General features: G+C 41.9%; 55 protein-coding genes and 3 other annotated features (2 of these 58 cut by a window edge). Of the genes, 50 read left to right on the top strand and 5 right to left on the bottom strand.

Features of this window, described 5'->3' with window-relative positions:
* The 22 genes from ACQKMH_RS03230 to yihA form a co-directional block, all read left to right on the top strand.
* Nucleotides 1–308, top strand: the 3' portion of a protein-coding gene (locus tag ACQKMH_RS03230) for a CoA-binding protein (RefSeq protein ID WP_427586051.1). Its footprint begins 1078 nt before the window's first position; the window shows 308 of its 1386 coding nt (coding positions 1079–1386); its start codon lies beyond the left edge, outside the window; it ends in the stop codon at nucleotides 306–308.
* A gap of 332 nt (nucleotides 309–640) precedes the next feature.
* Nucleotides 641–1828, top strand: coding sequence for a CaiB/BaiF CoA transferase family protein (locus ACQKMH_RS03235; RefSeq protein ID WP_427586052.1), 1188 nt, complete (start codon nucleotides 641–643; stop codon nucleotides 1826–1828).
* 353 nt (nucleotides 1829–2181) lie between these two features.
* A complete protein-coding gene (locus ACQKMH_RS03240; RefSeq protein WP_427586053.1) occupies nucleotides 2182–3450 on the top strand; it encodes an MFS transporter in 1269 nt (422 codons plus the stop codon).
* 512 nt (nucleotides 3451–3962) lie between these two features.
* Complete coding sequence (locus tag ACQKMH_RS03245) at nucleotides 3963–4718, top strand: DUF2087 domain-containing protein (RefSeq protein ID WP_427586054.1); 756 nt, start codon at nucleotides 3963–3965, stop codon at nucleotides 4716–4718.
* Nucleotides 4719–4734: 16 nt separating this feature from the next.
* Nucleotides 4735–5091 (top strand): GIY-YIG nuclease family protein, encoded by a 357-nt coding sequence (locus ACQKMH_RS03250; RefSeq protein ID WP_427586055.1) that lies wholly within the window; start codon nucleotides 4735–4737, stop codon nucleotides 5089–5091.
* 179 nt (nucleotides 5092–5270) lie between these two features.
* On the top strand, nucleotides 5271–5549 hold the full coding sequence (locus ACQKMH_RS03255) for a 2TM domain-containing protein (RefSeq protein ID WP_427586056.1): 279 nt from the start codon (nucleotides 5271–5273) through the stop codon (nucleotides 5547–5549).
* A gap of 237 nt (nucleotides 5550–5786) precedes the next feature.
* Nucleotides 5787–5960 (top strand): hypothetical protein, encoded by a 174-nt coding sequence (locus ACQKMH_RS03260; RefSeq protein ID WP_427586057.1) that lies wholly within the window; start codon nucleotides 5787–5789, stop codon nucleotides 5958–5960.
* 52 nt (nucleotides 5961–6012) lie between these two features.
* On the top strand, nucleotides 6013–6390 hold the full coding sequence (locus ACQKMH_RS03265; protein ID WP_427586058.1) for a YidH family protein: 378 nt from the start codon (nucleotides 6013–6015) through the stop codon (nucleotides 6388–6390).
* Between the two features lie 535 nt (nucleotides 6391–6925).
* The gene (locus ACQKMH_RS03270; protein ID WP_427586060.1) at nucleotides 6926–7201 is read left to right on the top strand and encodes a GNAT family N-acetyltransferase; all 276 of its coding nucleotides are present in this window, start codon (nucleotides 6926–6928) and stop codon (nucleotides 7199–7201) included.
* A gap of 647 nt (nucleotides 7202–7848) precedes the next feature.
* Nucleotides 7849–8106: a binding site (T-box leader), on the top strand.
* A 117-nt stretch (nucleotides 8107–8223) separates the two neighbouring features.
* A complete protein-coding gene (gene ilvB, locus ACQKMH_RS03275; protein ID WP_230154879.1) occupies nucleotides 8224–9939 on the top strand; it encodes an acetolactate synthase large subunit in 1716 nt (571 codons plus the stop codon).
* 3 nt (nucleotides 9940–9942) lie between these two features.
* On the top strand, nucleotides 9943–10455 hold the full coding sequence (ilvN, locus tag ACQKMH_RS03280; protein ID WP_427586062.1) for an acetolactate synthase small subunit: 513 nt from the start codon (nucleotides 9943–9945) through the stop codon (nucleotides 10453–10455).
* Between the two features lie 67 nt (nucleotides 10456–10522).
* On the top strand, nucleotides 10523–11551 hold the full coding sequence (gene ilvC / locus ACQKMH_RS03285) for a ketol-acid reductoisomerase (RefSeq protein ID WP_230154882.1): 1029 nt from the start codon (nucleotides 10523–10525) through the stop codon (nucleotides 11549–11551).
* On the top strand, nucleotides 11538–13073 hold the full coding sequence (locus ACQKMH_RS03290) for a 2-isopropylmalate synthase (protein WP_427586064.1): 1536 nt from the start codon (nucleotides 11538–11540) through the stop codon (nucleotides 13071–13073). Before ilvC ends, ACQKMH_RS03290 begins: the two co-directional genes overlap by 14 nt.
* 15 nt (nucleotides 13074–13088) lie before the next feature.
* Nucleotides 13089–14201 (top strand): 3-isopropylmalate dehydrogenase, encoded by a 1113-nt coding sequence (gene leuB / locus ACQKMH_RS03295; protein ID WP_427586065.1) that lies wholly within the window; start codon nucleotides 13089–13091, stop codon nucleotides 14199–14201.
* Between the two features lie 69 nt (nucleotides 14202–14270).
* Nucleotides 14271–15680 (top strand): 3-isopropylmalate dehydratase large subunit, encoded by a 1410-nt coding sequence (leuC, locus tag ACQKMH_RS03300; RefSeq protein WP_427586066.1) that lies wholly within the window; start codon nucleotides 14271–14273, stop codon nucleotides 15678–15680.
* Between the two features lie 28 nt (nucleotides 15681–15708).
* Nucleotides 15709–16308: a 3-isopropylmalate dehydratase small subunit gene (gene leuD, locus ACQKMH_RS03305; RefSeq protein ID WP_427586067.1), complete on the top strand. Its 600-nt coding sequence runs from the start codon at nucleotides 15709–15711 to the stop codon at nucleotides 16306–16308.
* Nucleotides 16309–16486: 178 nt separating this feature from the next.
* Nucleotides 16487–17521 carry a tetratricopeptide repeat protein gene (locus tag ACQKMH_RS03310; RefSeq protein ID WP_427586068.1) on the top strand — a complete coding sequence of 345 codons (1035 nt, stop codon included), beginning with the start codon at nucleotides 16487–16489 and terminating at the stop codon, nucleotides 17519–17521.
* A gap of 185 nt (nucleotides 17522–17706) precedes the next feature.
* Nucleotides 17707–18999, top strand: coding sequence for a trigger factor (tig, locus tag ACQKMH_RS03315; protein ID WP_427586069.1), 1293 nt, complete (start codon nucleotides 17707–17709; stop codon nucleotides 18997–18999).
* Nucleotides 19000–19430: 431 nt separating this feature from the next.
* Nucleotides 19431–20699: an ATP-dependent protease ATP-binding subunit ClpX gene (clpX, locus tag ACQKMH_RS03320; RefSeq protein ID WP_230154895.1), complete on the top strand. Its 1269-nt coding sequence runs from the start codon at nucleotides 19431–19433 to the stop codon at nucleotides 20697–20699.
* A gap of 183 nt (nucleotides 20700–20882) precedes the next feature.
* Nucleotides 20883–22553: an ATP-dependent protease LonB gene (lonB, locus tag ACQKMH_RS03325; protein WP_427586070.1), complete on the top strand. Its 1671-nt coding sequence runs from the start codon at nucleotides 20883–20885 to the stop codon at nucleotides 22551–22553.
* 254 nt (nucleotides 22554–22807) lie between these two features.
* The gene (lon, locus tag ACQKMH_RS03330) at nucleotides 22808–25129 is read left to right on the top strand and encodes an endopeptidase La (RefSeq protein WP_230154900.1); all 2322 of its coding nucleotides are present in this window, start codon (nucleotides 22808–22810) and stop codon (nucleotides 25127–25129) included.
* Complete coding sequence (yihA, locus tag ACQKMH_RS03335; protein ID WP_063232814.1) at nucleotides 25126–25707, top strand: ribosome biogenesis GTP-binding protein YihA/YsxC; 582 nt, start codon at nucleotides 25126–25128, stop codon at nucleotides 25705–25707. The genes lon and yihA overlap by 4 nt, the downstream gene beginning before the upstream one ends.
* Nucleotides 25708–25776: 69 nt before the next feature.
* Here yihA and ACQKMH_RS03340 read toward each other — a convergent pair whose 3' ends face one another.
* The gene (locus ACQKMH_RS03340) at nucleotides 25777–26259 is read right to left on the bottom strand and encodes a LiaI-LiaF-like domain-containing protein (RefSeq protein WP_427586071.1); all 483 of its coding nucleotides are present in this window, start codon (nucleotides 26257–26259) and stop codon (nucleotides 25777–25779) included.
* Between the two features lie 254 nt (nucleotides 26260–26513).
* Here ACQKMH_RS03340 and hemA point away from each other — a divergent pair, with 254 nt between their 5' ends.
* The 8 genes from hemA to ysxE all read left to right on the top strand — a co-directional run bounded on the left by hemA (nucleotide 26514) and on the right by ysxE (nucleotide 35733).
* Nucleotides 26514–27863, top strand: a complete 1350-nt coding sequence (hemA, locus tag ACQKMH_RS03345) for a glutamyl-tRNA reductase (protein ID WP_427586072.1) — start codon at nucleotides 26514–26516, stop codon at nucleotides 27861–27863.
* A gap of 11 nt (nucleotides 27864–27874) precedes the next feature.
* Nucleotides 27875–28705: a cytochrome C assembly family protein gene (locus ACQKMH_RS03350; protein WP_230154916.1), complete on the top strand. Its 831-nt coding sequence runs from the start codon at nucleotides 27875–27877 to the stop codon at nucleotides 28703–28705.
* A 9-nt stretch (nucleotides 28706–28714) separates the two neighbouring features.
* Complete coding sequence (gene hemC, locus ACQKMH_RS03355; RefSeq protein WP_427586073.1) at nucleotides 28715–29647, top strand: hydroxymethylbilane synthase; 933 nt, start codon at nucleotides 28715–28717, stop codon at nucleotides 29645–29647.
* Nucleotides 29647–30423, top strand: a complete 777-nt coding sequence (locus tag ACQKMH_RS03360; protein WP_427586074.1) for a uroporphyrinogen-III synthase — start codon at nucleotides 29647–29649, stop codon at nucleotides 30421–30423. The genes hemC and ACQKMH_RS03360 overlap by 1 nt, the downstream gene beginning before the upstream one ends.
* Before the next feature lie 18 nt (nucleotides 30424–30441).
* On the top strand, nucleotides 30442–31440 hold the full coding sequence (gene hemB, locus ACQKMH_RS03365) for a porphobilinogen synthase (RefSeq protein ID WP_427586075.1): 999 nt from the start codon (nucleotides 30442–30444) through the stop codon (nucleotides 31438–31440).
* A gap of 35 nt (nucleotides 31441–31475) precedes the next feature.
* Nucleotides 31476–32765, top strand: a complete 1290-nt coding sequence (hemL, locus tag ACQKMH_RS03370; RefSeq protein WP_427586076.1) for a glutamate-1-semialdehyde 2,1-aminomutase — start codon at nucleotides 31476–31478, stop codon at nucleotides 32763–32765.
* Between the two features lie 324 nt (nucleotides 32766–33089).
* Nucleotides 33090–34529 (top strand): LysM peptidoglycan-binding domain-containing protein, encoded by a 1440-nt coding sequence (locus ACQKMH_RS03375; protein ID WP_427586077.1) that lies wholly within the window; start codon nucleotides 33090–33092, stop codon nucleotides 34527–34529.
* Between the two features lie 133 nt (nucleotides 34530–34662).
* The gene (ysxE, locus tag ACQKMH_RS03380) at nucleotides 34663–35733 is read left to right on the top strand and encodes a spore coat protein YsxE (RefSeq protein ID WP_427586078.1); all 1071 of its coding nucleotides are present in this window, start codon (nucleotides 34663–34665) and stop codon (nucleotides 35731–35733) included.
* A 58-nt stretch (nucleotides 35734–35791) separates the two neighbouring features.
* On the opposite strand, the gene ACQKMH_RS03385 is transcribed toward ysxE, so the two are convergent.
* Nucleotides 35792–35983, bottom strand: coding sequence for a hypothetical protein (locus tag ACQKMH_RS03385; protein WP_427586079.1), 192 nt, complete (start codon nucleotides 35981–35983; stop codon nucleotides 35792–35794).
* A 235-nt stretch (nucleotides 35984–36218) separates the two neighbouring features.
* Nucleotides 36219–36448 (top strand) — a binding site (T-box leader).
* A 44-nt stretch (nucleotides 36449–36492) separates the two neighbouring features.
* On the opposite strand from ACQKMH_RS03385, the gene ACQKMH_RS03390 reads away from it, so the two are divergent.
* The gene (locus tag ACQKMH_RS03390) at nucleotides 36493–39144 is read left to right on the top strand and encodes a valine--tRNA ligase (protein WP_427586080.1); all 2652 of its coding nucleotides are present in this window, start codon (nucleotides 36493–36495) and stop codon (nucleotides 39142–39144) included.
* 75 nt (nucleotides 39145–39219) lie between these two features.
* Here ACQKMH_RS03390 and ACQKMH_RS03395 read toward each other — a convergent pair whose 3' ends face one another.
* Both ACQKMH_RS03395 and ACQKMH_RS03400 read right to left on the bottom strand, forming a co-directional pair.
* On the bottom strand, nucleotides 39220–40062 hold the full coding sequence (locus ACQKMH_RS03395) for an ATP-grasp domain-containing protein (protein ID WP_427586081.1): 843 nt from the start codon (nucleotides 40060–40062) through the stop codon (nucleotides 39220–39222).
* Entirely contained in the window at nucleotides 40031–40972 is a 942-nt protein-coding gene (locus ACQKMH_RS03400; RefSeq protein WP_427586082.1) for an ATP-grasp domain-containing protein, read from the bottom strand. Before ACQKMH_RS03400 ends, ACQKMH_RS03395 begins: the two co-directional genes overlap by 32 nt.
* A gap of 97 nt (nucleotides 40973–41069) precedes the next feature.
* Between ACQKMH_RS03400 and ACQKMH_RS03405 the strand changes: the two genes are divergently transcribed.
* From ACQKMH_RS03405 to minD, 11 genes are all read left to right on the top strand, one after another.
* On the top strand, nucleotides 41070–42353 hold the full coding sequence (locus ACQKMH_RS03405; protein ID WP_427586083.1) for a bifunctional folylpolyglutamate synthase/dihydrofolate synthase: 1284 nt from the start codon (nucleotides 41070–41072) through the stop codon (nucleotides 42351–42353).
* A gap of 365 nt (nucleotides 42354–42718) precedes the next feature.
* Nucleotides 42719–42847 carry a hypothetical protein gene (locus ACQKMH_RS03410; RefSeq protein ID WP_427586084.1) on the top strand — a complete coding sequence of 43 codons (129 nt, stop codon included), beginning with the start codon at nucleotides 42719–42721 and terminating at the stop codon, nucleotides 42845–42847.
* The gene (locus ACQKMH_RS03415) at nucleotides 42848–43600 is read left to right on the top strand and encodes a prepilin peptidase (protein WP_427586085.1); all 753 of its coding nucleotides are present in this window, start codon (nucleotides 42848–42850) and stop codon (nucleotides 43598–43600) included.
* A gap of 296 nt (nucleotides 43601–43896) precedes the next feature.
* On the top strand, nucleotides 43897–44877 hold the full coding sequence (locus ACQKMH_RS03420) for a hypothetical protein (RefSeq protein ID WP_427586086.1): 981 nt from the start codon (nucleotides 43897–43899) through the stop codon (nucleotides 44875–44877).
* A 191-nt stretch (nucleotides 44878–45068) separates the two neighbouring features.
* Nucleotides 45069–45638, top strand: coding sequence for a Maf family protein (locus tag ACQKMH_RS03425; RefSeq protein WP_427586087.1), 570 nt, complete (start codon nucleotides 45069–45071; stop codon nucleotides 45636–45638).
* A 59-nt stretch (nucleotides 45639–45697) separates the two neighbouring features.
* The gene (gene radC / locus ACQKMH_RS03430) at nucleotides 45698–46372 is read left to right on the top strand and encodes a RadC family protein (RefSeq protein WP_427587496.1); all 675 of its coding nucleotides are present in this window, start codon (nucleotides 45698–45700) and stop codon (nucleotides 46370–46372) included.
* A gap of 145 nt (nucleotides 46373–46517) precedes the next feature.
* Nucleotides 46518–47537 carry a rod shape-determining protein gene (locus ACQKMH_RS03435; RefSeq protein WP_230154946.1) on the top strand — a complete coding sequence of 340 codons (1020 nt, stop codon included), beginning with the start codon at nucleotides 46518–46520 and terminating at the stop codon, nucleotides 47535–47537.
* 171 nt (nucleotides 47538–47708) lie between these two features.
* Nucleotides 47709–48581, top strand: a complete 873-nt coding sequence (gene mreC / locus ACQKMH_RS03440) for a rod shape-determining protein MreC (RefSeq protein ID WP_230154948.1) — start codon at nucleotides 47709–47711, stop codon at nucleotides 48579–48581.
* Nucleotides 48578–49096 (top strand): rod shape-determining protein MreD, encoded by a 519-nt coding sequence (gene mreD / locus ACQKMH_RS03445; protein WP_427586088.1) that lies wholly within the window; start codon nucleotides 48578–48580, stop codon nucleotides 49094–49096. Before mreC ends, mreD begins: the two co-directional genes overlap by 4 nt.
* A 115-nt stretch (nucleotides 49097–49211) precedes the next feature.
* Nucleotides 49212–49895 carry a septum site-determining protein MinC gene (gene minC, locus ACQKMH_RS03450; protein WP_427586089.1) on the top strand — a complete coding sequence of 228 codons (684 nt, stop codon included), beginning with the start codon at nucleotides 49212–49214 and terminating at the stop codon, nucleotides 49893–49895.
* Between the two features lie 2 nt (nucleotides 49896–49897).
* Nucleotides 49898–50701 (top strand): septum site-determining protein MinD, encoded by an 804-nt coding sequence (gene minD, locus ACQKMH_RS03455; RefSeq protein ID WP_427586090.1) that lies wholly within the window; start codon nucleotides 49898–49900, stop codon nucleotides 50699–50701.
* 124 nt (nucleotides 50702–50825) lie between these two features.
* Here the strand turns inward: minD and ACQKMH_RS03460 are convergent, their stop codons facing one another.
* Nucleotides 50826–51269 carry a S1 domain-containing RNA-binding protein gene (locus tag ACQKMH_RS03460; RefSeq protein ID WP_034308861.1) on the bottom strand — a complete coding sequence of 148 codons (444 nt, stop codon included), beginning with the start codon at nucleotides 51267–51269 and terminating at the stop codon, nucleotides 50826–50828.
* Nucleotides 51270–51546: 277 nt separating this feature from the next.
* Here ACQKMH_RS03460 and ACQKMH_RS03465 point away from each other — a divergent pair, with 277 nt between their 5' ends.
* From ACQKMH_RS03465 to obgE, 8 genes are all read left to right on the top strand, one after another.
* On the top strand, nucleotides 51547–52296 hold the full coding sequence (locus ACQKMH_RS03465; protein ID WP_427586092.1) for a peptidoglycan DD-metalloendopeptidase family protein: 750 nt from the start codon (nucleotides 51547–51549) through the stop codon (nucleotides 52294–52296).
* Nucleotides 52289–53155 carry a M50 family metallopeptidase gene (locus tag ACQKMH_RS03470; RefSeq protein ID WP_427586093.1) on the top strand — a complete coding sequence of 289 codons (867 nt, stop codon included), beginning with the start codon at nucleotides 52289–52291 and terminating at the stop codon, nucleotides 53153–53155. The genes ACQKMH_RS03465 and ACQKMH_RS03470 overlap by 8 nt, the downstream gene beginning before the upstream one ends.
* Nucleotides 53156–53197: 42 nt before the next feature.
* Nucleotides 53198–54670: an Rne/Rng family ribonuclease gene (locus ACQKMH_RS03475; RefSeq protein ID WP_427587497.1), complete on the top strand. Its 1473-nt coding sequence runs from the start codon at nucleotides 53198–53200 to the stop codon at nucleotides 54668–54670.
* A 75-nt stretch (nucleotides 54671–54745) separates the two neighbouring features.
* Nucleotides 54746–54829, top strand: a sequence feature (ribosomal protein L21 leader region).
* A 13-nt stretch (nucleotides 54830–54842) separates the two neighbouring features.
* Entirely contained in the window at nucleotides 54843–55151 is a 309-nt protein-coding gene (gene rplU / locus ACQKMH_RS03480; RefSeq protein WP_034308849.1) for a 50S ribosomal protein L21, read from the top strand.
* A gap of 13 nt (nucleotides 55152–55164) precedes the next feature.
* Nucleotides 55165–55497, top strand: a complete 333-nt coding sequence (locus tag ACQKMH_RS03485; protein WP_427586094.1) for a ribosomal-processing cysteine protease Prp — start codon at nucleotides 55165–55167, stop codon at nucleotides 55495–55497.
* Nucleotides 55498–55509: 12 nt separating this feature from the next.
* On the top strand, nucleotides 55510–55800 hold the full coding sequence (gene rpmA, locus ACQKMH_RS03490; RefSeq protein ID WP_427586095.1) for a 50S ribosomal protein L27: 291 nt from the start codon (nucleotides 55510–55512) through the stop codon (nucleotides 55798–55800).
* 541 nt (nucleotides 55801–56341) lie between these two features.
* Entirely contained in the window at nucleotides 56342–56881 is a 540-nt protein-coding gene (locus tag ACQKMH_RS03495; RefSeq protein ID WP_427586096.1) for a Spo0B domain-containing protein, read from the top strand.
* Between the two features lie 48 nt (nucleotides 56882–56929).
* Nucleotides 56930–57671, top strand: the 5' portion of a protein-coding gene (gene obgE, locus ACQKMH_RS03500) for a GTPase ObgE (protein WP_427586097.1). The gene runs 548 nt beyond the window's last position; 742 of the gene's 1290 nt are visible here — the first part of the coding sequence; the start codon lies at nucleotides 56930–56932; its stop codon lies beyond the right edge, outside the window.

A 57671-nucleotide genomic window follows, 5' to 3' on the forward strand; every position in this document is an offset into this window, starting at 1 on the left:
TAAAGACGTGTCTGGAACAATTTTCGAAGGATCCAAATGTGGATATCGTCTTTGTTCTCTTTTCTTTTAAAGTGGGTATCTATACAGAAATGCTGGCTAGGCACACGGTGGAGATTGCCCAGCGAATGAATAAACCAATTATTCCATTGTGGACTTCCTTATCCGGGGAACGGGAAGTAGCATATGAAATTTTAGTAGATAGTAAACTTCCTTTTTACACAACTTCCGATGCGTGTGTGAAGGCTGTTAAACATTTTACGGAATATAGCATGAAACGGCTGGTCTTTAAAGCGGAGCATCCTTCTTAAATCGCCTTTATTACTCGGAAAATACGAATATAAGAAAAAAAGCAGGAGGCGAAAAAAAGTTACGTGGGAAACAGAAGATGCAAGCATGGTAAATGCTTGCTGAGGATTGTGATTTTGTCCTAAGTGCAAGTTGAAAGGGGCTTGGATTTGTTCAAAGGCGGTACTGGAATTCATGAATGAACAGGGCATGGGCAATCCAAGAACGATTCCGATCATCGGCAGCCCTATGAAATTGCAAGTACCGTCCCGTTTTTTGCAGTAAGGAATGTGTAATTCTATCAGACTGACGCAGGCGTTCATACCAAAAATAGAGTGAAAAGGAGAAGGTTGGAATGCAGTCATCTTTGGAAGGTATTAAAATACTTGATTTATCGAGGACACTAGCCGGCCCCTTTTGTACCATGTTGCTCGGGGACATGGGGGCGGATGTGATAAAGGTCGAGCGGCCAGGGAAAGGGGATGAATCAAGGCGCTTCACCCCGCCTACATGGAATGGTGAAAGCTGTTATTATCTTACTTCAAACCGAAACAAACGAAGCATTACGGTTGATTTAAAAAGTCCAGAAGGAAGAGAAATCATCTATAAGTTAGTCCAAGACGCTGATATATTAGTCGAAAATTACCGAACAGGCACACTGGATAAACTTGGCTTTGGTTATGAAACGTTAAATGAATTAAACCCCCGTTTAGTGTATTGTTCGATATCTGGATTTGGCAGAACAGGCCCGGAAAAGAACAGGGCCGGTTATGATCTGATTTTACAAGGGTTTGGAGGATTGATGAGTATCACAGGTGATGCGGACAGAGCACCGGCAAAAGCAGGAATGTCCATAGTGGACCTTACGACTGGCATGTTTGCTGTATATGGAATCCTTAGTGCGCTATTCGCCACACAAAAAACTGGAAAAGGCCAATTTGTGGATGTGAGTTTACTAGATGGTCAAATTGCATTATTGAATCATATGGCAACCGGATTCATGGCAACCGGGAAACCTGCTGGAAGAATGGGTTCCGCCCACCCTTCGATTGTCCCTTATCAATCATTCGCGACAAAAGATATGGATATCATATTGGCTGTTGCTAATGATGGATTATGGGAAAAATGTTGCCGGGCCTTAGATTGGAAGGATTTATTGGATGATTCTCGTTTTACGAAGAATGACAATCGAGTCGCCCACCGCACAGAACTGGTGGCGATTATTTCTGAGAGATTGATTACACTCGAAAGCACAGAGGTTTTTGAAAAACTGGATGGAGTCGGAGTACCATGCGGTCCAATTCACACAATCGATCAAATCCTTAACCACCCTCAGGTTGAGGCAAGGGAAATGATGATTGATATTGAACATCCAAATGTGAAGGATCTTAAGGTTCCAGGTTTTCCGGTTAAATTATCAGAAACCCCATCCAATGTCCGACGTCATCCTCCTTTGCTTGGGGAGCATACAGATGAGGTGTTAGGGGAACTTGGCTACTCCTTGACCCAAATTGACGAGCTTAAACGAGGCAAGGTGATATGATGAAATGTAAGACTAAGCTGGGGGTTTTCTATCGGGAAAAATTCATATACATGGATATGATTTGGTTGAAGATTTAGGGTTTAGTGTGAAGCTTGTAACCCTTATGAAGGAGATTCACCGTCAATTTATCAATTGAAAAATAAGCAGATTACACCTCAAACAGTATGTGCCATTGGTGCTTTTATGTCGGATGCGAATTTGCATTATAGCATAGTGAAAACTTTTGTACTTGCAGCAAGGGCAGTAGGGGTGATCGGGCATATCGTCTAGGAAATCAGGCAGATCGCAAAGACAGCAGAGTGCAGAATATTTTGTGGAAGAGAATGAGTGTACCTAAAAAAGGGGGCTGCAAGGTGGAAAAAACTCAACCAAAACGTACTTGGATCATTGTGTTCATTTCTTGTTTTCTTGGGCTTGTAGTAGATGGGATGGACTTACAATTGCTGGCATTGTCTCTTCCAAGTTTAATGGATGAATTCCAGATAGATAAATCAACTGCGGGGCTCCTCAGCACATGGTCCTTAATAGGAATGGCCGTCGGAGGGATCCTGGGCGGGTGGTTATCGGACCGATTTGGACGGGTAAGGATGGCAACTTGGATGATGGTCATCTTTTCTGTCGGTACCGCATTACTTGGTTTCGTACAAACATATGAGCAATTTTTAGTTATCCGTTTCTTTTCTGCTATCGGGATAGGAGCTGAATATTCAATCATCACGATGCTGATGGCTGAATATGTGCCGACAAAAAGAAGGACGACTATATTGGGTACATTACAAGCAGCCTACTCAGTAGGCTATTTAGTCGCAGCCCTATTGGCTGGTGCCATTCTGCCGATTTATGGTTGGAGGCCATTGTATTTTATATCTGTCCTGCCAGTGGTTTTGGCGATTTATATCCGATTCAAAATTCCTGAACCTCAAGGCTGGAAGGAAGAAAAGCAGAAAAACAAAGGAATCAAGAAAAATGAATGGCTCACGATTTTTAAAGAGCCAAAAACAAGGGCTATATTTCTATTTTGGATTCTCACTTCCACTTTTTTGCAGTTTGGTTATTATGGCGTAGGAACTTGGTTACCAACGTATATTGTAGATGATTTAGGCTTCGATTTTAAAAAGATGACCGGTTATCTTGTTGGGACATATACAGCGATGATTTTTGGGAAAATCCTTGCAGGATGGCTAGCGGATAGAATAGGTCGGCGTGCGGTGTATATCATTGGTGGCTTATCCACAGCCGTTTTCTTGCCGGTCATCATTTTGTATCACACACCAGCCAATATCATCATTTTACTTACGATACTTGGATTCCTATATGGGGCACCATATGGGGTTAACTCAACGTATATGAGTGAGAGTTTCCCAACACATATTCGTGGAACCGCTGTAGGGGGTGCGTATAACATCGGTCGATTTGGAGCAGCAATAGCCCCTATTAGCATCGGGATCATTGCGGAAGCCCAATCGATTGGATTTGGCTTGGCTACACTTGGTATTGCTTATGCACTAGCCGGAATTATACCTGCACTATTTATCAGGGAAAAAATGTATGATCCTTATGATAATAAATCAGATGCTTCCATAAAACAAAACGAAAGCGCTTCGGGTAATCATTCTGCTTGAGTAGTACGGACAAACTTATAAATATCCCCAAGATCCAAGAATGAACTCTTTTATTCTTACCCCATTCGTCATATACGAATGGGGCGTTTTTAGCTTAGAAATGTCCCGTTAGAAGTTTCCATTATTATCATAACGCTTTCTGATTTCACTCAAGTCACCGTAAAAATCATCTGGAAGGTATTATTACCCAAACTATTATATTAGAGAATATTGGTCATCGGGTGATGTTTCTTGTCCGTTAGAAGCCTCCGCTTATCAAAGAACGGCCCATCCACTCCGTTAATAAACAAGTCCGATAAATTAACAAACTCTCCATACCCCTTTTACTAAAAACTTCATCTGCCCTCAACTCCATACCCTTTATTGTGAAAATGCAACGTACCTAATGTGGAAAATGAAAAAATGGTTATTCTATTATAAAAGTGGCTAATTCACAAAAAACGTTGACATAATACAAACAAATTAATATTATGTTTATTATATTATAAACTTTATAAGGAAGTGTTTGTTTAATGCAAGATGCAGAAATGTTTTGGAGTGCATCCCAAGATGAGCTAAAGCAGGGCTATGTCCAAGATGAGAATCAGTTTATTTGTTTGCTGTGCGGACATACAGTTCAAAAGGGGATCGTATACCCAAAAGATGGGACTCTTTATGAAGCAGAGAGGTATATGCGTATTCATATCGAAAATGCACATCAATCGGTATTCGAATACTTGATTGATCTCGATAAGAAATTAACAGGTCTCACAGATCATCAGAATCGCCTTCTTCGCCTTTTTTATCAAGGGAAGAACGATGCTGAGGTGCAGGAGGAAATGGGAATTGGAAGTTCTTCTACTATTCGGAACCATCGTTTTGTATTAAAAGAGAAAGAGCGTCAAGCTAAGTTATTCTTGGCCATGATGGAACTTTTAAAAGATAAAGATAAACATGCGCCGGCATTTGTCCCTCTTCACCAAACTGCAAGGATGGTCGATGATCGTTATAACGTTACTAAGGAAGAGAAGATGGCCGTACTGAAAAAATATTTCCCTAAAGGCAGTCAGGATGCATTAAAGTCTTTCCCTCCAAAGGAAAAACAGAGGCTAATCATTCTCCAAGAAATTACGAACCGCTTTGAAAATGAGCGGAATTACGAAGAAAAAGAAATCAATCAAATATTGGGCTCCATTTATCATGATCATGTTCTAGTAAGAAGATATTTAATAGAATATGGATTCTTGGATAGAAAGCCAGATGGGAGCCAATATTGGCTGAAGAAATAGACAGGAGGCAATGAAGATGGATCGTAAAAAAGAATTGAAGCAATTATATAAGGAAACGAAAGTGGATGCGGGTGTATACCAAATAAGAAATACGAAAAATAATAAAGTCTTTATCGGCAGCACCAGAAATCTAAAGACGTTAAAGGGAAAGCAATTTGAATTGGAAATGGGAACGAACACGAATAAAGTGCTGCAAGATGAGTGGAATCAATATGGGAAAGAGGCTTTTTCTTTTGAGGTACTGGAAGTATTAAAGCCGAAAGAAACAGGATTTTTCGATATGAAACGGGAATTGAAAAAACTTGAAGAAGTGTGGATGGAAAAAATACAGCCATTTGAAGAACGAGGATATAATCGAGTGAAATTCAACTGAAGTATTGGAAGTGTAGCTTTCAGTTTATAAGCTTGCAGAAGACAATATAGGTTCATCCAAGACTCCCCGCATACGATTTAGCGTTAACACGTCTCGTTTCGTTTCTAAAATGGAATAAATAAGGAATTATTGAAGCGGATGATAATATATTTAAGTGTTTACGATTAGGGGGTGCGGGGATGGAAAATGGAGATGAATATGTAAGAGCGAAAAAAAGGGTGGAAAACCTAAAGGCCTTCTACATTCATCTAACCGTGTATGTATTGGTGAATATCATGTTTTTTGTCATGAACTTATTAACGGATCCTGGTTACTGGTGGTTCCTTTATCCTCTTGGAGGGTGGGGGATTGGAGTTTTGGTACATGGCATAACAACTTTTGCACATGGAAGCTTTGGGGCCGAGTGGGAAGAAAGAAAGATAAAAGAATACATGGAAAAGAATAAAAAGAACAGCTGATATAAGGATACGTTAAACTTGGGAGTCATTTATGGCTCCTTTTTTGCGTGTGAAGATCAGTAAGATACCATTAGAGGATCTCTTTGGATAGATAATTAGAGGATCTCACTTGTTGTTAGTTTTTAAATGGTTTAAGCTATTAGTGAGGGATCCTGATTTTGATGATGGAAACTGTTATTGACCAAGGGGGGAACCCTTAAAGGACCTTCACTAAATAATTTATTTTAGGAGTTGCAAATGAAAAAGATAGGATGGACCATAACGGGGATAGGGACAATCATTGCATTGGGCGCCCTGCTTTATCCTTTGAATGTTATTGATAAAATACAATGTATATATCTATTGCTTGGCGGTGCGGGATTGATGTTTGTTGGTTCCATGGTCAGGGCCCTTACGTTCCTTAAGCGATAAAAGATGATGTTTAAAATGATTGAATCTAAGACGGTACATGCAAGGTGATATCATGGAGAAAAATCAATTGAAATATGCGCAGCAGCATCTGGCTAATGAACGAACCTTTTTGGCGTGGATAAGAACGGTGATTGCGATAGTGGGGATTGGTTTTCTAACGACGAGCCTGCACTTTACGATTGGGTTGCATCGGGATGCCCGGATTGACTTGATCAGTATCATACTGGGTATAGTTGCATGCGGTTTGGGTCTTGTGATTACAGTTCTGGCGACGTTCAGTTATTTACAGAAGAAGCGGCAAATCAATGAAGAGAACTTCCAGCCCTCCGGTGGGCAGGTCGTTCTTATCTCTGTCTTTATGGTCATACTGTTATCGATGATCATTTTATATTTTCTTTTTTATAAAAGTGTAACACTCTGCCCTACATGATATAGGGCAGTTTTTTTAGTTTCTTCTATTATATATTTATTCTTACATCACTGTGGTAAGATTTCTTCCATTGTTTAGATGTTATTTACAAACAGAGGGTTGGAAAACTCTAAATTAAAAAGGACATTGTAAAAATATTCTCTTCCATTTTATGAGTTATAGTATCATTTTACCTCAATGATCCTTGGTTTTGCAGGAAAGATGACCGCTTTGTATAAGGTAAGTGTTCATTTTGTATTAGTAGTAATAAGCGATAGTGAATTCTTCATCATCCATTTGACTTCAGGAGCAGTCCTTCGTTTGTAAGTAAACTTCACATCGATACAGAAATGAAGGCTTTATCAAATGCTGATGGTTTAAGTCAATGAAAATGGTGGGGAAAAGCTATACAGGTGAGAGAATTATAGAGCAATCCGTTCATCGAGATGCTTTCGTTAAAAAGGGTGTTACCACCAACCTTGATCAGGTTTTAAATATTTGTTTAATTTCCATTTTGTGAGATATGATAAAAGGGAATGAAAAGGAGGTCATTAAGATGGTGGATATAAAAAAAGGTGAAAGTTCTTTTTTTGTCGAAGAATCTGGCGAGAAACTTGCAGAAATCACATTCTTTAAATCAGGTGAAGATGAAATCACAGTCGACCATACTGTTGTTTCTGACAAGCTCCGCGGGCAGAAGGTAGGAAATGCCCTTGTTGAAAGCGTAATAGGGTTAGCTCGCGAGGAAAAACTGAAAATTGTTCCGGTATGTTCATTCGTTCAAAAACAGTTTGAAAAAAATGCAGAATATGAGGATGTCTTGGCTAAATGAATTAAAGGGGTGACACCGAGGGGATGGAGATATTCAACTGGTGTTCACCCCTTTTTGCATGATTGAGATAATATAGGGTAATTGTGTGTAGCGGTGTTAATTTCGAAAGCATTTATTATTTAGCCCCTTTCCGACAAAGGCATTGCTCGCATTAAATATTGGGGAGGTGCTTGGATGGCTATTAACTTACAACCCCTATTTGATCTGGCAAAGGAAAATGTGGGCAGCAGTATGAAACAGGTCGTGCACGGGAATGAGGCCAAGTCTTATTTCAAGAGTAAATAATGCCCGCAAACTCTTTTCACTTAGGAGATTGACAGTGAAAACTGAAACTGAAAAGGAAAATGCATGATTCCTCATAGAAAAAACATCTTCTGCAAGTCGTGTAAGTGGGGCTTCTGATAAATACATCTTTTATCAATTAATAAATTATAATGCAGGATATGTATTTTTAAAAAATTAATAATTGAAATAACTTTTTTTATAGAATGTGGCAATGGTAGGTATGTAAGCGTATACAGCAAATCTCGCAATTTAGAATTATCAAAAAATTCTCAAAAACCTGTTGACTACTACTTGAAATACGCGTAAGATAATCACAAATACAAGACATCAAACATAAACGTTTCGAAAAAATATGAATAATGCGAAAAGCATTGAAGAGGATAAGTAGTCTTTTTACAAGACATTCACAGAGAGCCGGGTTGCTGAGAGCCGGTATTGTCCCGAAAGATGAACTCACCTTGGAGTTTCAGCTTGAACGTCAACTAGTAGAGCTGAACGGGTGCGTACCAGTACCCGTTATCAAAACAGAGAATAGTGTAGGCTATTCAAAGTGCGCATGGATTTTCATGCGAAAAAGGGTGGTACCGTGGAGTGGCTCATCAAGCCTTTTCACCCCTTTAACTTGCCGAGTGCAAGTACATTTGGGGTGGGAAGGCTTTTTTGTATGCATAAAAAGCTGAAAATTCCGAATCTTACGAAAACAATTGAATGAGAAAGTGAAGGAGGTCTTTACGAAAATGACACAAAAATCAGTGGTGGCTGATCGGAAAAGTGGAAAGACACATTATAGTGGTGCCGAATTCCTGCTGGATGCGTTGAAAAAGGAAAATGTTGAAGTCATCTTTGGTTATCCGGGCGGTTCGGTATTGCCGATTTATGACAAGCTTTATAGTTCAGAGCTTTTTCATATTTTGACAAGGCATGAACAAGGTGCAATCCATGCAGCGGAAGGATACGCCAGGATCACCGGCAAACCGGGGGTGGTCATCGTCACATCCGGCCCCGGTGCAACGAACATCGTTACAGGTTTAGCGGATGCAATGATCGACTCTTTGCCACTTGTTGTTATTTCGGGTCAGGTCTCTACCAGTGTAATTGGTTCAGATGCTTTCCAGGAGGCTGATGTACTGGGGATCACTACCCCGATTACCAAGCATAACTATCAGGTAAGAAAGCCGGAAGACCTCCCGCGCATTATAAAAGAAGCTTTTTATATCGCTTCAAGCGGCCGGCCTGGTCCAGTATTAATCGATATACCCAAAGATATGGCGATCTTGGAAGGTGTATCGACGGATGCGGAGCCAAAAATGGATCTTCCGGGTTATCAGCCGACGACCAAGCCCAATTACTTGCAAATCAGAAAGCTTGTTGAAGCGGTAAGCGGAGCGAAAAAACCGGTCATCCTCGCAGGGGCAGGTGTCCTGCATGCAAAGGCAGCCCACTTATTAAAGGACTATGTCGAGCAGCAAGGCATTCCTGTCGTCCACACCCTATTGGGTCTAGGCGGTTTCCCTGCGGAACATCCGCTCTTTATCGGAATGGGTGGTATGCATGGCTGTTTTGCAGCAAACATGGCGTTATCGAAATGTGATTTATTAATCAATATCGGTGCCAGGTTCGATGACCGATTGACTGGGAATCTAGCGAAGTTCGCCCAGCATGCAACGGTAGCCCATATCGATATTGATCCAGCGGAAATCGGTAAAAATGTACCGACGAAAATTCCAGTTGTCGGCAGTGCGAAGGAAGCATTGAAGGAGTTGATCGCTCAAAACGGTAAGAAGCCTGAAATTGAAGAATGGACTACACAGCTGACCAAATGGAATGAAGAGTTCCCATTACGTTATACACATGAAGAAGGTGTGCTGAAACCTCAGCGGGTCATCCAGATGCTTCATGAAAAAACGAATGGGGAAGCCATTGTTACGACGGATGTTGGACAGCATCAAATGTGGGCAGCACAATACTATCCGTTTAACAAACCGAATTCATGGGTCACTTCCGGTGGGCTTGGGACGATGGGCTTTGGGTTACCTTCGGCTCTCGGAGCGCAACTGGCGGATCCAAAGGCGACGGTGCTTTCCATATCGGGAGATGGAGGATTCCAGATGTGCCTTCAAGAACTTTCGGTCATTGCCGAAATGAATCTGCCGATCAAAATCATCATCGTCAACAATGGGGCACTCGGAATGGTAAGGCAATGGCAGGAACTTTTTCATGATAATCGTTTTTCACACAGTATTTTTCAATCACATCCAGATTTCGTGAAATTGGCTGATGCATATGGCATTCCTGGATACAAAGTGACAACGGAGGAAGAAGCAAGCGACTGCCTCGACGTTGCGTTAGCAACCGATGGTCCAGTGTTAATTGATTTCCGTGTTAAGCAAAAGGAAAATGTCTTTCCGATGGTGGCACAAGGAAAAGGGCTTGATGAAATGGAAGGAGTTTAATCAATGAAGGGAATTCTTAGCCTCACCGTGAACAACCGGCCAGGCGTCCTCAATCGGATAACGAACCTGTTCACAAAAAGAAATTATAACATTGAAAGCATGACTGTCGGACCCTCCGAACAGGAAGGCATTTCAAGGATGACCTTCGTGGTCGATGTGGACGACGAAGCAGTTGTTGAACAAATCACAAAGCAATTGAACAAACAAATCGAAGTTTTGAAAGTACATGATATTACGAATCAAACGATTGTGGCGAGGGAACTTGCACTCATTAAAATATTGGTGACTACACAGTCCCGAGCCGAGATTTATTCGGTCATTGAACCCTTCCGTGCTTCCGTAATTGATGTCAGTAAAGATAGCCTGACAGTTCAAATCACAGGGGAATCAGATAAAATTGAAGCCTTCATTGAACTGATCAAGCCGTATGGCATCAAGGAGTTGGCAAGGACAGGGACAGCCGCCATCGCGCGTGGGATGCAAATAGCACCCGTTAAGAGTGCGACAATCGTATAAAACAAAAAACAAAAAACAAAAAACAAAAAACAAAAAACAATGAGAAGAAAAGGGAGATGTAATTATTATGGCAAAAGTATATTATAACGCAGAAGCAAACGAGAATTTTTTCAACAATAAAAAAGTAGCGGTTATCGGATATGGTTCACAAGGACACGCACACGCCCAAAATCTACGTGACAGCGGTGTAGACGTAATCATCGGAATCAGGAAAGGTAAATCTTTCGATAAAGCTGTAGAAGACGGGTTCAATGTATACACAGTTAAAGAAGCGGCTGAACAGGCGGATGTAATCATGAACCTTTTACCGGATGAAACTCAACCGAAAGTATACCAAGAAGAAATCAAACCGGTATTGCGTGCAGGTCAAGCATTAATGTTCGCGCACGGATTCAACATCCATTTCAATCAAATCGTTCCGCCAGCAGACGTAGATGTATTGTTAGTGGCTCCAAAAGGTCCTGGACATCTTGTTCGCCGTACATACGAACAAGGTGCAGGGGTACCGGCATTGTTTGCCATCTATCAAAATGTTACGGGTGAAGCGAGAGAATTGGCTCTAGCGTATGCTCGGGGAATCGGAGCTTTAAGAGCTGGCGGATTGGAAACAACATTCCAAGAAGAAACGGAAACAGATCTATTTGGAGAGCAAGCTGTACTTTGCGGCGGATTAACTTCCCTTGTGAAAGCTGGTTTCGAAACCTTGACAGAAGCTGGATACCAGCCGGAAGTAGCATATTTCGAGTGTTTACATGAACTTAAATTAATCATCGACCTTATGTATGAAGGCGGAATGGAAAACATGCGCTATTCCATTTCTGACACAGCTCAATGGGGAGATTTCGTTTCTGGACCGCGCGTTGTAACGGAAACTACGAAAGAGGCCATGAAAGCTATCTTGAAAGATATCCAAGACGGTGAATTCGCTAAAGGATGGATCTTGGAAAACCAAGCGAATCGTCCAGTCTTCAATGCTATCAATAATCGTGAAAACAAGCATCAAATCGAAGTGGTGGGCCGTGAATTAAGAAAAATGATGCCATTCGTAAAACCTCAACAAACAGAGAAAGAAGTGGTAGCCGTTGCGAAAAATTAATATATTTGAGACGACACTTCGAGATGGGGAGCAATCCGCCGGTGTGAATTTGAATTTTACTGAAAAACTTGAAATTGCTTATCAGCTTGAAAGATTGGGTGTTGATATTATCGAAGCCGGTTTTCCGGCAGCATCCAAAGGGGATTTCAACTCCGTACAGGAAATCGCGCGCAAAATTAAAAACAGCTCTGTTACGGGGCTGGCGCGTGCTTTAAAAGGGGATATTGATGCAGCTTGGGAATCATTAAGAAGTGGGGCAGAACCAAGATTGCATACGTTCATCGCCACGTCTCCCATTCATCGTGAATATAAGTTGAAAATGTCGAAGCAACAAGTGATAGAAAAGTCCGTCGAGATGGTTAAGTACGGGGCAGCGCGTTTTCCGATCGTCCAATGGTCTGCAGAAGATGCGAGCCGAACAGAGCTTGACTACTTGGCTGAAATCGTTGAAGCGGTCATTCAAGCTGGTGCCAAGGTCATTAATATTCCGGATACAGTAGGTTATGCCGCTCCAATCGAATACGGCAACATTTTCCGGTACCTTCGTGAAAATGTTCCTTCTATTGATAAGGTAAGCTTATCTGCACACTGTCATGACGATCTTGGGATGGCAACGGCCAATTCATTAGCTGCCATCGAAGGCGGGGCTACACAAGTCGAAGGAACAATCAACGGAATTGGTGAGCGTGCCGGAAACGTGGCACTTGAAGAAGTGGCCATGGCACTCTTTATCCGTAAAGATTTCTATCAAGCAAAAACGGATCTTGTATTGAATGAAATTAAAAGAACCAGCGATTTGGTCAGTCGTCTTACCGGAATGCAGGTTCCTGCTAATAAAGCCATAATTGGTGCCAATGCATACGCACATGAATCTGGCATTCACCAGGATGGCGTGTTAAAAGAAAAAACGACATACGAAATCATATCACCTGAACTTGTCGGTGTAGCTTCCAATTCACTCGTTTTAGGCAAACATTCAGGGCGCCATGCTTTCAAAGAAAGATTGCAAGAGTTGAATTTTTCGGTAACGGACGAGGAAATGAACTCATTATTCGTTCAATTCAAGGAGTTGGCTGATAATAAAAAGACCATGACTGATGAAGATATCGTGGCACTAGTGCTTGAAGAGAAAGCGACGGATATCAGTTTCTATGACCTGGTTTCTTTCCAGATTTCTCACGGTACACATCAGACGGCGACCGCGACTGTTACACTGAAAAAAGGCGATAATGAAGAAATTCAGGAAGCGGCAACAGGGGCAGGAAGTGTTGAGGCTCTATATAACACACTTGAAAGATGTTTGGGCAGCGAAATCAATTTGCAGGACTATCGAATTCAATCGGTTGGTGGCGGAATGGATGCCCTTGCTCAAGTTTTTGTGAAAATTGATTTTAACGGTGTGGAAACAAGCGGCCGCGGTCTTGACCAGGACGTCTTGGAAGCATCCGCCAAAGCATATTTGAACGCGGTGAACCGTGTGATCATCATGAAGGAACTAGAAGAAAAAGCAGTATTACAATAGGAAGGGGAGATTTCGATGAAAAGGAATATTGCGGTGCTTCAAGGAGATGGCATCGGGAAAGAAGTAACAAGAGGCGCTGTAGAAATCCTCGAAGCCGTTGCCCAAAGATATGGTCACGATTTTGGATTTCAATATGGTGAGATTGGCGGCGGTGCCATCGATAACACGGGATCACCCCTGCCGGATGAAACCGTGGAGATTTGTAAAAACAGCGATGCGGTATTATTGGGGGCTGTTGGGGGACCAAAGTGGGATAATCACCCTGCGCACCTAAGGCCGGAACGAGGTTTGTTGAAAATCCGAAAAGATTTGAATCTTTATGCTAACATCCGTCCAATCAGCTATTATTCCAGCTTATCGGAATCTTCTCCCCTTAAAAAGGAATTCATTGAAGATGTGGATTTCGTGATTGTCCGGGAACTAACTGGCGGCCTTTATTTCGGAAAGCCAAGTGAGCGAGTGGAAAGAGAAGGGAAAGAAGCGGTTGTCGATACTCTTTTCTATCAGAAAAGTGAAATGAAGCGCATCATTGAACTTGCGTTTAAATTAGCATCCGATCGCAAGAAAAAAGTAACATCCGTAGATAAAGCGAATGTTCTTGAATCCAGCAGGATGTGGCGTGAAACGGCTGAAGAAATCGCTAAGGACTATCCGGATGTAACGCTTGAACACATGCTGGTGGATAATGCAGCGATGCAGCTGATTAAAAACCCGAAACAATTTGATATTATCGTAACGGAGAATATGTTTGGTGATATTTTAAGCGATGAAGCGTCCGTATTGACAGGTTCGCTTGGAATGCTTCCTTCCGCTTCGATATCAACAAAAGGGCCTAATTTATATGAACCGATTCATGGCTCTGCGCCGGATATTGCGGGGAAAAACTTAGCTAATCCGATTGGGACCATTTTATCGGCGGCATCCATGCTGCGTTTATCCTTTGGCTTGGAGGAGGAGGCACATGCCGTTGAGCAGGCTGTGGAAACGGTCCTTGAATACGGCTTGAGGACTGGTGATATAGCAAATGGGCAACCGAATATTACGTCTACTTCAGAGATGATTGCGGAAATAAAAGCCAATCTTTTAGACCAGGAAGCCATATCCAACATCATGGGTGCTTACGCATAAACTTCTTTCACGGCCTAACATTAGGCCGTGTTTTTTAAAAAAATATAAGATTAATCGAGGTGGATACGGATGGGAAAGTCGATAATAGAGAAAATATGGGATCGTCATATTGTAAATGAAGAGGAAAATAAACCGGATTTATTATATATTGACCTTCAATATATACATGAAGTGACCTCTCCGCAAGCGTTTGAAGGATTGAGATTAAAAGGACGCACGGTCAGGAGGCCGGACCGTACATTTGCGACAATGGATCATAATGTACCGACTGTTAATCGTTATTTCATCGAGGATGATATTGCAAGGAAACAATTAGAGGCACTTGACCAAAACTGTAAGGAGTTCGGTATCCGCCTTGCGGATTTAGACAGCCCGGAACAAGGGATCGTACATGTAATCGGACCGGAATTAGGACTGACGCAGCCAGGAATGACCATTGTCTGTGGTGACAGTCATACTTCGACACATGGAGCATTTGGATCGATTGCATTTGGAATCGGCACGAGCGAGGTCGAGCATGTCTTGGCCACGCAAACACTATGGCAAACAAAACCCAAAACATTGAAGCTTGAGGTTAACGGTAAACTAGGTCACGGCGTGATGGCGAAAGATGTCATTTTATATGTCATTTCTAAATTCGGTGTCGATTTCGGCACGGGACACATCATTGAATACTGTGGGGAAGTTTTCAGGGATATGTCAATGGAGGAGAGAATGACCGTCTGCAATATGTCGATCGAAGGCGGGGCGAGAGCTGGGCTGGTAGCTCCAGATGAAACAACTTTCTCTTATTTAAAAGGTCGTAAATATGTGCCAAAAGGAGAGGAGTTCGAACAATTTGTTCAGGATTGGAAGTCGCTTTCGAGTGATGAAGATGCTGTGTATGACCAAGAAATCATTCTTGATGGCAGCTTGATTTCACCAATGGTCAGCTGGGGCACAAATCCTGGAATGGCCAGTGGGGTGGACGGTAAAGTACCGACCTTTGCAGAAGATAACATGGATTCAAAGGAACTGAATCGTGCACTTGAATATATGGGTCTTGAGGAAGGCATGTCAATCACGGATATTCCCGTTCAGCATGTATTCATAGGGTCTTGTACGAATTCCCGGATCGAGGACTTACGGCAGGCGGCAGAAATGATTGAAGGCCAGGAAGTTCAAAAAGGAGTCCGGGCGATGGTCGTTCCCGGTTCACAGAGCGTTAAAAGGCAAGCGGAAGATGAAGGCCTGGATGAGATTTTCAAATCTGCGGGCTTTGAATGGCGTGAATCAGGTTGCAGCATGTGCTTGAGTATGAACCCAGATGCGGTACCATCTGGCGAGCATTGTGCTTCCACGAGTAATCGGAACTTTGAAGGCAGGCAAGGAGCTGGTGCAAGGACGCACTTAGTCAGTCCTGCAATGGCCGCTGCTGCAGCCATTCATGGGAAATTTGTCGATATTAGAAATTTGAAAAAGACTGAACAAGTCCATTAATAATACGAATTAACTGGAGGTGCAGAGAATGGAACCCATTACGATATATAAAGGAAGAGCGGCGGCACTTGACCGTAAAAACGTAGATACCGACCAAATCATTCCAAAGCAGTTTTTAAAACGAATTGAGCGAAGCGGATTTGGGGAATTTTTATTCTATAACTGGCGTTTTGATGAAAATGGTAAAGAACGTCCTGATTTTGAATTGAATCAGCCCCATAATCAAAACACGTCCATTTTAATAGCGGGTGAAAATTTCGGCTGCGGTTCTTCGCGTGAGCATGCTCCATGGTCATTGAAAGACTACGGATTCGATATTGTCATCGCACCGTCTTTTGCTGATATTTTTAAAAGTAATTGCATGAAAAATGGCATGGTCCCCATCGCTTTAACCCAGGCGGAGGTAAAATATTTAATGGAAAGGGTGTCGTCACCTGACTATGAGCTGACGATCGATCTTCCTAATCAAACATTGAAAGATGATCGTGGGTTTGAAACAAACTTTGAAATCCATCCATATTGGAAGGAAATGCTCGTCAAAGGCTGGGATGAAATCTCCATAACCCTTCAATATGATAAAGAGATTACAGCCTATGAGTCACAAAAAAAGGTTATTTCAAGTATTTAATTGCTGAAGGATATTTTCCCGTTCTCCTTACTTATTTGAGGGGGGCGGGATTTTTTTTTAGGTGAGGGAAGCCGGAAAGTAGTCAGGGATGGGTTGATCCATCCTATAAATTTTTGTGTTTCTTCCTATTACATGCTAAACTGTTTTTCAAAAAGCGAACGGTGAGGCGGAAGATAGGATGGATAATGAGAACAACCAAAAGAAGGCCGGAGAAACCAAGATTATCGCCTTTCCGAATCTCGGTGAAAGGTTGATTGTAAAAGGGTTGGATGAGCTTGGAAACAGAAACTTTAAGGTTGCTGCACAGCTTTTTAGCCAAGCGAGGGAGTATGAGCCCGAAAATGATGAAGTTTGCATGGGGCTAGTCGTCTCACTTGTCGAACTTGAGTATTATGAGGAGTCAAAAGAGTTGTGTAAAGAGATGCTGAATAAAGGCATCGGTGACTATTTTCAGCTTATCAATATCTATTTGATGGTACTGCTTCAATTAGGAGAGCATCAGGAAATGGTCACGACGATCGAACTGCTATTTGAAGAGAGCCAAATTCCCTTTGATAAAGAGGAACATTTCGAAAAGATGTTACAGTTCAGCAAACGGGCACTCGAGGAAAAAAAAGATGAAGAAGATAGGCAAAATCAGCAGATTGCAGAGGAATTGCAAGAGGATGATCTTTTTGTAGGTAAAACGGATAATGAAATGTTCTTGGTCATTTCAAAACTTACGAATACCAATATTCGACCATTTATCCCGCAAATCGAACAATTTCTACAAATGGATGATGGGCATCCGTTCTTTAAAACGATGCTGCTTAACATTCTTATTGACCAGGAATATAACGAAGAAGTGGCATTGAGGAAATTCAATCAATCGAAATCTGTCATACCAAGGGAATTAAAAAGTTTGAAGGAGACGGACTTTTATAAGAAGGTTACGGCCCTGGCAGAAGAGGAATTAAGTCAGGAAAACCCGAGCCTATATGAAATGGTGCATAGCTTGATCGAACGGCATTCCTTTCTATTATATCCTTATGAACCAGAAGCAGAAAGCTTGCCAGGATGGGCAGCTGCCTACCATGCCTTAGCGGAAGAATACATGGCTGGAGATGTTTCCGGAATGGACATCGCGGATATTTACCATGCTGATGAGGAAGCCGTTGCGGATATTCTATCCTATATAAAAGAAATTGAGGAAATTTCTTATCCCATTATTTAACCTATTGCTGTTGTAACAGAATAAACCTGTGGTATAATGTAGTGGTTGTAATGTATAATCGTCTAAATTTGACGATTTCCCAATAATTTTGTTGGGGTTATATGAAGGATGACTTGTTAACACTTGCAAAGCATATTCATCCAATGCTTATTATTGAAGTATATAGATTTTTTGGAGGGAAACACATGTCTGTAAAATGGGAAAAACAAGAAGGTAATCAAGGCGTACTAACAATTGAAGTTGACGCTGCAAAAGTAAACGAAGGTTTAGACGCAGCTTTCAAAAAAGTTGTAAAACAAGTAAATGTACCTGGCTTCCGTAAAGGGAAAATGCCACGTCAAATGTTCGAAAAAAAATTCGGCGTAGAATCACTTTACCAAGATGCGCTTGATATCATTCTTCCAGATGCTTATGCAAATGCTGTCGAAGAAGCTGGAATTCAGCCTGTAGATCGTCCAGAAATCGACATCGAGAAAATGGAAAAAGGCGAAAACCTAATCTTCACTGCAACTGTAACAGTTAAGCCGGAAGTTAAATTAGGAGATTACAAGGGTGTTGAAGTTGAAAAATTCAACACTGAAGTAACTGACGAAGATGTTGAAAATGAATTGAAAACTTTACAAGAGCGTCAAGCTGAGCTTGTTGTTAAAGAAGAAGGACAAGCTGCTGAAGGAGATACAGTTGTTCTTGACTTTGAAGGATTCGTTGATGGTGAAGCGTTCGAAGGCGGAGCTAGCGAAAACCATTCATTGGAAATCGGTTCAAATTCTTTCATTCCAGGATTTGAAGAGCAACTTGTTGGTCTTGAAACTGGCGCTGAAAAAGATATCGAAGTTACTTTCCCTGAAGAATACCATGCTGCTGAACTTGCAGGTAAACCAGCTGTATTCAAAGTGAAAATTCACGAAATCAAAACAAAACAACTTCCTGAGCTTGATGATGAGTTCGCGAAAGATGTTGACGACGAAGTGGAAACTTTGGCTGAACTGAAAGAAAAAACAAAACACAAATTAGAGCATGACAAAAAACACGAAGAAGAAAACTTCGTACAAAATACTGTAATTGGTAAAGCTGTTGAAGGTGCAGAAATGGACGTTCCTGAAGCAATGATTTCAAACGAAGTGGACCGTATGATGAATGAGTTCTCTCAACGCATTCAATCTCAAGGACTTAATTTGGAACTTTACTACCAATTCTCAGGTCAAGACGAAGAAGCTTTAAAAGCACAAATGAAAGAAGAAGCTGAAGGACAAGTTCGTACGAGCCTAACTCTTGAAGCAATCGCTGAAGTTGAAAAACTTGAAGCAACTGACGAAGATGTTGAAGCTGAACTTGGACAAATGGCTACAATGTACAACATGGAAGTTGAAGCGATCAAACAAGCTCTTGGAAACTTAGAAGGAATCAAAGGCGATCTTAAAATTAAGAAAGCGATTGACTTCTTGGTAGAAAACAGCAAAACAGTTGAAGCAAAATAATTTTTTATAAGTAAGCAGATTTTAATATTACCTTAAAAAAACAAGGCGCGAGTAATCGTGCCTTGTTTTATACATATTGAGAATTAGTGAAAATTTCAATTATCAGTTATTTCCTGATTGATTTTTTTTGGATTTCGGTGTAGATTAGTTCTAATACCGCATATACATATTTATACAGTGAATCCTAATTTTAAAAACCAAAAGTTTTGGGCATACTGGTAAAGGGCAAATACATATTGATTGATTATTGTACTTATTTAACAACTCGGACGCGTGAGCATTTTTGTTACTAAACTTCCAAGAACATGATAAAATGCAAAACATACTAGGGGTTTTGGAATGCTTAAGTAGATGTGTGCCTAGTTTTTTTCATTATGATTGGGTACCGCTAAGTAATAGAGTTGGAAGAGTATTTAAAGGGGTGAACGTTCATGTTTAAATTTAATGATGAAAAAGGACAGTTAAAATGTTCTTTTTGCGGTAAAACACAAGAACAAGTTCGTAAACTGGTTGCTGGTCCAGGTGTATATATTTGTGACGAGTGTATCGAGCTTTGTACGGAGATCGTCGAAGAAGAACTGGGTACTGATGAAGAAGTAGAATTCAGAGATGTGCCAAAACCTATGGAAATCCGTGAAATTCTTGACGAATATGTGATTGGACAAGAACAGGCGAAGAAGTCTTTGGCTGTTGCAGTTTACAATCATTATAAACGTATCAATTCCAATAGCAAAGTCGATGATGTGGAGCTTTCTAAAAGTAACATCGCCCTAATCGGACCGACGGGAAGCGGGAAAACGCTTCTTGCGCAAACATTGGCGCGTTTACTGAATGTTCCTTTTGCCATTGCTGATGCGACCTCGTTGACGGAAGCTGGATATGTAGGGGAAGATGTGGAAAACATTCTTCTTAAATTGATTCAAGCTGCTGATTATGATGTGGAAAAAGCGGAAAAAGGCATCATTTATATTGATGAAATCGATAAAGTTGCCCGTAAATCGGAAAATCCTTCGATTACACGTGATGTGTCTGGTGAAGGTGTGCAACAAGCTTTATTGAAAATTCTTGAAGGAACGGTTGCAAGTGTTCCGCCACAAGGTGGACGTAAACATCCACATCAAGAATTCATCCAAATCGATACGACCAATATTTTGTTCATCTGTGGCGGTGCCTTTGATGGCATCGAACCAATCATCAAACGCCGTCTTGGTCAAAAAGTCATTGGTTTTGGCTCTGACGTGAAAAAGGATGATATTGCAGAAAAAGAATTGCTTTCCAAAGTCCTTCCAGAAGACTTGCTTCGTTTCGGATTAATCCCTGAATTTATCGGACGTCTTCCGGTAATTGCCACACTTGAGCAATTGGATGAAGCAGCTTTGATTGAAATTCTGACACAACCGAAAAATGCTCTTGTTAAACAATATCAAAAATTGCTTGAGCTTGACGATGTTGAATTGGAATTCGAACCGGAAGCGCTAAGTGAAATTGCTAAAAAAGCAATTGAACGTAAAACTGGTGCACGTGGACTGCGTTCAATCATTGAAGGTATCATTCTAGAAGTGATGTTCGATCTACCTTCACGTGATGATGTCGCAAAATGTGTAATCACAGGCAGCACAATTTCGAAAAATGAATCTCCAAAGCTCGTCCTTAAAGACGGTACAACCATCAAAGGACAAGAAAAGAAAACATCTGCTTAACTTTTAAGAAAAAGTAAGACTGCCAGTTCATCCTGGCAGTCTTTTTTATGTTTACTGAAAAAATTGTTGTTCTTTAGGTTAAAAACCCCCAAAATTTACAACCTGAATTTCTTGGATAAATTCGCCCTTCCCAAGGAGATACTAACAGAAATGACAAACTAGGAGAGTGCAGGAGGGAATACGATGAATTGGACAGGATTGGCGTTGTTTATCCAGCTGTTTTTTGGGATTATAATTGGATTGTATTTTTTGAACTTATTGAAAGGCCAGCGGACACAAAAAGTTTCCATTGACCGTGACTCACGAAAGGAAATGGACCAATTACGTAAGATGAGATCCATTTCTTTAACAGAGCCATTGGCGGAGAAGGTAAGACCAAGTACATTTAATGAAATCATCGGTCAAGAAGATGGGATAAAATCTTTAAAGGCGGCTTTATGTGGGCCCAATCCCCAGCATGTGATTGTTTACGGTCCTCCAGGTGTAGGAAAAACAGCAGCGGCCAGACTTGTTTTGGAAGAGGCTAAGAAGAATGGTAAGTCACCATTTAAGAATTCGGCCGTGTTTGTTGAATTGGATGCCACTACAGCTAGATTCGATGAGCGGGGAATTGCCGATCCGCTGATTGGTTCGGTGCATGATCCGATCTATCAAGGTGCCGGGGCGATGGGACAAGCCGGCATTCCGCAGCCAAAGCAAGGTGCTGTCAGCAATGCTCATGGCGGCGTGCTGTTCATAGATGAAATAGGGGAGCTTCACCCGATACAGATGAATAAGCTGTTAAAGGTATTGGAGGATCGTAAGGTCTTTTTGGAAAGTGCCTACTATCAAGAGGAAAATCAAAATATTCCCACTCACATCCATGATATTTTTAAAAACGGACTTCCGGCTGATTTTCGCTTGATTGGAGCCACAACGAGAACGCCCAATGAAATCGCGCCTGCGATTCGCTCAAGGTGCATAGAAGTGTTTTTCCGTGAGCTTGATCGGGAAGAAATCATCAAAGTGGCTAAGAACGCATCCGATAAAGTGGGAATCACCATTAGTGAAAAAGGATTGCAATCGATTTCGGACTATGCCCGAAATGGCAGGGAAGCTGTCAACATGATTCAAACCCTTGCAGGAATATCCATTAATGAAAACAGGACTTTTATTAGAGAAGAAGATATTGATTGGATGGCACATAGCAGTCAGCTGACCCAAAGAATGGATCGGAAAATAGAATCGGATTCCAAAATAGGCCTTGTCAATGGTCTTGCAGTCTATGGTCCCAATTCCGGGGCATTGCTAGAAATCGAGGTTACCGTCATGGCCGCTTCTAATGAAAAGGGTTCGATAAATATTACCGGTATCGTCGAAGAAGAGAGCATTGGCGGAGGGAACGGAAAATCGATCCGCCGCAAGAGCATGGCAAAAGGTTCGGTCGAAAATGTAATTACGGTTCTCCGGTCGATGGGAGTGCCTGCCGATCAATTCGATATCCATGTCAACTTCCCGGGCGGCAGTCCTGTAGATGGCCCTTCTGCGGGAATTGCAATGGCTACAGGCATATACTCGGCCATTTATAAAATCCCTGTTGATCATACATTGGCGATGACTGGAGAAATCTCCATTCATGGCGGTGTAAAACCGATCGGGGGAGTCATCCCGAAAATCAAGGCCGCAAAACTGGCCGGGGCAAAGAAAGTAATCATTCCAGTCGATAACATGCAGCCGCTGTTATCTGAAATCAAGGATATAGAAATCATTCCCGTTTCGAATGTGAAAGAAGTGCTCGATCAGGCACTGAAAAAGGAAATGATGACGGAACAAATCCTCACGTCCTTGGACCTATCAAAAAAAGAAAGCGTATAAAGGAAAATGCCCCGGCTTAACACAACCGGGGTATTTTTAGGACCAAAATGTACGACTTGCATAAACCAAACGAAAAAAATAAACACATGTCAGACGTGCTTTTTTATCTAATATTGGAGATAATAAAAGCAGTCGAAACGTGTTAAGGTAAACAAATAGACACTTCTATATAAATAGGATAGAATTGTTAAAAGGTTGAGAACATGGGTAAATAGTTTACAACGACGATACTAATTAGATGGAGGTGTCAGGAAATGACTGATAAAGAAATCATCGTCCCCCTCCTGCCGCTTAGAGGACTGCTTGTATATCCAACAATGGTACTTCATTTAGATGTAGGCCGAGATAAATCGGTACAAGCCCTTGAGAAAGCAATGGTGGAAGACCATCTTATATTTTTGACGACACAACAAGATGTTTCGTTGGACGAACCAGGTGAAGAAGATTTATTTAAAATGGGCACTTTGACTAAGGTAAAACAAATGTTGAAGCTTCCGAATGGCACGATCCGGGTGTTGGTGGAAGGATTGAACCGAGCAGAGGTCATTGAATTTTACGATTATGAGACACATTTTGGTGCCAAGATTAAAATATATGAAGACAGTGATGAAAAAGATGCTGAACATCAAGCATTAATGCGCACTCTACTGGATTATTTTGAACAATACATAAAAATGTCCAAGAAAATAACTGGTGAAACGTTTTCATCCACTTCCGATATTGAAGAGCCGGGGAGATTAGCGGATATAATCGCTTCCCATTTGCCTTTGAAATTGAAGGAGAAGCAAGAAGTGCTTGAGACGATCGATATGAAAAAGCGTTTAAGTCGTGTAATCGAGATCATCAATAACGAGAAAGAAGTTCTTTTTCTCGAGAAAAAGATCGGTCAGCGTGTTAAGCGTTCCATGGAGCGAACTCAAAAAGAATATTATTTACGTGAACAAATGAAAGCGATCCAAAAGGAATTGGGCGATAAAGAAGGAAAAACGGGGGAGATAGAAGTCCTCAACGAAAAGATAGAAGAAGCGGATATGCCTGAGCACATTAAACAAACGGCATTAAAGGAATTGGACCGTTATGAAAAAGTGCCGTCCAGCTCAGCTGAGAGCTCGGTCATTCGCAATTATATTGAATGGTTGATCTCGCTTCCTTGGTCCAATGCCACAAAAGATGACTTAAATATTCATAAAGCTGAAAAAATCTTGAACAGGGATCACCATGGTTTGGAAAAGGTGAAAGAGCGGGTGCTTGAGTATTTAGCCGTCCAACAATTGACCAATTCATTGAAAGGACCGATCCTATGCTTAGTGGGACCCCCTGGCGTCGGAAAAACCAGTCTGGCTAAATCGATCGCGTCATCACTGAACAGGAATTTCGTTCGTATTTCTTTAGGCGGAGTTCGTGATGAGTCAGAAATCCGGGGACATCGCCGCACGTATGTAGGAGCAATGCCAGGACGGATCATCCAAGGTATGAAAAAAGCTGGAACGATCAATCCGGTCTTCTTGCTGGATGAAGTGGATAAGATGTCCAATGACTTTAGGGGTGATCCATCTGCAGCGATGCTTGAGGTGCTGGATCCGGAGCAAAATCATAATTTCAGTGATCATTATATTGAAGAAACGTATAATCTTTCCAAAGTCATGTTCATAGCGACTGCAAACAATTTGGCATCGATTCCTGGACCGCTTCGTGATCGTATGGAAATCATTTCGATTGCAGGTTATACTGAGATAGAGAAACTTCACATAGCCAAGGATCACCTGCTGCCTAGACAGTTGGAAAACCATGGTTTATTGAAGACACAACTGCAAGTTCGTGAGGAAGCTCTTACCAAAATCATTCGTTATTATACTCGGGAAGCCGGTGTTCGGAGTCTGGAGCGACAGCTTGCAAGCATCTGTCGGAAGACTGCGAAAATCATCGTGTCCGGGGATAAAAAGCGGGTCGTCATTTCTGAAAAGAATGTCGAGGAGTTTTTAGGGAAAACCATGTTCCATTATGGACAGGCTGAAGTCGAGAATCAAGTCGGTGTAGCTAATGGTTTAGCTTACACGTCGGTTGGCGGCGATACGCTGCAAATCGAGGTTTCCTTATCACCAGGTAAAGGCAAACTTATCCTGACAGGAAAGCTTGGCGACGTAATGAAAGAGTCAGCCCAGGCTGCTTTCAGTTATGTACGGTCGAAAACCGAGAAACTTCATATTGATAAGGACTTCCATGAAAAATATGATATCCATATTCATGTCCCTGAAGGTGCTGTCCCTAAAGATGGACCTTCTGCAGGCATCACGATTGCAACAGCGTTAATATCGGCCCTCACTAATAGGCCGATCAGAAAAGAGGTAGGCATGACAGGCGAAATTACATTACGCGGACGGGTTCTTCCAATCGGCGGGCTTAAAGAAAAATCTTTAGCAGCTCACCGGGCAGGACTTACGAAAATCATCATCCCGCAAAATAACGAAAAGGATATTGATGATATCCCGGAGAGTGTCCGTAAAGCATTAACATTTGTTCCAGTTTCACACGTCGATGAAGTCCTTGAGCATGCATTGGTAGGTGTGAACGAATGAAAGTGACAAGTTCAGATATTGTCATCAGTGCTGTGAAGCCTGAACAATATCCCAATACTCCAATACCGGAGTTTGCTTTGGCAGGCCGTTCCAATGTTGGAAAATCGAGTTTCATCAACAAAATGATCAATCGAAAAAACTTGGCGCGCACATCCTCTAAACCGGGTAAGACGCAAACCTTGAATTTTTACATCATAAATGAAGCACTCCATTTTGTGGATGTACCGGGTTATGGTTATGCTAAGGTATCTAAAACGGAGCGCGATGCTTGGGGAAGGATGATCGAGACATACTTCACTTCCCGTGATCAGCTACGCGCTGCGCTTCTGATTGTCGATTTGCGTCATCCTCCGACAAAGGATGATATCGCAATGTATGAATTCCTTAAGCATTATGACCTGCCCCGGATCGTTATTGCCACAAAAGCGGATAAAATTCCAAAAGGCAAATGGCAGAAGCACTTAAAGATCACACGCCAAACGTTAAATATGGAAAAAGAAGATGAATTGCTTCTTTTCTCAGGAGAAACAGGCGAAGGGAAAGAACAAGCCTGGGGCGTCCTTAAGAAATATATGTAACAGAAAAGGGTATTCCGCATCTGGAATACCCTTTTTCGTATGTATTTCAACATTTCATAGTAACCATCTTTACTTTTTTCGAACTAAAAAAAAGATGCCGATTGCCATCAAGGCAAATGGCCAAAACCTTTCGATGTTTGCTGTGCTTGTTTCAACAATCCCGAAAGATGTCGTGATTTTATCGTAGAAAAAGAAAAGGATCGAGATGATGAGTAATATCATCCCATGAAACATTCCAGAATTTGTTTTGCGTGCCCGGAGAATAAATCCCAGTGAGATGATTAAAATAAAGATACCTATATTATCCGGCCAAATATCTAGGTTCTCGACGATGTGGAAATGTGCCCCAAACCCCAGCAAGATGACGCCTGGCAGAATGGACTCATATTCATTACCGCTATAAGCCTGAATTAAGAAGGCGGCACCAACGATACATAATAAAGTGGGCCAGCTGTAAAATCCTGGAAAGATTTCCATTTGGGAGTGTTCAAGAAAAAAATAGAGACCGAAACCGATTAAGACGATTCCAGGAAAAATACGTTGCGTTTTCATTTTATCCTCCTATGCAATTCGATTACTTGAAGTTTTTTGCCATTTTTGATATGGTACTTTTGTACACAATGTCGAACTATGTATGTAACTTACAAATCACCGCTTAAACACCTTTTGTAGCAATTCAGGCGTTTAGGCTGTCTTTTCATGGTAGCATACGTTTTCATAAACTGTTCATATTATTTGCGTGAATCCATTTTAGTACATGGTATAATAAATTTACATGAAAAATTTTGGGGGTGCAAAACAAAAGGATGCATATTTTAGCGGTTGGTATAAATTACAAAACTGCCCCTGTTGAAATTCGGGAAAAACTGTCGTTTAACGAAGCCGAACTTGCCGAGGCAATGAAAGCTCTTAAAAATAAAAAAAGCATCTTGGAGAATATCATTATTTCAACATGTAACAGGACGGAAATATATGCGGTCGGTGACCAGCTTCATACAAGCCGGTATTATATAAAGGAATTTCTTTCGGAATGGTTTAACATCGATAAAGAAGAATTTTCTAAATACCTGTTTATCTATGAAGGCGATGGGGCTGTCGAGCATTTATTTTCAGTGACCTGCGGCTTGAATTCCATGATACTGGGAGAAACTCAAATTTTGGGACAAGTGCGTTCCAGTTATATGTTAGGACAGAAGGAAGATACGATTGGTACCGTTTTTAACCATCTCTTCAAACAAGCCCTTACATTAGCGAAAAAAGCCCATTCAGAAACGGAGATCAATACGAACGCCGTTTCTGTCAGCTATGCGGCAGTCGAGCTTGCGAAAAAAATCTTCGGTGGCCTGAATGGCAAGAACGTCTTGATCCTTGGTGCCGGTAAGATGGGTGAGCTAGCCATTCAAAACCTGCATAGTAATGGAGCAGACAGCATTACTGTCATTAACCGTACCTTTCAGAAAGCGGTCGATTTGGCCGAAAGATTCAATGGTACAGCGAAGCAGCTTCAAGAGCTGCAATGCGCTTTAGTGGATGCGGACATCCTGATTACTTCTACTGGTTCCAAAAATCTTTTAGTAACAAAAGAAATGATGACGTTCGTGAATAAGCTTCGTAAAGGCCGTCCTATTTTCATGGTGGATATCGCAGTGCCTCGTGACCTCGATCCATCATTGGGCGAGCTGGAGAATGTCTTCTTGTATGACATTGATGATCTTGAAGGGATCGTGCAAGCGAATATCGAAGAGCGTAAAAAAGCTGCCGAGAAAATAGAAATGATGATTGAATCTGAAATCGTTGACTTCAATCAATGGATTAATTTGCTTGGTGTGGTTCCTGTCATTTCTTCTTTACGGGAGAAATCCTTGTCAATTCAAAAGGAAACGATGGAAAGTATCGAAAGAAAGCTTCCTCATTTAAGTGAACGTGATAAAAAAGTACTGAACAAACATACGAAGAGCATCATCAACCAAATGCTGAAAGATCCGATTCTTTATGCAAAAGAGCTTGCAGATGAGCCAAATGCAAAAGAGCAATTAAATAATTTTGTGAAAATATTCCATTTAGGGGAATTAATAGAAGACCAGCTGGTAGCGGATGATGAAAAAGAACGGAACAGCTCCAAGGCATCTCTATTGAATCCACTTCCTGTCCAGTAATAGAGGTAGATATGGAATTAATTATGACAAGATTGCATGAAGCCACTGTATTGTTGTATGCCATCAGTATGCTTTTATATTTTATTGACTTCCTTAATAATAACCAGAAGGCGAACAAGGTCGCTTTCTGGTTGCTTTCTATTGTTTGGGTACTGCAAACAATTTTTTTGTTTCTGTATGTATTGAAAACGGGAAGATTCCCGGTATTGACGATTTTTGAAGGATTATATTTTTATGCATGGGTCCTCATATCGTTATCATTGGTTATTAACCGTTTGCTAAGAGTCGATTTTACGGTCTTTTTTACGAATGTTTTGGGTTTTATGGTCATGGCCATCCATACCTTTGCACCAGTTCAGATAGAATCTCAAGTACTTGCACAGCGTCTCGTTTCAGAGCTTTTGCTCATACATATCACTTTTGCCATTCTATCTTACGGTGCATTTACTCTTTCATTCGTGTTTTCACTACTATACCTAATTCAATATGATTTATTGAAACGGAAGAAGTGGGGAAAACGGCTGCTTCGACTCGGCGATTTAACAAAGCTCGAGCATATGTCTTATGTCCTCGCAGTAATAGGTGTTCCGTTATTAGTGGTCTCCCTTATCTTGGGCATTCAATGGGCATATATAAAAGTGCCTGGAGTATCCTGGCTGGATATGAAGATCATCGGGTCGTTTATTTTGCTCATCGGTTACAGTGTGTTTTTATACTTGAAAATTCGGAAACAAATGTATGGAAGGACACTAGCCTTCCTGAATATTGGTTCTTTCATGATTGTGTTAATAAACTTTTTCCTTTTTGGAAGCCTTTCAACATTCCACTTTTGGAATACATAGGAGGAAACTATGAGAAAAATCATTGTCGGTTCTAGACGTAGTAAATTAGCGATCACCCAAACAAACTGGGTGATCGATCAACTTAAAGAGCTTGGGGCTCCATATGAGTTCGAGGTGAAGGAAATTGTCACAAAGGGTGACCAAATCCTTGATGTAACGCTTTCCAAGGTTGGCGGTAAAGGCTTATTCGTTAAAGAAATTGAACAAGCGATGCTGGATAAAGAGATCGATATGGCTGTACATAGTATGAAAGATATGCCGGCAGTGCTACCAGAAGGATTGACGATAGGTTGCATACCGCCGAGAGAGGATCACCGGGATGCCTTGATTTCAAAGAACCATGAAACCCTTTCTGAAATGAAGGCCGGTTCCATCATAGGTACGAGCAGTTTGCGCAGAGGTGCTCAAATTTTGGCAAGAAGACCGGATCTTGAAATTAAATGGATTCGCGGAAATATCGATACCCGCTTGAATAAGCTGAAAACGGAAGATTATGATGCTATCATCTTAGCGGCAGCCGGACTATCAAGAATGGGATGGAAGCAGGACATCGTATCGGAATTTTTAGATGAAGATATTTGTATTCCTGCAGTTGGCCAAGGTGCTCTGTCCATTGAATGCCGTGAAGACGACAAAGACCTGCTGGCTGAACTTGCAAAATTAACCTGTGAAAAAACGAAAAGAACGGTTGAAGCGGAACGTGCCTTTTTGGATAAAATGGAAGGCGGTTGCCAAGTGCCGATTGCCGGATTCGCAGTAGCGAAAGATAATGGATCTGTTTCCTTGACGGCTTTGGTCGCTTCTCCGGATGGAAAGGTGATTTATAAGGAAATGGTTGAGGGGACTGACCCTGAGACAGTTGGACATGATGCTGCCAAACAGATTAGTGAAATGGGCGGTAAAGCGTTGATCGATCGCGTAAAAGAGGAGCTTGATCAGTAATGAATCCCTTTCAACCTCTTAAGGATTATCAGGTATTAATCACCAGAGGGAAAGGGCAGGCTGATGGTTTAAAAGATTCGATCGAGAAAAATGGCGGAACGCCGCTTCTTGTACCATTGCTTGAGTTCACTCTTCCAGATCATGTGGAAGATGTTCAACAGCGGTTAGATGAGCTGAATACCTATGACTGGATTATTTTAACCAGTCAAAATGGAGTGGAATTCTTCTTTAATCTTCTTGGTAAAAAGCCTGTCAGGCTACCGAAAATAGCCGTCATTGGCTCAAAAACGGAAGTGGCCCTGAAAAGACATGGATATAAGGCGGATTTTGTTCCAACTCAGTTTGTTGCTGAAGGGTTTGTATCAGAGTTCATTCCCTTATTAGAATCCGGGACTCGTGTGTTGCTGGCAAAAGGAAATCTCGCAAGGGCGGTAATTGCGGAGACTATCAATGAAGCCGGTGCATCCTGTGATGAAGTGATTATTTATCATACCGTACTTCCCGGAAGCAGTGAAAAACAACTCGTTCAACTTATAACGAATCATGAAATCGACATCATCACCTTTACGAGTTCTTCGACGGTCAATCATTTCTTGCAGATCATGGAACGCCATGAACTGGGTACATACATAGACCGGATCATCATCGCTTGCATCGGGCCGATTGCTGCCAAAACAGCGGCTAAACATGGGCTATCAGTCGATGTGTGTCCTGCTGTTTATACAACGGAAGCCATGGTCGCGGATATCATACGATTCATAAGTGAAAAGAAATAATAAAGGAGGAACTTTAAAATGAAAAACATTCCATTCAACCGTCACCGTCGCTTGCGTGCAAGTGCCGGCATGAGGGCTTTAGTCCGTGAAACACAATTACATAAAGAGGATTTGATTTATCCGATCTTCGTCATTGACGGTGAACAGGTGAAAAATGAAATTAACTCGATGCCGGGTATCTATCAGCTTTCCATGGATAATCTGGGTGCTGAAATGGATGAAGTCGTGAGTCTGGGCATAAAGTCGGTCATTTTATTCGGTGTTCCCTTTGATCATGATAAAGACGAACAAGGAACTGGTGCATTTCACCATAACGGACTTGTTCAAGAGGCAACCCGCCTTATCAAAAAACAATATCCTGAAGTCATTGTCATTGCAGATACATGCCTTTGTGAATATACAAGTCATGGACATTGCGGCGTCGTAGAAGGGGAAAAAATCCTGAATGACGCATCTCTTGACCTACTTGCCAAAACGGCAATCAGCCAGGCTGAGGCCGGCGCTGATATCATTGCCCCTTCCAATATGATGGACGGATTCGTTGCGGCCATCCGAGCAGGTCTGGATGAAGCGGGTTATGAAGATATTCCGATCATGTCCTATGCGGTGAAATACGCTTCGGCTTTTTACGGCCCATTCCGTGATGCTGCGAATGGGGCGCCACAATTTGGTGATAGGAAGACGTACCAAATGGACCCTGCCAATCGTCTTGAGGCGTTCCGTGAAGCTGAATCCGATGTTGAAGAAGGTGCAGATTTCTTAATCGTGAAACCAGCCCTATCCTACATGGACATCATCAGGGATGTTAAAAATAATTTTAATCTTCCTGTTGTTTCCTACAATGTTAGCGGTGAATATTCAATGGTTAAGGCAGCTGCCCAAAATGGCTGGATTGATGAAAAAGCGATAGTGATGGAAATGCTGACAGGATTAAAACGTGCCGGTTCCGACTTGATCATCACATATTTTTCAAAAGAGGTAGCACGCTGGATAAATGAAGAAAATCAAAGAGGATAACAAACATAACCTGAAATGGAAAAGGGGATTGGATCATGCGGTCATATGAAAAATCGAAAAAAGCGTTTGCCGAAGCAAAAAAATTGATGCCGGGCGGCGTGAATAGCCCTGTGCGTGCCTTCAAATCTGTGGACATGGATCCCATTTTCATGGAGCGTGGAAAAGGTTCGAAAATGTATGATATCGATGGCAATGAGTATATTGACTATGTTCTTTCATGGGGACCGCTTATCCTTGGTCACACGAATGACCGTGTCGTTGAATCATTGAAAAAGGTAGCTGAATCCGGTACAAGCTTTGGAACCTCTACGCTGATTGAGAATGAGCTGGCTAAGTTGGTCATCGAACGGGTGCCTTCGATTGAGGTGATCCGGATGGTATCATCAGGAACAGAAGCAACCATGAGTGCTCTAAGGTTGGCGCGAGGCGTTACAGGTCGGGATAAAATCCTGAAATTCGAAGGTTCTTATCATGGACATGGCGATTCATTGTTAATCAAAGCTGGATCCGGCGTTGCAACCTTAGGTTTACCGGATAGCCCGGGAGTACCGGAAGGCATTGCAAAAAATACGATTACCGTACCATACAATGATCTTGCTGCAACCAAATATGCGTTTGAACAATTTGGTGAAGACATCGCCTGTATCATCGTAGAGCCTGTTGCAGGGAACATGGGCGTCGTTCCGCCACAACCTGGATTCCTCGAAGGCTTACGCGAAGTGACGACACAATACGGCGCTCTATTAATCTTTGATGAAGTAATGACAGGGTTCCGTGTCGGCTATAATTGTGCACAAGGTTATTTTGACATCGTTCCTGACCTGACTTGCCTTGGGAAAGTAATTGGCGGCGGCTTACCGGTGGGAGCATTCGGAGGAAAGCGCGAATTCATGGAACAAATAGCTCCGAGCGGGACAATCTATCAAGCAGGAACATTGTCCGGTAACCCTTTGGCAATGACGGCTGGTCTTGAAACACTGAGCCAATTAACTCCTGAATCGTATGAAGAGTTCACCCGAAAAGGAGATATGCTCGAAAAAGGCATTGGCGAAGCAGCGGAAAAGTACGATGTTCCGTATACATTCAACCGTGCAGGTTCCATGATTGGACTTTTCTTTACGAATGAAGAAGTGATCAATTATGATACAGCAAAAACATCCGATTTAGAGTTCTTTGCATCCTACTATAGGGAAATGGCGAATCAAGGCATTTACTTGCCACCGTCCCAGTTTGAAGGATTATTCCTATCTACGGCACATAGTGATGAAGATATCGAAAAAACCATTGCAGCTGCAGAACAGGCTTTTGCGAAATTAAAAAAATGATTTGAATAAAACTCTTAAGTCAGGCTCCCTTTTTCCAAACACTTTTGGAGAAAGGGAGCCTGACTTTTTTGAATTTACTCGATATTGGCCGGATTAAATGAATACAGGCCGAATTAAAGTTGATGTAGGACGGATTAAATGGTTAAAGGCCGAATTAAAGGCAAAAGCCAGAATAAATGCTTAATAAAATTACTCCTTTTAAAAGGTCCAGCGAAAATAAGGACAAGAGGGCTTCCGAGGAAAATAAGGAATAATCAATGGCCATCCTTCATAGATTGTTATTGGTATAGGTACCGTTTCCTGAAGCTGAAAGGAGGAGTTGTCTTGTCGCAAGAAAATGAATCGTATTTACGATTTTCTTTAGAGGAATCTGTTTGGTTCCAGAAGGGACAGGAAGTGGTTGAGCTATATTCCATTTCCCTGGATCCAAATGTGACGATTCAAGAAAGTGATCAATATGTTTTTATACGAGGCTCGTTAGACTTATGCGGTGAATACAAAGACTCGCAAAATGGTGAAGAAGAGGAGTTTTCGCAGACCTTTTTGCCAAAAGCCGTTCAAAAGGTCGAGAGGAATCTCAATGGGCTTAATGAGTTCACACACCGTTTTCCGGTTGATATAACGATTCCGAATAATCGGATTGCCTCATTGGAGGAAGTGGATGTCTCGATTCAAAGTTTTGATTATGCTCTGCCGGAGCATAATTGTTTAAAATTGCAGGCTGATTTGCTGATAACCGGAATTTATAATGATTCATATGTCGAAGAAAGGTTTGATACGGAACAGGAAGTTGGTGAAACTGAGGAACAAGAAGAAACGGACGGAGAGAATGAGTCCTATATTCCATATGCGGCTGGAGTGCCGCCAATCCCGGATTTTCAACCTGTGTTCCGTGATGAGCAGGAAGATGAGCTATACACACCATTTACTGCTGAGGCAAGACGTGTATCTGAAGCAAACGAAGAAGAGGAAGAAGAAGAGCCAATTTATTTAAGTGATCAGCATAATGCCCCAGTTTTTGAAATTCCCGTTTCACCATATCCTGAAGAGGAGGAGTGGGAAACGGAAATAAACAGACAGGAAGAACAGGAAGAAGCTGAAGTTGTAGAGGAAGAAACGGATTTTGTAAGTGATCCGCATGGCTCCGCAGAGGTACCTGTGTCATCCATAGAAGAGGAGAAATTGGAGGAAGAAGTAAGCAGGCACGAAAAAGTTATAGAGAAATTGGAGACTCCTAGAGAGACATTGAAAGAAGAAGAGCTGAATCCATCAAGCAATCAACAAAGTTTTCCAGTGGGTTATGAACCTGTATCACAGTTTGAAACCGATGATGTCATCCGTCAAGAAGAAGATGACGCTGTTGCGGGTCCCATCCTCAACGAATATGTAATGGTGGAAAAGGAAGAGGAATCGAATTCGTCCATAAGGGATTTGTTCAAAAAGAAAGAAAGACCAGAGCCGCCAGCTAAGGAAGTTAAAAATTATAAGGGTCGGAAACAAGCCGCTGAACGTGATGAACAAGATACGGCTGATCAAGGGGAAAAGCAGCATTCCATCATGGATTTATTCGGCCGGAAACAAGAAGAAGAACTGGTAAGGATGAAGGTTTGCATTGTCCAGCAAGGAGAAACGCTGGATGATTTGGCTCAACGTTATGATGTAACGGTACAATCCTTACTTTTCAGCAATGAATTGGAGTCCAATCAGAACATTCATGAAGGGCAAGTCATCTATATACCGAAGGCTGTTGCCTATAAAAATTAACCACGACAGAGAGCAGAGCATATGGCCTGCTCCTGTTTTTTACTAAAGGTTTGAACGGTGGCTTTAGCCGCTTGGATGAAACTGCGCCAGAAATCGGATTGTTGAGTTTTTTTAGAGAAAGTGAGTGAGTCTCGTGAGGGAAAACGAGAATCAGCAGCCTGCTAATCGGGATTGGGACACGGAGACCGTCTTGAAGGAATATGCCATGTATGTACAATATATTGAGGACTTCGGACGAGTGAAAAAAGTGTACAGTGATCGCGGTACATTTGCCTTGAAATCCATTTTGCCGCACAATGGCATTGATTTTATTAAAAATGTTCAAAAATTGTACCATCGCGGCTATAACCGGATCGTTCCCATTTATCAAACGATGGATCAGCGTTACGCCGTTCTTCATAATGGACGTTTGTATTACCTGATGCCCTGGTTGAATAATGAAGGAGACGGGGAGCGCGATGAAAAGCATAAGCAAATGTTCAGGGAACTTGCTCGGATGCATACGCTGTCTGTAAAAGAAACCCAAGTGGATATAGAAGAACGGGAAGCTCACTATGAACGGACAATTAATGCTTGGAATACCGAGAAGGACTTTATGGATGAGTACATTGTCAGCTGTGAAAAGAAGTGGTATATGTCTCCATTCGAAATGACGGTTTGTACTTTCTTCACTGATATTTCACAGGCATTGAAGTATTCGATCAAGAAGTTTGAAACCTGGTATGAAAAAACGAAGGAAAGTGATAAGGTTCGAACCGTGGTCACTCACGGAAAGGTCTCTCTGAAACATTTCGTTTATGATGAACGGGGATATGGCTATTTCATCAATTTTGAGAATTCGAATACGGCACCGCCTCATTTTGACTTGCTTCCATTTTTAGTTAAATCTGCTAGGACCTATCCTGTACAATGTGATGACTGCGTCGACTGGCTATATAACTACATGCGTTATTTTCCGTTGAAAGAAGAAGAATTGCTGCTCATGCAAAGTTATCTCGCTTTCCCCGGATCAGCGCTGGAATTAGTGAAGGGTTATTCTGATGGCACAGGCCATCGTTCCGAGCTTGATAATGTTACCCAACTGCAGCGGCAATTTTGGCTACTGAAGAATATTGAGTATATGGTGATGAAAATCGAAGAGATCGAACAGAAGAAAAAGGCGGCTGCCGAGGCTGCTAAACAAGAGCAGTCCCCCCAAAGCTAAATATACATGATTGGATTAACTCCAGGTCATGTATATTTTTTTTGCTTTTAGGGAATAATTAAATCCATTCGAAATATAAAGACAAGGCCAAGAAAATAAATGCGATCAGCAGGAGCATATCAAAGAAAGTAGGGAAAATCAGTGTCCGTAATCCTTGGAATACGATAAAGGGGACGATGAACTGCTGGCACACACCACGGAATTTTTTCATCCAAGGCGGTAAAGTGTAGGGAGTATATCTTCGCTTCATATTATTACCTTCCTTTTTAGGCTTCTTATATTCTATGGGTGGTTAGTGGAAAATGTGAGAAAGCCGTCACAATCACTGTTCTTGGACGATAAAATAAAGAAAACGGCATGGCAAAGGGGTTAATATAAGAAATTGGATGCTTCTCAAGTAAGTAAGCGAAAAGATGATTGACTGGAGCCCCATATTTTTTGTACTATATACTATATGCATTTAATGATTTTACATATGAATATAAATCAATGCAAAGACCGGAAATAGTAAGATGAAATGCACTTTACAGAGAGGAAACCAAATGGTGGGAGGTTTCCAGGCAGCAGCATCCGAAGTCGTCCGCGAGCTGTTTTCGTGAAAGATTTTTAGTAGCGAAGGCCGGTGAAGAGCCGTTATCAGATTTGAGAGCCGAAAGAGATGTTTTTCTTTTTCGGAAAAAAGGTGGCACCGCGAACAACTTCCTTCGTCCTTTTATGATGATGGAAGTTTTTTTTATGCCCAAAAAAGGAGGAAATGATATGGAAGAAAACCAAATTTCGATGCCGACTAAATATGATCCGCAGACGATAGAGAAAGGCCGCTACAAATGGTGGCTTGATGGGAAGTTTTTCGAAACGACGGGTGACGATAAAAAAGAACCATATACGATTGTCATTCCACCACCAAACGTAACAGGTAAGCTGCATCTTGGCCACGCTTGGGATACGACACTTCAAGATATATTAACACGCATGAAAAGAATGCAAGGGTTTGATGTTTTATGGTTGCCGGGCATGGACCATGCTGGTATCGCCACTCAAGCGAAAGTTGAACAGAAACTTCGTGCCGAAGGCGTAAGCCGTTATGACCTGGGACGTGAAAAGTTCGTAGAAGAAACATGGAAATGGAAAGAAGAATATGCGAGCCATATCCGTGAACAATGGTCAAAGCTTGGTCTTGGCCTTGATTATACCCGTGAACGCTTCACTCTTGATGAGGGGCTTTCAAAGGCAGTGCGCGAAGTGTTCGTTTCGCTTTATAACAAGGACTTGATTTATCGCGGCGAATACATTATCAACTGGGATCCATCAACGAAAACGGCGTTATCCGATATCGAGGTTATTTACAAAGATGTGCAGGGCGCATTTTACCATATGAAATATCCGTTGGTTGACGGATCAGGCGAAATTGAAATAGCCACGACTCGTCCAGAAACGATGCTTGGTGATACAGCGGTTGCCGTACACCCTGAGGATGATCGTTATAAACACTTGATCGGCAAAATGGTTCGCTTGCCAATTACAGGCCGGGAAATCCCGATTGTCGGGGATGATTATGTTGATATGGAATTCGGTTCAGGTGCGGTAAAAATTACACCGGCTCATGATCCGAATGACTTTGAAATCGGGAACCGTCACAATTTGGAGCGCATCCTTGTCATGCATGAGGATGGCTCAATGAATGAAAAGGCCGGTAAATATGAAGGCATGGACCGTTTTGAATGCCGTAAACAAATCGTCAAAGACCTTCAGGAAGACGGAGTACTCTTCAAAATCGAAGATCACCTTCACTCAGTCGGTCATTCAGAGAGAAGCGGTGCTGTTGTTGAACCATATCTTTCTACTCAATGGTTCGTTAAAATGCAGCCGCTAGCTGATGCATCCGTTGAACTTCAAAAAGGGTCCGATGAGGAAAAAGTTCATTTCGTACCAGATCGTTTCGAAAAAACGTATCTGCACTGGATGGAAAATATTCGCGACTGGTGCATTTCCCGTCAGCTATGGTGGGGCCACCGCATTCCAGCTTGGTACCATAAAGAAACCGGCGAAGTGTATGTAGGACATGAAGAGCCTGCGGATGCTGAGAACTGGGAACAAGATACAGACGTTTTAGACACATGGTTCAGCTCTGCATTATGGCCATTCTCAACAATGGGCTGGCCTGACAAAGATAGCGTCGATTTCAAACGATACTATCCAACCGGAGCGCTTGTGACAGGCTACGATATCATTTTCTTTTGGGTTTCAAGGATGATTTTCCAGGCACTTGAGTTCACGGGCGAACGTCCTTTTGAAGATGTATTGATTCACGGTCTTGTTCGTGACGAACAGGGACGCAAGATGAGTAAATCGCTTGGTAATGGTGTCGATCCGATGGATGTCATCGATCAATATGGTGCCGATTCCCTGCGTTACTTCCTATCGACGGGCAGCTCACCAGGTCAGGATCTTCGTTATAGCACTGAAAAAGTGGAAGCGGTTTGGAACTTCTCCAATAAGATTTGGAACGCATCCCGCTTTGCTTTAATGAACATGAATGGCATGACGTATGACGAAATCGATTTAAGCGGTGAAAAATCTGTAGCCGATAAATGGATTTTGACGCGTTTAAACGAAACGATTACAAACGTGACAAGACTTGCTGACCGTTATGAGTTCGGTGAAGTAGGCCGTGTGCTTTACAACTTCATTTGGGATGACTTCTGTGACTGGTATATTGAAATGGCGAAGCTTCCGTTATATGGCGAAGACGAAGCAGCGAAGAAAACGACGCGCTCGATCCTGGCTTATGTACTGGATAACACGATGAGATTGTTGCATCCTTTCATGCCATTCATTACCGAAGAGATCTGGCAAAACCTTCCACATAAAGGGGAGTCCATCACCGTTGCTGCATGGCCTGTAGTGAACGAAGAATTGACTGATACAGCTGCAGCCGAGGAAATGAAGCTGCTTGTTGAAATCATCCGCTCCGTTCGTAACATCCGTGCCGAGGTGAACACACCGTTAAGCAAAAAAATCAATCTGATTTTAAAAGCGAAAGATGAGTCCATCTTAGCAACATTACAGAAAAACAGCAGTTATATCGAGCGTTTCTGTAATCCCGAACAATTGACGATCGGAATCGAAGTTGAAGAACCGGCTCAAGCGATGACGGCAGTCGTAACGGGTGTGGAATTAATCCTTCCACTTACAGGACTGATCAATATCGATGAAGAAGTGAAACGTCTTGAAAAAGAGCTCGACAAACTTAATAAAGAAGTTGAACGAGTACAGAAAAAATTAGGCAACGAGGGCTTCGTTAAAAAGGCGCCAGCAAGCGTCATTGAAGAAGAACGTGCCAAAGAAAAAGATTATAGCGAAAAACGCGACTCTGTGATCCACAGAATCAATGAACTGAAACAACTGTAAAACAAAAGGATGAACCAGCATTATGCCGGTTCATCCTTTTTGTGTTTCATACGATTTAAGAAATAAAATATTCCGTTAGGAGGTAATTCTTTCTTTTATGAATGTGAGGTACTCTCTGACGATATTCATGTCACTAAGAGCACTTAATGTCCGGCTCCCAACGACATCCTCGATTTCATTGAGCATGAGACTGCCGTCATCGGCAAAAATGAAATCGATCCCGACAAGGCCAAAATCAAAGGCATCGATTACTCTTTCAACAAGAGCTAAGTCGGAAGTGGTCAGCTCGTATATGGAAGCCGATCCCCCTAACGTATAATTGGCTTTGAAGCTGGATGCGGATTCCCGAAGTACAGCAGCCTTCACATTGTTACCAATTACAAAAACGCGGATGTCTCTACCGAATAAGCCAGGTTTTTGGACAATCCATCTCCCATCATTCAATTCAACCAGATCATCAGCATGCTCTATTAAATAAACTTGTTTCCCGCCGCGGCCATGTGTTTCTTTAGCGATGAAAGGGAACTCCATGTCATGGGCATTCGGCCTTCCGTTGCAATATACGGTATCGGCCATTGGAATTCCCAACGTGGACAAATATTGATGTGTCTTTGCTTTGTCATTTGCCATTTCGGATACGAACGAAGAGTTAAAGCAAGCAATCCCCATTTGCTCCAGTTGCCTTGTGAGAAAAGGATCGATGGTCCGGACGATGGCAAAGTCCGGCAATGAAATTGGCTTCAGCTCATGTTCCACGTACAACTCGTTGTAGCGATGACCGATCCGAAGGTCTTCACGATGGTAAAATTGTAGATCAAGATCAAGCTTACTAGCTTCGTCAAGCATCCAATCTATGTATCCTTTATTTTTTACAGCATCTTCGCGGTTATAAATCAACCAACCTGCTTGTTTTCTCATCAGATGTACTTCCTTTTCTTAATTTGTCCAACATATAATCAAACATGCTATCAGCGATGTTGATGCCTGTACAGTCATATATATTTAGTAAATGCGAATTCGAATTCACTTCGCATAAAAGAGGACCATCTTCACCGAATAACAAATCGACGCCAGCAAAATCGGCACCTAGAATCTCCGCACATCGGATGGCGAGTTGTGCCTCATCCCTTGTGGGTGTATAGGGTGCTGCCTGACCACCAGCTGTCATGTTAGCTCGGAAGTCGTGCTCGGAATGGCGTTGCATCGCAGCAATGACTTGATCGCCGACGACATTAACACGAATATCCCGTCCTTTACTGTGCTCGATGAATTCTTGAATGATGAATGGTTTGTGGCCGAGATTATGGATCGTCTTTAAAAAATCATTCTCTGTATGGATCAAATATACTTGTTCCCCGAAAGAACCGTATGCTTCCTTAACGATGAGGGGAAATCCAAGTTCAATCCCAATTTGTTTAAAGGCATCGACATTAATCCTTTCAATCCCTTCGTACGTAAAAGGGGGAAACAAGGTTTTCGGCATAGGTATGCCATGCCCAGCTAATGCTTGATGTGTCTTTGCTTTGCTGTCGCATATATCGATCGCTGTACTGCTGTTATATACAGGTATGCCGAGCAATTCCAAATGGCGTGCCAAATGAATGTCTTTATCCATGAACAGAACAAAATCAGGCAGCCTTTCAAACGATCCTTTAAGTAGTGGCGCTCCTTTTTCAATAATGGGAAGTAAATCCGAATTACGGATAAGGGTGGCCGTGATTTTTTTTCTTTCTGCCGCCTCTTTAATAAACAAGGCTAAACTGGAAAACTTATCATGCTGTAAATAGCCGTTAACGACAATCCAACAGTGGAGAGCAGAAGTTTTCATTAAAACACTACCTTTCATCTAGGTTAATCGTTCAGATATTGATAAAATAATCTTAACGCATAAGAGCGGTATAAAGATAGAGGAGGCTCAATGATTAATGGTAACAACCATGAAAGAAATCAATCATTTTTTTGAACGACGCCAAGTTCAATTGGGTATGAATTTTGGCCTAGCACGAATGGAAGCATTATTAACTAAATTAGACAATCCTCATGAGGCGCAAAAGTATATTCATATTGCAGGTTCAAACGGGAAAGGATCTACCCTGCAATATTTAAAAGAAATCCTTCTAGCCCAAGGGGTTCGGGTCGCTGCCTTCACATCACCTTATTTAATCCGGATGAATGAACAGATAAAGATAAATGAAGATGAAATCAGTGATAAGGAGTTTATCGCTGCCTTCAACGAGCTGTGGCCGTTCATCCAAGAGATGGACCATGCAGGGAATGGGCCCACTCAGTTCGAAATATTGACTGCGATGGCCTTCTCTTATTTTAGCAAACAGGAAATAGATTTTGTTTTAATGGAAACCGGACTAGGCGGCAGGCTTGATACAACGAATGTCATCAAGCCGGTGCTTTCGATCATTACCTCGATTTCTTTGGAGCATACGAACATTCTGGGTAACACGCTTGGGGAAATTGCTTCAGAGAAAGCTGGCATCATTAAAAGCGGCGCGCCGATCATCAGTGGAGTTACAGCAGAGGAACCTGCAAAAGTAATCGAAGAAAAAGCATATTCAGTAGGCGTTCCTTATTACCAATTAGGTAAAGACTTTCATGTTGGTCATGTAAAGCAAGGTGAAAAAGGTCAAAGTTTCTCATTTTCTCTGGGTGATAGGTTCATCGAAAATGTAGATATGCAGATGTTAGGCCGTCACCAGGCGGAGAATGCAGCACTGGCCGTGGCTGCTGTCCTATTAGGGATGGAAAATATCGATGAAAAAAGCATCCGCAAAGGAATAGGGGAAGCGAAATGGGATGGACGTTTCGAAAAAATATCGGAAGAGCCATTGGTGATCATTGATGGTGCACATAACCCTGCTGGTATCGACGTATTGCTGAAAACGCTAAACGAGCATTACCCTGAATATAAGTATCGATTTGTATTCAGTTCATTTAAAGATAAAAATTATTCCCTGATGCTTCAAGGGCTGGAAAAGGAAGCGATTGAAATCATCATTACCGAATTCGTCCATGATCGGGCGGAGGATGCGCAAACGCTTTATGATAAATGCAATCATGAAAATAAAAGTATAAACAAGGATTGGCAGGAGGCGATAAGGGAAGGAAGACGGAAAACAGGCGAAAAGGAGGTTCTTGTCATCACAGGTTCCCTTTATTTCCTTTCACTTGTGAGGGATTTCCTATCTAGAAGTTGAAGCCTCAAGACTGATAGAGTCTTGCCTACGATTACATGAAGATTTCATGCAGTTCGGCCTACTGCTCCGTTACCGAGCGTGTAATTTGAATACAATGATTGGTGTTTCCATTGTAATGGAAACTAGTAGTAAATCGTATAGATCTAAAAAACAGGATTTTTCAAAAGGTCCATTTATTAGCCATATTCTGTTAAACAGAGCCTATGAATAAGAAAAATCCTGAATGGAGTAATGGACAAACCAATCACCCAATATATTGGTTAAAGCATGTTTAAATTGAAGCTATATGACTTAGAAATGATTAGGCACACAGGCAGAGAGAGGCAGTGGCGGGATGAAAAGAAAATATCGGGAGGAATGAATCAATGGAGAAGGCTAGTTATTATCATAAAGTAGGTTGTCCTGTAAAAGGAATTGGATATGATGAAGGAACGTTTACCGTTGACCTAAAAGGTCCAATGGAAGTGAATAGATTCCTCGTCCGATTTAAATAAATGATGGCTATCCATATCTATCTATTTGTCCTAGGTTTAATTTTAGGCTCATTCTTTAATGTCGTCGGATTAAGTGTTCCGGTAAACAATACTTTTGCGAATCGTCGCTCCGCTTGTCCATCTTGTGGGCGGAAATTGACATTCTCCGAGTTGATACCGGTTATTTCATATATGGTGCAAGACGGAAAATGCCGGGGCTGTAAAGCTAGGATATCCCCCCTTTATCCACTAGTGGAAATGCTGACAGGTGTTTTGTTTGCCTCAGCGCCCATATTCCTTGGCTGGTCGGACGAACTCTGGATTGGCTGGACAGTGATTTCGTTATTTATGATCATCTTGGTGTCTGATGTGGCCTATATGCTCATCCCTGATAAAATTCTGCTTTTCTTTATGGTGATATTTATGATACTAAGAGTCTCATATCCACTATCTCCCTGGTGGGATTCCATTGTTGGGGCAAGTGTGGGCTTCAGTCTCCTGCTATTGATCGCTGTGGTGAGTAAGGGGGGCATGGGTGGAGGGGATATCAAGCTGTTCGCTGTGATTGGATTTGTACTGGGGACGAAAATCGTGCTATTATCGTTTCTCTTTGCGAGCTTTTATGGGGCATTCTTTGGCATCATTGGGATGCTAACCGGAATTTTAAAAAAGAAAACCTTGATTCCATTCGGGCCGTATATTGTTTTTGGGACATTGACAGCTTATTTTTGTGGTGATTCCCTTCTGCGTTGGTATGTTAGCTTCCTGAGATGAGCGTAAAGGACCATCCCAGTAAAGGGGGAATTTGTCAAAAATCCCCTGAAAACTAGCGTAGCTAGGGAATCATCCTCATTTCGTGCAAGTGAAAATGCTAGGAACGGGAATGTCTAGTGACGGAGATTGAACCGCCTATGAACCAGAAGTATCAGTGCTTGGAGGTCCCTGTATTTCAACTGATATTTAAAGGGAAATTTGACGAAACCTATTAATGACAAGACGACAAAAGTCTTGTTATTTTTTTTTGTCTCTATGTTAGGATGGAAAAAATGACCTGGAGGGGAGGAAAAAAAGTGGGCAAGTCTGAAAAAAGCAAAGGTGTCACGATTAAAATAAATGGGGAAGAAAAAGTATTTGCCGATAAAAATAAGATTGAAAGCCAAGAGGCAGCTAGTGAGGAACAAGAACAGGATCACCGTGATGAGAGTTTCGAATGGATCCTTCCGGATGATTCAAACGAGAATAAAATCGTATTGGTCCCCACACCGCCAAAGAAGAAAATGCCGAAGCTTATCGGTTTTGGTACAAGCTCACTGAAAAGCTCGAATAAAGGACCGATAAGGACATTTTTGATCGCTATTATTTGTGCCGTGTTTTTTGGGTCGATTCTTGGTTTGATAGCCGTCAAGACAATCACAAGGGAAAAAGCTGCAGTTTCTTCGATCGAGACCTCGATTCCAACGGGGCAACCTGTTGAGGAGGATAAAAAAGCGGCATCGAAGGTACAAGGAGCCCAACTGAAGACGTTCCTTGTACAGGGCGGTGTGTTCAGCAGCGAAGATGCGGCTAGGCAAATACAAAAGAAAGTCATTGAAAAGCAGGTTCCGGCTGAAATATTCAAATTGGAAGACAGCTATTATTTATTCTTAGGTTCAGCAGAGAGTCTAGCTGCAAGTAAGGATCTAGCCTTGTACTTAAAGTCTTATGATGTAGACGTATATTGGAAGGAAATCAATTTTGAAGCGGCTGGGAAAAGTCAAGCAGATGAGACAACCCTAGACAAGATGAAGATGGTATATGCTTCATTAGCAGAAATATCTGCAACCAAGCTTCGTGGGAAGGAAGCGACGGTGAACGATGAAACGCTGAAAAAAAACATGGATGAGTTGAAGGCGGGGAAATTATCTCCAGAGTTTTCAAAAATGAACGATGATCTAACTGCTGCGGCAAAGTCGATTAGCGAATTTGAGACTTCAAAAAATGAAGAAAAGCTCTTGCAGGCTCAAGGAAGTCTTCTTGATTTTTTATTGAATTACCAAAACATATTGAGTTAAGTATCGAAAAGGGGAGCTATTTAACAGGACAAGCTCCCCAACAATAAACTAAAAAGGTGACACCTTTTTTATTTTCCGGGAAATACTTACAGACTTTTGTCGATTCATAGTAAACAATAATTGTGGATTGCACCATAATTTGATAGGATAGATATGTATCTCCCTATGTAAAGAAAGGTGACTTTTTAATTATGCAACCATTGATTTTAGCTTCTTCATCACCACGTCGTAAAGAACTTCTACAATTACTTCAAATCCCCTTTAAAAGCATGAATTCCAATGTCGATGAAAGTATTGATGAAAACATGTGTCCGGATGATGCGGTAAAAGAGCTGGCCTCCCGTAAAGCGGCAGCCATCTTTGCAGAGTTTCAGGAAAGCTGGGTAATCGGGTCGGATACAGTTGTTGTCCTTGATGGAAAGATATTGGGTAAGCCAATAAACCGGGCAGATGGAAAAAGAATGCTGGAAATGTTATCAGGACGGACACATGAGGTTTACACTGGTGTTGCCATCCTATTTGGCAAGCATCGCAAAGTGTTCGCAGAAAAAACCGAAGTGACATTTTGGGAGCTGCCAGAAGCTGAAATCGAACGTTATCTGGATAGTGGGGAACCTTTTGATAAAGCTGGCAGTTATGGGATTCAAGGATACGGATCGCTTCTTGTCAAACAAATCAAAGGGGATTATTTCTCTGTCGTTGGGCTTCCTGTTTCAAGACTGGCCCGTGAATTAAAGGCAATGCAGGCGGACTTGGGATAATGGATTTCTCCTTTGGCATCTCCCTTTCTTAAGGAAGGGTGGATGTATTGAGTGAAAAAATGTTAATACGGGATTACCCGAAAGAAGAGAGGCCGCGCGAAAGGTTTCTGCAAGACGGACCGCAAAGTCTCTCCAATCAAGAATTGCTTGCACTGCTATTGAGGACGGGAACAAAGGAAGAATCCGTTCTTCAGTTATCCGGAAGGCTCATCAATTCCTTCAAGGGCCTGCGTCTGCTAAAAGAAGCCTCAGTGGAAGAATTGACCGTGATTAAAGGAATTGGTGAAGCAAAAGCGATTCATATTCTAGCTTCTGTCGAACTTGGCCGGAGAATCAACAAATTGAATGATCAAGATCGTTATGTGATTCGATCTCCTGAAGATGGAGCCAATTACTGCATGGAAGAAATGCGATTTTTGTCTCAGGAACATTTCGTCTGCCTCTATTTAAATACGAAAAATCAAGTGCTTCAAAAAACTACGGTCTTTATAGGAAGCCTCAATGCCTCGATCGTGCACCCGCGTGAGGTTTTTAAAGAAGCTTTCAAAAGATCCGCTGCCTCTATCATCTGTCTTCATAACCACCCCTCCGGAGACCCTTCTCCTAGCAGAGAAGATATTGAAGTGACGAAAAGATTAGTCGAATGTGGTAAAATAATCGGGATTGAAGTATTGGACCATATCATTATCGGGGAGCACAAATATATTAGTTTGAAGGAAAAAGGTTATTTATGACACTATCAAAATTTTTGACGATACGATATAATATTGTTTATGATTTTTAAAAGAGGAAACTTTTTCAAAACTCTTATTGTCAAAAAACGACAAATAATTTGAACTTATAAAAAGGCATTTTTGTTTACGAAAGGGAGATACCATAATGTTTGGAATTGGCGCTAGAGATATAGGGATTGATTTAGGAACGGCTAATACGCTTGTGTATGTCAAAGGAAAAGGGATTGCAGTGCGTGAACCATCAGTTGTCGCTGTGCAAACAGATACAAAGCAAATCGTTGCAGTCGGAAATGATGCGAAAAACATGATCGGCCGTACACCTGGAAACGTGGTTGCCCTTCGCCCGATGAAGGATGGGGTAATTGCCGATTATGAAACGACGGCTACCATGATGAAGTATTATATGAAAGAAGCTCAAAAAAAGGGCGTATTCGGTAACAAGCCATATGTCATGATTTGTGTGCCTTCTGGAATTACCGCAGTTGAGCAACGTGCAGTCATCGATGCAGCTAGACAAGCTGGTGCCCGTGATGCATATCCTATCGAAGAACCGTTTGCAGCAGCGATCGGGGCAGACCTTCCTGTTTGGGAACCTACAGGCAGCATGGTCGTTGATATCGGTGGAGGAACAACGGAAGTGGCGATCATTTCCCTTGGTGGAATCGTTACAAGCCAATCCATCCGCATTGCCGGTGACGAAATGGATGATGCCATTATCGTTTACATTCGTAAGAATTACAATTTGATGATCGGTGAGCGTACTGCTGAAGCGATTAAAATGGAAATTGGTTCCGCTGGTGACACGGAAGGCGTTGAAAACATGGAAATTCGCGGCCGTGACCTATTGACTGGATTGCCAAAAACGATCGAAATTACTGCTGAGGAAATATCCAGAGCATTGAGCGATACAGTGTCTGCGATTGTTGATTCCGTGAAAAACACTTTAGAAAAAACACCACCTGAATTAGCCGCTGACATCATGGACAGAGGCATTGTATTGACAGGCGGAGGTGCTTTGCTGCGCAATTTGGACAAAGTCATCAGTGAAGAAACGCAAATGCCGGTGATCATCGCTGAAAATCCGCTTGATTGTGTTGCAATCGGAACGGGAAAAGCGTTGGACCACATTCATTTGTTCAAGACTAAATCAAGAGATTCACGATAAGCATTACTTCTCAAATAGGACCGGCTCAACAAAAGGTTGCAATTTTGAGCCGGTTTTTTTATGTTCGAACCACTAAATTAAAATGTAGCTGTTCAGTTTAATCATGACCATTGTGTAAATTTAAGATATTAAGATGTAAATTTAAGATATTAAGATTGAGGTGCAATAATCATGCCACAGTTTTTTAATAAAAAGCTCCTTCTCTTGCTCGTTAGTATTATCGTTCTCGTGGCATTGATCGGTTTTTCATTAAGAGAGAGAGAAGAGTTGACTTGGCCGGAGCAATTCCTAAAAGATACGACAGGCTGGGTCGGAAATGTGTTTAATAAGCCAGTATCGGGTATAACAGGTTTTGTAGGGGACTTAAAAGACCTTCAACATACATACGATGAAAACAAAAAATTGAAAGCCCGCTTGGATGAATATGTACTATTGAAAACCCAAGTTCAAGATTTGAAAGAAGAAAATAAAGACCTTCGCGATAACCTCAAAAAAGAGGATGACCTGCGGAAGTATTCACCCACTCAGGCGACGGTCATTGGACGTAATCCTGACCGTTGGCACGAAATGCTGACGATCAATAAAGGAAAGCGTAATGGGGTAGAAAAAAATATGGCTGTCATCACTTCCAATGGGTTAGTCGGCAAGGTTAAATCAGTGACGAACTTCACGGCTTCGGTCCAACTCTTAAGTTCGATTGATAAAGCCAACCGAGTTTCTGCCATCGTTCAAGGTGATGATAAAGCATATGGTTTGATTGAGGGGTTCGATGATAAAAAGAATCTTTTACTAATGAAACGCATTCCATATGATAAAAAGATAAAGAAAAATTCATTAGTCATCACTTCTGGTTACGGAGGGATTTTCCCGAAAGGTCTGCTGATCGGTAAAGTGGTTGATGTCAAAGTGGATCAATATGGATTGAACCAGACTGCCTATATTGAGCCTTCGACGGATTTTTATGATATTAATAATGTTATGGTCGTTCAGCGTGAAGTTGACGGTGAGCCGAAAGAAAGTGTTGGGGAGGATGAAGTTAAGTGAAACATTTCATCCTTTCTTTTATAGCCTTGGTTTTTTTTGTTTTTGAAAGTATCTTCGCCCAGCTATTCGCTGGAGATGCATTTGGGGACGATAAAATCGTCGTTCCGCATTTCATGATGATTTTCGTTTTTTTCCTTACCATGTATGGTTCGAGGAAAATGGGCATGCTATATGGAGCGATTCTTGGGTTGACTTATGATGTCGTATATACGGAAATACTCGGGATTTACATGTTCCTGCTTCCTTTTCTTGCCTATCTGATTTCAAAATGCATGAAAATCCTGCAAAATAATATATTGATTGCCTTCCTAACTGCGCTATTCTTCACGGCCATTCTAGAGATTGTTGTTTTTCAGATGAATATCATCCTTTCATTTGCAGATATGGGATTTGGGGAATATATGGAACGAAGATTGTTACCGACGATATTATTGAACCTCGTATTCATTATTATCAGTTGCTATCCTTTAAAGAGAATAATTGAAAAGCTTGATTTACAGGGGGAAACGGATTAACGTTCCTGTGTCCGGAAAGCAGGCCGGAAATGAATTTTCTTTTTTCCGTGTACGCAGAAAAAGGAAATTTGTTTTCCTATGTCGAATTATATTTCATTGAGGTGAAACAAACGTCATGAATAAAAGAATTCAGCAAAATGTCATGATTAAGGGAACAAAAGACGGGTTTATGCTTCATCTCGATGATTCTTGCTCATTTTCCGAATTATTGAAAGAGTTAGAAGTGAAGCTGTCGGCAAACTATCAGTTTCAAGAAAATGACCCGTCCATTTCCGTTAAAGTACATACAGGGAACCGCTATCTTGATGAAGAACAAAAAGAAAAGATTAAAGAAGTCATCCATAAAAAGAAGAAACTTTTCGTTGATGAGATGATTTCGAATGTCCTGACAAGGGATGAAGCGAAACGCTGGAAAGATGAAAACCAAGTGACGACCGTTACAAAGGTGATAAGGTCGGGACAGGTTTTTGAAGTTCCCGGAGATTTACTTCTAATTGGAGATGTCAATCCCGACGGAATGGTTCGTGCGGGTGGCAACATATATATCATGGGACAGCTAAAGGGAATAGCCCATGCCGGATATAAAGGGGACAATGAGGCCATAATTGCTGCCTCGGTCATGAAGCCCGCCCAGCTGCGCATTGCTGGACAAGTGAATTTATCCCCTGACCAGTATACGAAATGGGGACATGACTTGGAATGTGCCTACATGGATGAAGAAGAAAATATCATTATAGAAAAACTGCAAGTATTAAAGAAATATAGACCTAATTTAAATAGATTAGAAGGGGGTCTCTAATCGTGGGAGAGGCAATAGTTATAACATCCGGTAAGGGTGGTGTCGGGAAAACGACCACCTCCGCCAATTTAGGAACATCTTTAGCTCTTCTAGGCAAGAAGGTTTGCTTGATTGATACGGATATTGGTCTTCGGAACTTGGATGTGATCATGGGGTTGGAAAATCGCATCATCTATGATTTGGTCGATGTAGTCGAAGGGCGCTGTAAGATACATCAAGCGCTTATTAAAGATAAACATTTCGAGGATTTGCTTTATTTGCTTCCAGCTCCACAAAACAGTGATAAATCAGCGGTGAATGAAGAGCAGATGAGGAAACTCATAAGCGATATGAAACCTGACTATGATTATATCCTCATTGACTGCCCTGCAGGCATTGAACAGGGCTTCAGGAATGCCATAGCTGGGGCTGACAAGGCGATCATCGTTACGACTGCAGAAAGACCGGCTGTCAGGGATGCAGACCGAATTATTGGCCTGCTTGAAAAAGAAGAGCATATTGAACCGCCTCAATTGATCATTAACCGGATACGCGGTCATTTACTTCATGAAGATGAAGAAATGGATATCGATGGAGTTACAGACTTTCTTAAAATTGATTTGATCGGCGTCATTCCAGACGATGATCAAGTCATTGTTGCAGCGAATAAAAAGGAACCCATTGCCTATAATCCGGACAATAGAGTCTCACTTGCCTATCGGAACATTGCCCGGAGGATCCTTGGTGAATCGGTGCCCTTGACTCCAATTGGCGGCGAACCAAAAGGTTTCATGTCCAAAATAAAAAAATTCTTTAGCGTGCGGTAAATCTATCTTCCATATTTAGCAGCGAGAGCATATGATGCCCTCGCTTTTTTTTTATGACATATAAAATAAAAAAGGCAAGCCATCATCGTGGCTTGCCTTATCTATATGCTGAAACTGCAACAGATTATCCGCGTCTTCCGCCTCTGCCGCCGCGTTTCGATTCGGTGCTGCGTTTAAGAGTAGATAAATTTTCTTCACTAGTCTTTAAAAAGCGAACCATTTTATCTTCGAAATTTTCCTTTGGTTGGAAATTACCTTTAGAACGAAAATCTTTAGAACGGCTATCCCCTTGGCGTGGTGGGCGTTTGGTATAAGAAGAGGTTTGCCCTTCGGGTCTATCTATAGCCTTTTTGATGGACAAGGCAGTTTTTCCGTCTTTCTCACTAATCACTTTAACTTCAATTTGGTCGCCTACTTTAAGATGGTCATTGACGTCTTTTACATAGCTATCTGCTACCTCACTGATATGCACAAGACCTGTTGAGCCTCCTGGTAATTCTACGAATGCTCCAAAATTAGTGATACCTGTTACTTTACCTTGTACTTTGCTGCCTATTTCGATTGACATAAAAAAATGTTCCCCCTCAATAATGTTAAAACCACTTTATTATAACAAATTCAGGGCAACAATATCAATTGGATTTTTCCCTCAATTAATCGATTTTCACAATCGATGCCCCAATTCGCTTGGAATTCCATAAGTTTCGAAGAATTTTGCATTAGAAAATTTTTTTTTACTTTCTATATTCCGATGTGCAGAAAGAAAATCTTTTCTCGGTCATAGTCTGGACAAGTTGCTCATACGTTGTAATATAGCGCTTTGACATGAGCAGGGGGGATTCTTTATGGATGATCGCAGGAAAGATATCCGCAATCGTATCGCCAAGAGACGTAAGTTCAATGATAATCAAGCAGGAAGCAGCAGCTGGACGGAGATCAACAATGAGGAACCATATGGTGTTGATTCATTTAACGGGTATTCCGAGAAAGATCATCCGCTCTTCAAGAAAGAAAATTTTTTCTTTAAAATTCTTGCAAGTGTGTGTCTGTTCCTGATTATCGCTGTGATGTTTAAACACCCTTCGGTGCGGCTGGACCCTGCCAGAAGTTTTGTCACGGAAAATATGAACAAGGAATTTCAGTTCGCTTCAATCTCCAATTGGTACGAAAGTGCGTTCGGAAAACCGATCGCTTTTTTACCGAATAAAGCTGACACGGAAACAGTTGACTCGGGTGATGGCTATGCAATGCCTGCCTCTGCGAAGATTACCCAAACCTTCGAGACGAACGGTGAAGGAATCATCTTGGAAACGAGCAAAGGCTCCAAGGTAGAAGCCATCAATGAAGGGGTGGTCATTTTTGCCGGTGAAAAGGAGGGGATTGGAAAGACCGTCGTCATTCAGCACGCCAATAAAAGCGAATCCTGGTATGGACAGCTGGAAAAGATAGATGTGAAACTATATGAGTTCGTTAAGAAGGGCAATGAAGTCGGACAGGTTACAGTAAGTGAAGATGGATCAAAGGGCAGGTTTTATTTAGCAATCAAAGAAAACGACGCGTTCGTCGATCCTAAAAAGGTGATTTCCTTTGAATAAATATGGAAAATTACTGTTGAAAATCAGGGTGCACCCGACACTGTGGTTCGTCATTGGCATCGCCATACTCACTGCACATTTCGTTGAAGTGATGATGCTGCTGCTCATCGTCTTCATTCATGAGATGGGGCATGCCGTCTGTGCCCAGCACTTTAAATGGCGGATAAAGTCCATTCAGCTGCTTCCTTTTGGAGGGGCTGTCGAGACTGAGGAGTATGGAAATAAAAGTTTGAAGGAGGATTTGGCTGTAGTGCTTGCCGGTCCACTTCAACATGTTTGGCTCATCGGTGCTGCTTTTTTGCTCTATTTCTTTTCTATTATTTCCTATGAGCTGTATCAGCCCTTTTTGTATATGAATCTTATGCTGCTTGTTTTTAATTTACTGCCAATTTGGCCATTGGACGGGGGAAGGCTACTATTCATTGGAATTTCTCTATACTGCACCTTTCTTGAGGCGCAGAAACATACACTTCATTTTTCTGCAGCCTTCGCTTTCCTGGCTTTTTTGACCTGGCTCATTCTTGATCCGCTCAATTTGAATATTTGGCTCATCATCATGTTCATCTGCCTCTCACTCGTCATGGAATGGCGACAAAGGTATTATGCGTTTATCCGCTTTCTTTTGCAGCGCCATTACGGGCATACCAATGATTTGGCAAAACTAAAGCCGATCTTGGTGGATTCACAAGAACCGATTTATAAAGTGCTGGAACTGTTCCAACGCGGATGCAAACACCCCGTCATCATCATGAAAAACGGGAAAGAAAGCGGCTCGTTGGATGAAACGGAAATCCTTCATGCTTATTTTTCTGAGAAAATGACAGACGGGAAAATTGGTGACCTATTATATTCTTATTAAATATGTTATCCTTTCTTCAAATTGAGGAGAGGATTTTTTTTGATGAAAAAGATGATCGCGAACCTGGCTTCACGCGAAAAAAGAGTGGCCGTACTGGAGAATGATGTGTTACGTAAGCTTGAAATCTTGTCGCCTCATCAGCGCAGTAAGGTCAGTAATATTTATCTAGGGAAAGTGACGAAGGTGTTACCGGGTATGGATGCCGTCTTCATTGATTATGGTGCGGAGAAGAATGGCTTTTTGCATCGAGACGAGATTCCCTCTTTCCAGCAGGCAAAAAAAACGGATGGGAAAGCACCCATCGGTCAATACGTCCGCCAAGGAGAAAAGCTGCTGGTTCAGGTGACCCGGGATGAAACAGGTACAAAAGGAGCTAAATTGACGGGGCTGATCGAGTTTTCTACAGATTCCCTCGTATACATACATGGAATAGATTACGTTGGCGTTTCAAAGAAATTTAATAACGAAGCACTGCATAAGCAGTGGCGGGAAACAGCCTTACAATACAAAAAGGCTGATGAGGGATTAATTGTCCGCACATCGATGGAGAACGAAAGTGAAGCGATCTTCCTGGATAGGCTAACTTCATTGCGAGAGCTTTTTAAAGGAATTGAACGTAAGGCAGCATCTCTAAAAGCTCCAATGCTTCTCTATGAGAGGGACATGTACCTGGATATGATCAAATCCGAAATGTCGGGAACGCCTTCGGGAGAGCTTGCCATCGATGATTTCACGGCTTACCAAGAGTTGAAAAAATGGAAGGAGGAAAACCGTAAGGAGTGGAAAATATTCCATATATCGGGTACGAGGAATATTTTTTCCGAATGGAATGTGGAAGCGCAAGTGGAGAAAATGAACAAGAAAATCGTCTGGCTTGATAATGGCGGTTATTTAATTTTTGAAGAAACGGAAGCTTTCACCGTAATCGATGTCAATTCAGGTAAGTTCACCGGCAAAGTGGCAAAGGAAGCAACCTTATTTGCGGTGAATCAGGCAGCAGCGAAAGAAGCCGTCCGTCAATTGAGATTAAGGAATATTAGCGGAATCATCTTGATCGATTTCATTAATATGGATCAATCACGACATGAGCAAGAAATCATCGACATCGTCAAAAAGGAAGCAGCTAGGGATGAGAAGAGGGTCCAGGTCATCGGCTTTACGGAACTGGGCATTTTACAAGTGACGAGAAAGAGAACTTCTCCGTCAATAGGTGAAATGATGACGGTACCTTGCCCAGTGTGCAGTGGAAGCGGTAAAATCGAGAGCCCTGAAACGGTGGCCTTCCGGTTGGAACGTGAGCTGCTCGAACACCGGAAGACGGATGATGAAGCGGTATGGGTGGAAGTCAGTGAAGCGGTGGCTGACGTGTTGCTGGGTGAAAAGGAATCATACAGGGCTACACTGGAGGAACTGATCGCTAAAAAGTTATTCCTATCATTTATCCCCGGTTCCAAGTATGCCTACTCCATCAAGCGCTTCGGAAGCATTGAGGAAATCGGAAGGGCCTTCGGGTGAAGGACGAGAATTCTTACAAATATATTGACAGCCATTCCTGTTTCATGTTAGGATTTTAATGTTATGTTTGTAGCACCCGTGCTACAACCGCTCAACAACAGGTCCTAAGCTTTTGCCTTTCCGGTAAAACGCCTGTGATTGGCGAGTCTGAGACATTTAAGGAGGTGCAAGTATGTACGCAATTATCGAAACTGGCGGTAAACAAATTAAAGTAGCAGCTGGCGAAGCGGTTTACATTGAAAAATTAAACGCAGAAGCAGGCGAAACTGTTACATTTGACAAAGTTTTATTCGTAGGTGGCGAAGACGTGAAAGTCGGTGCTCCACTAGTTGAAGGCGCTACTGTAACAGGTACTGTCGAAAAACAAGGTAAGCAAAAGAAAATCACTGTTTTCAAATACAAAGCGAAGAAAAACAATCGTAAAAAACAAGGTCATCGTCAACCATACACAAAAGTTGTTATCGAAGCAATCAACGCGTAAGGGCTGATTCTAGATGATTAAAGTTGTCTTTGATGCTCCGCAGGAACGAATTACTTCGTTCACTTTAAGCGGACATGCTAATTTTGCTAAAAAAGGTTCTGATATCGTTTGTGCAGGTGTATCGGCTGTTTCCTTCGGGGCAGTCAATGCAATCATGTCCTTAACGGATGTTGAGCCTGAGATTGAGCAAGGGAGAGAAGGCGGCTATCTTCGCTGCGTCATTCCGGTGAATCTTTCGCAGGAATCGGAAGAGAAGGTTCAGCTCCTCTTGAACAGCATGCTCATATCGCTGCAAACCATCGAACGTGATTATGGTAAATACATGAAAATTATCCTCAACCAATAGGAGGTGGAACAAATGTTAAGATTAAATCTTCAGTTCTTCGCTTCGAAAAAAGGAGTAGGTTCTACAAAGAACGGACGTGACTCAATCTCTAAGCGTCTTGGCGCTAAACGTGCAGATGGTCAATTCGTATCTGGTGGTTCTATTCTTTACCGTCAACGCGGAACAAAAATCTATCCTGGTGAGAACGTAGGCCGTGGTGGAGACGATACTCTATTCGCAAAAGTAGACGGTGTTGTTAAATTCGAACGTTTCGGACGTGACCGTAAAAAAGTAAGCGTATATCCAGTTGCACAAGAAGCATAATTGGCATCTTTGAACAGAGGCTGACTCAAAAGGGTCTGATTCCTTCTACAAGACACTATATACCGCGTCATTATTAATAATGGTAGGCTATATAGTGAAGAAGGGGTCCGGCCCTTTATTTATACTATAGAAACGATAAATAACCAGCATTTTGCAGGAGACTTTAGTCATTAGTATAAGGAAACAACCTCTGACTTACAAAAGGCTCGCCAATCGGCGGGCTTTCTTATACTTTCAGGGGGGGAAATCCAGGTACTCTACCATCCCGTTTGGTTAACCAAATAGACATTCCAATTCAACTATAATATCTCCAATTGGTGCATAAATAAGGCCCATTCTCTTTTTTAGTTCAAATGGCTCTACCATCGTCCAAAGAACTCAGGGTGTGTGGCTGTATTTTTTGGACGGGGGCATTCATATGAAGGCATGTGAATAGAGCTTCATTTCCAGTTTGTTGTTTTTTTGATATACTGTACAAATGGAAGTATTCAACATGATAGAGCTGAAAAAAGTTTCTTTATCATAATTGAAGGTGTTAATAATGGATAAAAATTGGACGACTATTGAAACTCTACGTCAAACCAGGCATGACTGGCTAAATAAAATTCAAATCATCAAAGGGAATCTGGAGCTAAACAGAATTGATCGTGTCAAGGGCATCATTGATGAAATCATTATTGAAACCCAGAATGAAGCACGCCTCTCCAGTTTGAATTTACCGAAGTTCACCGAGATGTTGTTGACCTCGAATTGGAATAATGGATCATTTTATTGCGAATATGAAATCATTGATGTGTTTGAAGGCTCTGCTGAGATGGACGAGCTGATGTATCGCTGGACGAACGATTACTTTAAAATCTTGGATAAGAATCTGGACCCGTTTTTTGAAAATATACTAGCTGTTTCTATGTGTAAAAAAGAAGTGAGCGATATGCGCTGTTCATTTCAAATGCAAGGCAGATTCATGGATCTATCGGCAGTGATGGAGTTTTTGGAAAGTTCATTAACGGCCGAGCAATCAATCGAAATCCGCGAATGTAATGAGAATGAAATATTTTTTAAGATGGATATTAAGTTTTAGAGAAGTATACAGCAAGAAAAGACTTGCAGAAAACAAGGAAGTGATAGCATGTTTGTCGATCAAACGAAAGTCTATATAAAAGGCGGAGACGGTGGTAACGGGATAGTTGCTTATCGTCGTGAGAAATTCATACCAAAAGGCGGACCTGCCGGCGGAGATGGCGGTAACGGGGCCAATGTCGTTTTTGAAGTGGAAGAAGGCTTACGTACGTTAATGGATTTCCGTTATCAACGTCACTTTAAGGCACCTCGCGGAGAACATGGCATGTCCAAAAACATGCATGGTGCGGCTGCAAAGGATATGGTCATCAAAGTTCCGCCAGGCACGGTGGTCATTGATGAAAAAACGAAGGAAGTCATTGCTGATTTGGTTGAGCACGGGCAGCGCGCCATCATCGCCAAGGGCGGACGCGGAGGCCGGGGAAACTCTCGGTTTGCTACACCAGCCAATCCTGCTCCTGAAATCGCGGAGAACGGCGAACCGGGCCAAGAACGCGATATAATCATGGAGCTGAAACTGTTGGCTGATGTAGGTTTGGTTGGTTTCCCTAGTGTAGGGAAATCCACATTACTTTCTGTCGTATCGGCAGCAAGACCTAAAATTGCCGAATACCATTTTACAACGATCGTCCCAAACCTCGGAATGGTGGAAACGGAAGATCACCGCAGCTTCGTCATGGCGGATTTGCCGGGTCTGATCGAAGGTGCTTCTGAAGGAGTGGGGCTTGGACATCAATTCCTGCGCCATATAGAAAGAACAAGAGTAATCGTTCATGTAATCGATATGTCGG

Source organism: Peribacillus sp. NPDC097895 (assembly GCF_050277555.1).
Taxonomy (GTDB): domain Bacteria; phylum Bacillota; class Bacilli; order Bacillales; family DSM-1321; genus Peribacillus.

Coding starts and splice junctions, on each gene's coding strand:
- ilvB (WP_230154879.1), top strand. CDS start 8,224: ATGACACAAAAATCAGTGGTGGCTGATCGGAAAAGTGGAAAGACACAT.
- lonB (WP_427586070.1), top strand. CDS start 20,883: ATGAATTGGACAGGATTGGCGTTGTTTATCCAGCTGTTTTTTGGGATT.
- ACQKMH_RS03245 (WP_427586054.1), top strand. CDS start 3,963: ATGCAAGATGCAGAAATGTTTTGGAGTGCATCCCAAGATGAGCTAAAG.
- tig (WP_427586069.1), top strand. CDS start 17,707: ATGTCTGTAAAATGGGAAAAACAAGAAGGTAATCAAGGCGTACTAACA.
- ACQKMH_RS03340 (WP_427586071.1), bottom strand. CDS start 26,259: ATGAAAACGCAACGTATTTTTCCTGGAATCGTCTTAATCGGTTTCGGT.
- ACQKMH_RS03255 (WP_427586056.1), top strand. CDS start 5,271: ATGGAAAATGGAGATGAATATGTAAGAGCGAAAAAAAGGGTGGAAAAC.
- ACQKMH_RS03310 (WP_427586068.1), top strand. CDS start 16,487: ATGGATAATGAGAACAACCAAAAGAAGGCCGGAGAAACCAAGATTATC.
- leuD (WP_427586067.1), top strand. CDS start 15,709: ATGGAACCCATTACGATATATAAAGGAAGAGCGGCGGCACTTGACCGT.
- ACQKMH_RS03270 (WP_427586060.1), top strand. CDS start 6,926: ATGGTGGATATAAAAAAAGGTGAAAGTTCTTTTTTTGTCGAAGAATCT.
- ACQKMH_RS03475 (WP_427587497.1), top strand. CDS start 53,198: ATGAAAAAGATGATCGCGAACCTGGCTTCACGCGAAAAAAGAGTGGCC.
- ACQKMH_RS03410 (WP_427586084.1), top strand. CDS start 42,719: ATGGAGAAGGCTAGTTATTATCATAAAGTAGGTTGTCCTGTAAAAGGA.
- ilvN (WP_427586062.1), top strand. CDS start 9,943: ATGAAGGGAATTCTTAGCCTCACCGTGAACAACCGGCCAGGCGTCCTC.
- mreC (WP_230154948.1), top strand. CDS start 47,709: ATGCCACAGTTTTTTAATAAAAAGCTCCTTCTCTTGCTCGTTAGTATT.
- ACQKMH_RS03250 (WP_427586055.1), top strand. CDS start 4,735: ATGGATCGTAAAAAAGAATTGAAGCAATTATATAAGGAAACGAAAGTG.
- ACQKMH_RS03395 (WP_427586081.1), bottom strand. CDS start 40,062: ATGAGAAAACAAGCAGGTTGGTTGATTTATAACCGCGAAGATGCTGTA.
- minC (WP_427586089.1), top strand. CDS start 49,212: ATGAATAAAAGAATTCAGCAAAATGTCATGATTAAGGGAACAAAAGAC.
- yihA (WP_063232814.1), top strand. CDS start 25,126: ATGAAAGTGACAAGTTCAGATATTGTCATCAGTGCTGTGAAGCCTGAA.
- ACQKMH_RS03260 (WP_427586057.1), top strand. CDS start 5,787: ATGAAAAAGATAGGATGGACCATAACGGGGATAGGGACAATCATTGCA.
- radC (WP_427587496.1), top strand. CDS start 45,698: ATGTTAATACGGGATTACCCGAAAGAAGAGAGGCCGCGCGAAAGGTTT.
- ACQKMH_RS03350 (WP_230154916.1), top strand. CDS start 27,875: ATGGAATTAATTATGACAAGATTGCATGAAGCCACTGTATTGTTGTAT.
- ACQKMH_RS03360 (WP_427586074.1), top strand. CDS start 29,647: ATGAATCCCTTTCAACCTCTTAAGGATTATCAGGTATTAATCACCAGA.
- leuB (WP_427586065.1), top strand. CDS start 13,089: ATGAAAAGGAATATTGCGGTGCTTCAAGGAGATGGCATCGGGAAAGAA.
- lon (WP_230154900.1), top strand. CDS start 22,808: ATGACTGATAAAGAAATCATCGTCCCCCTCCTGCCGCTTAGAGGACTG.
- rpmA (WP_427586095.1), top strand. CDS start 55,510: ATGTTAAGATTAAATCTTCAGTTCTTCGCTTCGAAAAAAGGAGTAGGT.
- hemC (WP_427586073.1), top strand. CDS start 28,715: ATGAGAAAAATCATTGTCGGTTCTAGACGTAGTAAATTAGCGATCACC.
- ACQKMH_RS03425 (WP_427586087.1), top strand. CDS start 45,069: ATGCAACCATTGATTTTAGCTTCTTCATCACCACGTCGTAAAGAACTT.
- ACQKMH_RS03235 (WP_427586052.1), top strand. CDS start 641: ATGCAGTCATCTTTGGAAGGTATTAAAATACTTGATTTATCGAGGACA.
- rplU (WP_034308849.1), top strand. CDS start 54,843: ATGTACGCAATTATCGAAACTGGCGGTAAACAAATTAAAGTAGCAGCT.
- clpX (WP_230154895.1), top strand. CDS start 19,431: ATGTTTAAATTTAATGATGAAAAAGGACAGTTAAAATGTTCTTTTTGC.
- ACQKMH_RS03460 (WP_034308861.1), bottom strand. CDS start 51,269: ATGTCAATCGAAATAGGCAGCAAAGTACAAGGTAAAGTAACAGGTATC.
- ACQKMH_RS03390 (WP_427586080.1), top strand. CDS start 36,493: ATGGAAGAAAACCAAATTTCGATGCCGACTAAATATGATCCGCAGACG.
- leuC (WP_427586066.1), top strand. CDS start 14,271: ATGGGAAAGTCGATAATAGAGAAAATATGGGATCGTCATATTGTAAAT.
- hemA (WP_427586072.1), top strand. CDS start 26,514: ATGCATATTTTAGCGGTTGGTATAAATTACAAAACTGCCCCTGTTGAA.
- ACQKMH_RS03415 (WP_427586085.1), top strand. CDS start 42,848: ATGATGGCTATCCATATCTATCTATTTGTCCTAGGTTTAATTTTAGGC.
- ilvC (WP_230154882.1), top strand. CDS start 10,523: ATGGCAAAAGTATATTATAACGCAGAAGCAAACGAGAATTTTTTCAAC.
- ACQKMH_RS03265 (WP_427586058.1), top strand. CDS start 6,013: ATGGAGAAAAATCAATTGAAATATGCGCAGCAGCATCTGGCTAATGAA.
- ACQKMH_RS03400 (WP_427586082.1), bottom strand. CDS start 40,972: ATGAAAACTTCTGCTCTCCACTGTTGGATTGTCGTTAACGGCTATTTA.
- ACQKMH_RS03485 (WP_427586094.1), top strand. CDS start 55,165: ATGATTAAAGTTGTCTTTGATGCTCCGCAGGAACGAATTACTTCGTTC.
- hemL (WP_427586076.1), top strand. CDS start 31,476: ATGCGGTCATATGAAAAATCGAAAAAAGCGTTTGCCGAAGCAAAAAAA.
- ACQKMH_RS03435 (WP_230154946.1), top strand. CDS start 46,518: ATGTTTGGAATTGGCGCTAGAGATATAGGGATTGATTTAGGAACGGCT.
- hemB (WP_427586075.1), top strand. CDS start 30,442: ATGAAAAACATTCCATTCAACCGTCACCGTCGCTTGCGTGCAAGTGCC.
- ACQKMH_RS03495 (WP_427586096.1), top strand. CDS start 56,342: ATGGATAAAAATTGGACGACTATTGAAACTCTACGTCAAACCAGGCAT.
- ACQKMH_RS03465 (WP_427586092.1), top strand. CDS start 51,547: ATGGATGATCGCAGGAAAGATATCCGCAATCGTATCGCCAAGAGACGT.
- ACQKMH_RS03405 (WP_427586083.1), top strand. CDS start 41,070: ATGGTAACAACCATGAAAGAAATCAATCATTTTTTTGAACGACGCCAA.
- ACQKMH_RS03385 (WP_427586079.1), bottom strand. CDS start 35,983: ATGAAGCGAAGATATACTCCCTACACTTTACCGCCTTGGATGAAAAAA.